General features: G+C 59.1%; 54 protein-coding genes and 1 tRNA gene (2 of these 55 only partly in view). 29 read left to right on the top strand and 26 right to left on the bottom strand.

From position 1 onward, the window contains the following. From qatC to LC094_RS13960, 4 genes are all read left to right on the top strand, one after another. Window positions 1-1,079: the 3' portion of a Qat anti-phage system QueC-like protein QatC gene (gene qatC / locus LC094_RS13975; RefSeq protein ID WP_226553409.1), read on the top strand. 265 nt of this gene lie to the left of the window's left edge; the window shows 1,079 of its 1,344 coding nt (coding positions 266-1,344); the start codon falls outside the window, past its left edge; it ends in the stop codon at window positions 1,077-1,079. 9 nt (window positions 1,080-1,088) lie between these two features. Further along, entirely contained in the window at window positions 1,089-1,802 is a 714-nt protein-coding gene (gene qatD / locus LC094_RS13970) for a Qat anti-phage system TatD family nuclease QatD (protein WP_226553408.1), read from the top strand. 403 nt (window positions 1,803-2,205) lie between these two features. After that, on the top strand, window positions 2,206-3,879 hold the full coding sequence (locus LC094_RS13965) for a hypothetical protein (protein WP_226553407.1): 1,674 nt from the start codon (window positions 2,206-2,208) through the stop codon (window positions 3,877-3,879). 665 nt (window positions 3,880-4,544) lie between these two features. Continuing rightward, window positions 4,545-5,555, top strand: coding sequence for a tyrosine-type recombinase/integrase (locus LC094_RS13960; protein ID WP_226553406.1), 1,011 nt, complete (start codon window positions 4,545-4,547; stop codon window positions 5,553-5,555). Window positions 5,556-5,665: 110 nt separating this feature from the next. Here the strand turns inward: LC094_RS13960 and LC094_RS13955 are convergent. The 4 genes from LC094_RS13955 to tgt all read right to left on the bottom strand — a co-directional run bounded on the left by LC094_RS13955 (window position 5,666) and on the right by tgt (window position 10,361). Further along, window positions 5,666-5,740, bottom strand: a tRNA-Val gene (locus LC094_RS13955). A gap of 81 nt (window positions 5,741-5,821) precedes the next feature. Beyond that, window positions 5,822-6,205 (bottom strand): HU family DNA-binding protein, encoded by a 384-nt coding sequence (locus tag LC094_RS13950; protein ID WP_226553405.1) that lies wholly within the window; start codon window positions 6,203-6,205, stop codon window positions 5,822-5,824. Between the two features lie 227 nt (window positions 6,206-6,432). Beyond that, the gene (gene lon, locus LC094_RS13945) at window positions 6,433-8,838 is read right to left on the bottom strand and encodes an endopeptidase La (RefSeq protein WP_226553404.1); all 2,406 of its coding nucleotides are present in this window, start codon (window positions 8,836-8,838) and stop codon (window positions 6,433-6,435) included. A gap of 377 nt (window positions 8,839-9,215) precedes the next feature. Then, window positions 9,216-10,361: a tRNA guanosine(34) transglycosylase Tgt gene (tgt, locus tag LC094_RS13940; RefSeq protein ID WP_226553403.1), complete on the bottom strand. Its 1,146-nt coding sequence runs from the start codon at window positions 10,359-10,361 to the stop codon at window positions 9,216-9,218. Window positions 10,362-10,455: 94 nt separating this feature from the next. Here tgt and LC094_RS13935 point away from each other — a divergent pair, with 94 nt between their 5' ends. Both LC094_RS13935 and LC094_RS13930 read left to right on the top strand, forming a co-directional pair. Next, window positions 10,456-11,370 (top strand): diacylglycerol/lipid kinase family protein, encoded by a 915-nt coding sequence (locus LC094_RS13935; protein WP_226553402.1) that lies wholly within the window; start codon window positions 10,456-10,458, stop codon window positions 11,368-11,370. Next, the gene (locus LC094_RS13930; protein ID WP_226553401.1) at window positions 11,367-12,203 is read left to right on the top strand and encodes a metallophosphoesterase family protein; all 837 of its coding nucleotides are present in this window, start codon (window positions 11,367-11,369) and stop codon (window positions 12,201-12,203) included. Before LC094_RS13935 ends, LC094_RS13930 begins: the two co-directional genes overlap by 4 nt. A 3-nt stretch (window positions 12,204-12,206) precedes the next feature. On the opposite strand, the gene LC094_RS13925 is transcribed toward LC094_RS13930, so the two are convergent. Beyond that, on the bottom strand, window positions 12,207-13,568 hold the full coding sequence (locus tag LC094_RS13925; RefSeq protein ID WP_226553400.1) for a nucleobase:cation symporter-2 family protein: 1,362 nt from the start codon (window positions 13,566-13,568) through the stop codon (window positions 12,207-12,209). Window positions 13,569-13,967: 399 nt separating this feature from the next. Between LC094_RS13925 and rimK the strand changes: the two genes are divergently transcribed. Continuing rightward, window positions 13,968-15,392 carry a 30S ribosomal protein S6--L-glutamate ligase gene (rimK, locus tag LC094_RS13920; protein WP_226553399.1) on the top strand — a complete coding sequence of 475 codons (1,425 nt, stop codon included), beginning with the start codon at window positions 13,968-13,970 and terminating at the stop codon, window positions 15,390-15,392. 15 nt (window positions 15,393-15,407) lie between these two features. Here the strand turns inward: rimK and LC094_RS13915 are convergent, their stop codons facing one another. Further along, window positions 15,408-16,082, bottom strand: a complete 675-nt coding sequence (locus tag LC094_RS13915) for a site-2 protease family protein (protein ID WP_226553398.1) — start codon at window positions 16,080-16,082, stop codon at window positions 15,408-15,410. 188 nt (window positions 16,083-16,270) lie between these two features. On the opposite strand from LC094_RS13915, the gene LC094_RS13910 reads away from it, so the two are divergent. From LC094_RS13910 to tpiA, 8 genes are all read left to right on the top strand, one after another. Continuing rightward, window positions 16,271-17,770: a pyruvate kinase gene (locus LC094_RS13910; protein WP_226553397.1), complete on the top strand. Its 1,500-nt coding sequence runs from the start codon at window positions 16,271-16,273 to the stop codon at window positions 17,768-17,770. Window positions 17,771-17,834: 64 nt separating this feature from the next. Then, window positions 17,835-18,209 (top strand): SUF system Fe-S cluster assembly protein, encoded by a 375-nt coding sequence (locus tag LC094_RS13905; RefSeq protein ID WP_226553396.1) that lies wholly within the window; start codon window positions 17,835-17,837, stop codon window positions 18,207-18,209. Between the two features lie 311 nt (window positions 18,210-18,520). Next, entirely contained in the window at window positions 18,521-19,357 is an 837-nt protein-coding gene (locus tag LC094_RS13900; RefSeq protein ID WP_226553395.1) for a LysR family transcriptional regulator, read from the top strand. 54 nt (window positions 19,358-19,411) lie between these two features. Then, window positions 19,412-20,050, top strand: a complete 639-nt coding sequence (locus LC094_RS13895; protein WP_226553394.1) for a MarR family transcriptional regulator — start codon at window positions 19,412-19,414, stop codon at window positions 20,048-20,050. Continuing rightward, window positions 20,043-20,762, top strand: coding sequence for a DUF3307 domain-containing protein (locus LC094_RS13890; RefSeq protein WP_226553393.1), 720 nt, complete (start codon window positions 20,043-20,045; stop codon window positions 20,760-20,762). The genes LC094_RS13895 and LC094_RS13890 overlap by 8 nt, the downstream gene beginning before the upstream one ends. Before the next feature lie 24 nt (window positions 20,763-20,786). Beyond that, window positions 20,787-21,149 carry a HesB/IscA family protein gene (locus LC094_RS13885; protein WP_167602900.1) on the top strand — a complete coding sequence of 121 codons (363 nt, stop codon included), beginning with the start codon at window positions 20,787-20,789 and terminating at the stop codon, window positions 21,147-21,149. 70 nt (window positions 21,150-21,219) lie between these two features. After that, a complete protein-coding gene (locus LC094_RS13880; RefSeq protein ID WP_264186500.1) occupies window positions 21,220-21,456 on the top strand; it encodes a TfoX/Sxy family protein in 237 nt (78 codons plus the stop codon). 113 nt (window positions 21,457-21,569) lie between these two features. Next, window positions 21,570-22,328: a triose-phosphate isomerase gene (tpiA, locus tag LC094_RS13875; RefSeq protein ID WP_226553392.1), complete on the top strand. Its 759-nt coding sequence runs from the start codon at window positions 21,570-21,572 to the stop codon at window positions 22,326-22,328. Between the two features lie 86 nt (window positions 22,329-22,414). Here tpiA and LC094_RS13870 read toward each other — a convergent pair whose 3' ends face one another. Both LC094_RS13870 and dksA read right to left on the bottom strand, forming a co-directional pair. After that, complete coding sequence (locus LC094_RS13870) at window positions 22,415-23,578, bottom strand: FAD-dependent oxidoreductase (protein ID WP_226553391.1); 1,164 nt, start codon at window positions 23,576-23,578, stop codon at window positions 22,415-22,417. A gap of 144 nt (window positions 23,579-23,722) precedes the next feature. After that, window positions 23,723-24,145 (bottom strand): RNA polymerase-binding protein DksA, encoded by a 423-nt coding sequence (gene dksA, locus LC094_RS13865; protein WP_219784489.1) that lies wholly within the window; start codon window positions 24,143-24,145, stop codon window positions 23,723-23,725. Window positions 24,146-24,329: 184 nt separating this feature from the next. On the opposite strand from dksA, the gene LC094_RS13860 reads away from it, so the two are divergent. Then, window positions 24,330-25,172, top strand: coding sequence for an AAA family ATPase (locus tag LC094_RS13860; RefSeq protein WP_226553390.1), 843 nt, complete (start codon window positions 24,330-24,332; stop codon window positions 25,170-25,172). Between the two features lie 115 nt (window positions 25,173-25,287). Here LC094_RS13860 and LC094_RS13855 read toward each other — a convergent pair whose 3' ends face one another. After that, a complete protein-coding gene (locus tag LC094_RS13855; RefSeq protein ID WP_226553389.1) occupies window positions 25,288-25,572 on the bottom strand; it encodes a DUF2934 domain-containing protein in 285 nt (94 codons plus the stop codon). 250 nt (window positions 25,573-25,822) lie between these two features. Here LC094_RS13855 and LC094_RS13850 point away from each other — a divergent pair, with 250 nt between their 5' ends. From LC094_RS13850 to LC094_RS13830, 5 genes are all read left to right on the top strand, one after another. Next, window positions 25,823-26,263, top strand: a complete 441-nt coding sequence (locus LC094_RS13850) for a GNAT family N-acetyltransferase (RefSeq protein WP_226553388.1) — start codon at window positions 25,823-25,825, stop codon at window positions 26,261-26,263. Window positions 26,264-26,364: 101 nt separating this feature from the next. After that, window positions 26,365-27,774 (top strand): DUF2927 domain-containing protein, encoded by a 1,410-nt coding sequence (locus LC094_RS13845; protein WP_226553387.1) that lies wholly within the window; start codon window positions 26,365-26,367, stop codon window positions 27,772-27,774. A gap of 35 nt (window positions 27,775-27,809) precedes the next feature. Further along, window positions 27,810-27,974 carry an apolipoprotein acyltransferase gene (locus tag LC094_RS13840; RefSeq protein ID WP_226553386.1) on the top strand — a complete coding sequence of 55 codons (165 nt, stop codon included), beginning with the start codon at window positions 27,810-27,812 and terminating at the stop codon, window positions 27,972-27,974. 2 nt (window positions 27,975-27,976) lie between these two features. Beyond that, a complete protein-coding gene (locus tag LC094_RS13835; RefSeq protein WP_226553385.1) occupies window positions 27,977-29,161 on the top strand; it encodes a vWA domain-containing protein in 1,185 nt (394 codons plus the stop codon). Window positions 29,162-29,199: 38 nt separating this feature from the next. Then, entirely contained in the window at window positions 29,200-29,880 is a 681-nt protein-coding gene (locus tag LC094_RS13830) for a M48 family metallopeptidase (protein WP_226553384.1), read from the top strand. A gap of 6 nt (window positions 29,881-29,886) precedes the next feature. On the opposite strand, the gene LC094_RS13825 is transcribed toward LC094_RS13830, so the two are convergent. The 4 genes from LC094_RS13825 to LC094_RS13810 form a co-directional block, all read right to left on the bottom strand. After that, window positions 29,887-30,426 (bottom strand): RSP_2648 family PIN domain-containing protein, encoded by a 540-nt coding sequence (locus tag LC094_RS13825; RefSeq protein WP_226553383.1) that lies wholly within the window; start codon window positions 30,424-30,426, stop codon window positions 29,887-29,889. Next, complete coding sequence (locus tag LC094_RS13820) at window positions 30,423-31,640, bottom strand: RSP_2647 family RNA methyltransferase (protein ID WP_226553382.1); 1,218 nt, start codon at window positions 31,638-31,640, stop codon at window positions 30,423-30,425. Before LC094_RS13820 ends, LC094_RS13825 begins: the two co-directional genes overlap by 4 nt. 54 nt (window positions 31,641-31,694) lie before the next feature. Continuing rightward, complete coding sequence (locus tag LC094_RS13815; RefSeq protein WP_226553381.1) at window positions 31,695-32,324, bottom strand: DUF6778 family protein; 630 nt, start codon at window positions 32,322-32,324, stop codon at window positions 31,695-31,697. A 148-nt stretch (window positions 32,325-32,472) separates the two neighbouring features. Beyond that, a complete protein-coding gene (locus LC094_RS13810) occupies window positions 32,473-32,637 on the bottom strand; it encodes an RSP_7527 family protein (RefSeq protein ID WP_226553380.1) in 165 nt (54 codons plus the stop codon). 408 nt (window positions 32,638-33,045) lie between these two features. Here LC094_RS13810 and edd point away from each other — a divergent pair, with 408 nt between their 5' ends. Further along, window positions 33,046-34,857, top strand: coding sequence for a phosphogluconate dehydratase (gene edd, locus LC094_RS13805; protein ID WP_226553379.1), 1,812 nt, complete (start codon window positions 33,046-33,048; stop codon window positions 34,855-34,857). A gap of 19 nt (window positions 34,858-34,876) precedes the next feature. On the opposite strand, the gene LC094_RS13800 is transcribed toward edd, so the two are convergent. Both LC094_RS13800 and LC094_RS13795 read right to left on the bottom strand, forming a co-directional pair. Continuing rightward, window positions 34,877-35,356: a GNAT family N-acetyltransferase gene (locus tag LC094_RS13800; RefSeq protein ID WP_226553378.1), complete on the bottom strand. Its 480-nt coding sequence runs from the start codon at window positions 35,354-35,356 to the stop codon at window positions 34,877-34,879. Between the two features lie 212 nt (window positions 35,357-35,568). Next, complete coding sequence (locus LC094_RS13795; protein ID WP_226553377.1) at window positions 35,569-36,693, bottom strand: NADH:flavin oxidoreductase; 1,125 nt, start codon at window positions 36,691-36,693, stop codon at window positions 35,569-35,571. Window positions 36,694-36,933: 240 nt separating this feature from the next. On the opposite strand from LC094_RS13795, the gene eda reads away from it, so the two are divergent. Continuing rightward, complete coding sequence (eda, locus tag LC094_RS13790) at window positions 36,934-37,575, top strand: bifunctional 4-hydroxy-2-oxoglutarate aldolase/2-dehydro-3-deoxy-phosphogluconate aldolase (RefSeq protein ID WP_226553376.1); 642 nt, start codon at window positions 36,934-36,936, stop codon at window positions 37,573-37,575. A 16-nt stretch (window positions 37,576-37,591) separates the two neighbouring features. On the opposite strand, the gene LC094_RS13785 is transcribed toward eda, so the two are convergent. The 3 genes from LC094_RS13785 to LC094_RS13775 all read right to left on the bottom strand — a co-directional run bounded on the left by LC094_RS13785 (window position 37,592) and on the right by LC094_RS13775 (window position 41,304). Next, window positions 37,592-38,089: a TIGR01244 family sulfur transferase gene (locus LC094_RS13785; RefSeq protein ID WP_226553375.1), complete on the bottom strand. Its 498-nt coding sequence runs from the start codon at window positions 38,087-38,089 to the stop codon at window positions 37,592-37,594. A 135-nt stretch (window positions 38,090-38,224) separates the two neighbouring features. Beyond that, entirely contained in the window at window positions 38,225-38,518 is a 294-nt protein-coding gene (locus LC094_RS13780; RefSeq protein ID WP_226553374.1) for a hypothetical protein, read from the bottom strand. A gap of 5 nt (window positions 38,519-38,523) precedes the next feature. Next, complete coding sequence (locus LC094_RS13775; RefSeq protein ID WP_226553373.1) at window positions 38,524-41,304, bottom strand: [protein-PII] uridylyltransferase family protein; 2,781 nt, start codon at window positions 41,302-41,304, stop codon at window positions 38,524-38,526. Between the two features lie 167 nt (window positions 41,305-41,471). Here LC094_RS13775 and pepT point away from each other — a divergent pair, with 167 nt between their 5' ends. Next, entirely contained in the window at window positions 41,472-42,722 is a 1,251-nt protein-coding gene (pepT, locus tag LC094_RS13770; protein WP_226553372.1) for a peptidase T, read from the top strand. Window positions 42,723-42,755: 33 nt separating this feature from the next. Here the strand turns inward: pepT and LC094_RS13765 are convergent, their stop codons facing one another. Beyond that, window positions 42,756-43,229, bottom strand: a complete 474-nt coding sequence (locus tag LC094_RS13765; RefSeq protein ID WP_226553371.1) for a GFA family protein — start codon at window positions 43,227-43,229, stop codon at window positions 42,756-42,758. 257 nt (window positions 43,230-43,486) lie between these two features. Between LC094_RS13765 and LC094_RS13760 the strand changes: the two genes are divergently transcribed. The 3 genes from LC094_RS13760 (at window position 43,487) to LC094_RS13750 (ending at window position 45,575) form a co-directional block, all read left to right on the top strand. Beyond that, the gene (locus LC094_RS13760) at window positions 43,487-43,963 is read left to right on the top strand and encodes a DUF2852 domain-containing protein (RefSeq protein WP_226553370.1); all 477 of its coding nucleotides are present in this window, start codon (window positions 43,487-43,489) and stop codon (window positions 43,961-43,963) included. A 78-nt stretch (window positions 43,964-44,041) separates the two neighbouring features. Further along, a complete protein-coding gene (locus LC094_RS13755) occupies window positions 44,042-44,533 on the top strand; it encodes an RDD family protein (protein ID WP_226553647.1) in 492 nt (163 codons plus the stop codon). A 178-nt stretch (window positions 44,534-44,711) separates the two neighbouring features. Next, on the top strand, window positions 44,712-45,575 hold the full coding sequence (locus tag LC094_RS13750) for an arginyltransferase (RefSeq protein WP_226553369.1): 864 nt from the start codon (window positions 44,712-44,714) through the stop codon (window positions 45,573-45,575). Window positions 45,576-45,628: 53 nt separating this feature from the next. Here the strand turns inward: LC094_RS13750 and LC094_RS13745 are convergent, their stop codons facing one another. The 4 genes from LC094_RS13745 to LC094_RS13730 all read right to left on the bottom strand — a co-directional run bounded on the left by LC094_RS13745 (window position 45,629) and on the right by LC094_RS13730 (window position 50,803). After that, the gene (locus LC094_RS13745) at window positions 45,629-46,075 is read right to left on the bottom strand and encodes a hypothetical protein (protein ID WP_226553368.1); all 447 of its coding nucleotides are present in this window, start codon (window positions 46,073-46,075) and stop codon (window positions 45,629-45,631) included. A gap of 134 nt (window positions 46,076-46,209) precedes the next feature. Beyond that, on the bottom strand, window positions 46,210-48,564 hold the full coding sequence (locus LC094_RS13740) for a TRAP transporter large permease (protein WP_226553367.1): 2,355 nt from the start codon (window positions 48,562-48,564) through the stop codon (window positions 46,210-46,212). Between the two features lie 21 nt (window positions 48,565-48,585). Further along, window positions 48,586-49,515 (bottom strand): TRAP transporter small permease subunit, encoded by a 930-nt coding sequence (locus tag LC094_RS13735; protein WP_226553366.1) that lies wholly within the window; start codon window positions 49,513-49,515, stop codon window positions 48,586-48,588. A 190-nt stretch (window positions 49,516-49,705) separates the two neighbouring features. Beyond that, the gene (locus LC094_RS13730; RefSeq protein WP_226553365.1) at window positions 49,706-50,803 is read right to left on the bottom strand and encodes a TRAP transporter substrate-binding protein; all 1,098 of its coding nucleotides are present in this window, start codon (window positions 50,801-50,803) and stop codon (window positions 49,706-49,708) included. Window positions 50,804-51,239: 436 nt separating this feature from the next. Between LC094_RS13730 and LC094_RS13725 the strand changes: the two genes are divergently transcribed. Both LC094_RS13725 and LC094_RS13720 read left to right on the top strand, forming a co-directional pair. Beyond that, entirely contained in the window at window positions 51,240-52,661 is a 1,422-nt protein-coding gene (locus LC094_RS13725) for a cache domain-containing protein (protein WP_226553646.1), read from the top strand. Continuing rightward, complete coding sequence (locus tag LC094_RS13720; protein ID WP_226553364.1) at window positions 52,658-53,302, top strand: response regulator transcription factor; 645 nt, start codon at window positions 52,658-52,660, stop codon at window positions 53,300-53,302. Before LC094_RS13725 ends, LC094_RS13720 begins: the two co-directional genes overlap by 4 nt. 128 nt (window positions 53,303-53,430) lie before the next feature. Here the strand turns inward: LC094_RS13720 and LC094_RS13715 are convergent, their stop codons facing one another. From LC094_RS13715 to LC094_RS13705, 3 genes are all read right to left on the bottom strand, one after another. After that, window positions 53,431-54,525 (bottom strand): TRAP transporter substrate-binding protein, encoded by a 1,095-nt coding sequence (locus LC094_RS13715; RefSeq protein WP_226553363.1) that lies wholly within the window; start codon window positions 54,523-54,525, stop codon window positions 53,431-53,433. A 201-nt stretch (window positions 54,526-54,726) separates the two neighbouring features. After that, the gene (locus LC094_RS13710) at window positions 54,727-55,662 is read right to left on the bottom strand and encodes a hypothetical protein (protein WP_226553362.1); all 936 of its coding nucleotides are present in this window, start codon (window positions 55,660-55,662) and stop codon (window positions 54,727-54,729) included. A 178-nt stretch (window positions 55,663-55,840) separates the two neighbouring features. Further along, window positions 55,841-57,177, bottom strand: partial view of a PhoX family protein gene (locus LC094_RS13705; protein WP_226553361.1) — the 3' portion only. The gene runs 547 nt beyond the window's last position; the window shows 1,337 of its 1,884 coding nt (coding positions 548-1,884); its start codon lies beyond the right edge, outside the window; its stop codon occupies window positions 55,841-55,843.

Raw genomic sequence — 57,177 nt, 5'->3', positions numbered from 1 at the left:
AAGATGCTTCTGACAATGGTTGGGCGCGAGATTTCGATCTACATGTTCCTGTTGTGCAGCCAGACAAATGGACAGCGGCAAGACCGTTGCTACAGAGAATCCTGAACTTCCTGACAGGCGATCACTGGCAGTTTACGTTTCTACAGAATGGCCCTCCCAAACCAAACGCCATTGGTGGTCGACTTAGAAAAAAGTCAAATTTGCTGGGCGTTGATAGTGTTTGTTTGTACTCGGGCGGTTTGGACAGTTGGCTTGGCGCAAAATACCTGATTGCAAACGGAAACAACCCCATCCTAGTCAGTCACTCTTATCCTCAAGACGCGCAACGACAGAACTATCTTTATGATCGCTTAGGGCAACCTCTTCAGCGGTTTGCTTTCAACGCAAGCCCACGACAGTCGGGAAGCTCAAACGACACAACGATGCGTGGAAGAAGTTTCAATTTTCTGGCGATGGGAGCGGTTTGTGCGGATGCTGTGGCCGAACTCAACGGGCTAGGTAATGTACCTTTATACATACCGGAAAATGGCTTTATTGCTTTGAATGCACCTTTAACACCACGACGGATAGGGTCGCATAGTACTCGTACAGCCCATCCAAACTATTTGTCGCAGATGCAAGAGTTGTTTTCACGCGTGGGCATCAAAGCGATTATCGAAAACCCTTTCTGGACCATGACCAAAGGCGAAATGATGGTCGGAGCATCTCTAAACGCGAGTGATCAGCGATACGCCAGCCAAACCGTGTCCTGTGGTAAGTGGAAACGAAAGAGTGAGCAATGTGGTCGCTGTTTACCTTGTCTCATCCGAAGGGCTTCTTTCCTCAAAGCGGGTATTGCCGACAACACACCGTATACCTATTCAATACCGCAAAACTTCGCTGAGTATGATGGCACTAAAAAAGACGACCTGATGGCAGTGCTAAGGGCTGTCCAACCAAAGTCAAAGAAACAACGTCTAAAAAATGCACTGAAATCCGGCCCTCTTCCAATCGATGTCGCCGAGCGAGACCAATGGCTCGCCGTCTACGAGCGCGGTCTTAAGGAACTCGGCGATTTTCTCAAAAGCCAATGCATCTAGTGTGATACTGTGATCGATTTTCATTGCCACCTCGATTTGATGGAAGACCGGACCAGTACCATTCAGAAACTGGAGGCTGCACAAGCTTACGTGTTATCAGTGACGACCATTCCTAAGGCGTATCCGAAGACATCCCGGTTGGTGAAAAAGAATAGTCGAATTAGAACCGCTCTCGGCTATCACCCACAGCTTGTTGGTGAACGACCCAACGAGATGCCGCTGTTTGAAAGATTACTTCGGGAAACCCGATATGTCGGTGAAGTCGGCTTAGACGGGGGGAAAGAGTTTGTTGGTTCGAAAGAAGCTCAGGCCAAGGTTTTCGCTGAGATTCTTTCATTATGCCGAACTGAAAGAACCAAAATCATCTCCATTCACAGTCGCCATGCTGCGGATGCAGTGCTTGATAAAATTGAAGAGCATCCTGGTTGTGGTATTCCAGTTCTACATTGGTTCACGGGAAGCCGTGCTGAACTGGAGCGAGCGATCAAACTTGGATGCTGGTTCTCAGTAGGTGCGCCAATGCTGCGAAGTGCGAAAGGTAGAGCTGCCGTGTCTTTGATGCCAAGAGAGCGTATCTTGACTGAAACCGATGCACCGTTTGCAAGCAACGATGTACTTTCATCATTGAGCAAGGCAACTCGTGGACTTTCGAACGTTTGGCGCATGGATACCGCAGAGACAAAAAATACCTTGAAATCAAATCTGGCAAGATTGGTCGGCTAAACAAAGCCGCAAACCACCATTGGAAGAACGTAAAAATATTGTTGGTGCGGGTTTGGTGATTGGCTGCTTTTGGTCATGCATGTTGACCCTGTTGTATGCACAGCGAATGGCAGCTTCCCGCCCAAATAATGACGGAAGGTCGCAAACGGCCCATACCGGACATTCGTCAACGTGAAAGTGGCTGCAGCGCGGCGTAAGAAGAGAAATAGCTGAAAGTTGGTGATGACACTGAGGGGCGGCATATCATGGCGGTGTTGAATACGCCGTCAATTCTCGAAGAGAGAGGGATATGCCACATGACGAAAGATACCATCACCACCTTGCGGTTTTCGTGGCATTGGAATCTAAATCTATCGAAGCACGCGGGGGGTGTTTGTAAAACAAAGTACAGTATGAGGGCGCTTTGACCAAATACACATCTATTATTTTCTGTCACGGAATTGGAAGTCCGCGAGAATACCTTAGTGCGGCTAATTTTATAGACGCACTGGATCGACAAGGCAACCGCGAGAATCCATCTGAGCTTGGATACATAAGAGACATCAGTAGCGAAATTGAGGCATCATCAAAAGACAAAGGATCATTCCGGAACTATGTAGAATTTACGAGATTTCAACACATCAAGGAAAAGCCCCGGCCTGTAAAGAAATACCGTGTCTATGAGGCATATTGGGCTGGCGATCAGCACAAGAACTCTGGAATATTTGGCGTTTTTCTGTGGCTTCTCAAAATTGCGTTCAAATTTTTTTTTACCTCTGCTTCGCGCTGGCGGAAGTACCCCACCCACAAGCGGCGCATCTTGAACAAGATAAAGGTAAGTGGCGACCTCAGAAGAAAGATGGAGAAGAGGTACTCTGAATTTGACAACAGTGACAATAGGGGGAGATTTCCGAAAGGCCGGTTCCGCGATTTTCAAGAGTATTTGTCGGAGAGATCAAGTGACCAAGAAAGGGTTGACCTTCAGGAGCTGGCTTCGGCTTGGCGGAGAGGGTTGAAGAAAAATAATTTGGAAGCTTTTTTGAAGGCCGTGGCGGTCTCCACACCACTTCTGGCGCTTTTGGTATTCGTGTATTCACTTTTTTTCTTTGCATCCAGCAAGCTTGTTGGGGCGATCGAATTTGACTTCCTGAAAATCGAAGTGGCTTCCCAAATTGTAGCTTTCCTTGCAACGCTTCTGGCGGCCTCTGGCGCTTGGGTCCTTTCCCGAAGATTGATATCAGACGTCATGGCGTGGACAACCATGCATGAAGGCCATGAAAGGTTTTTGACACGCGAGCGAAGAGTGAATTTAGCCAAAGACTTGATTCAGGATGTCTTGTCGGACAGTAACTGTAGTCGCTGCGTCTTGGTTGGTCACAGCTTGGGGTCGGCGATAATTCTGGATGCTTTTCTTCGCCTCAATTCCCACTGCAGAGCCACAAATATTTCCAAAACTGACCGTGAGAAATCTATTGCCGAAGTGAGAAAGGTTAGTCACATCTTCACAATCGGCAGCCCAATTCAAAAGATTGCAAGTCTCTTCTATGCAGATAGCGGTGAGAACCATCGCTATCATAGAGTTCGGCATAGCAATCCTTACCTTTTGGATCAGCCAGCTTGGGGTGAACATGGTGGACCGCGAATAGTCAATTTTTGGAGCAGGTACGATCTTGTGAGTTCAGAGATCAACTGCCTACTTCAAGCCATAGAGTCGAATGGCGACGAAGGGGACGCTATTGGAGTGGATAACATTGAGGTTGCGCCAATCGGAACCCCTTTCCCACTCGCCGCACACTCTGGGTACTTTAATGATCCATTTTCCATGGCAGTTATTTACCAATCGGTAGCATCTGGAAAGCTAAGCGAAGCCAGAATGCATCGAGCAAGCTTCAAGAGTGAAATATCTGGATGGATGAAATTAGTTCTTACGGCGCTTTCTTTTCTCTTCGTCGCAGCGATAGTCCTCTGGGTTTTAATCGATGTGAATGATGGGTGGCTCGCCGTAGGCGTCGCATCTATGGCTCTTATAAATCTGAGTGCCGTTTTCGCGGTGATACGGTTGGACTACCGACGGCATCGAGGCGATGCCAAAGATTGACACTTGGGAGCTGCCGTGCTTTGCTTGTAGGTAGAGTTAGGCGCATACTCTGTAAAAGCGTCTACAAAGGGGGAGGTGGCTTGCTGTCTCCCCCGCCTTTTTGCCGTAGAATTGTACTGTTCGCTATCAAAGCCTCAAATCGGGGTTGGTGCAGCAGGTACGTTGTGCCACTTGGGTCGTTCGGTGCGAGACTTGTCTTATAGCAGCAGTGCAGCACACTAGATCAGGCTTTTGCGCTTAAAGCCCACTGCTTTGCGACTGCAGCGAATTCACACTTTCCGCCCATTGCCTAAAGGTAGTGCTGTGCAAACTCCGAAAAGCCTATCGACCGTGCATGCATGCCTTTTTGAAACAAAACATACGGCCTTTACCAATCAAGCACACTTCAAGCCATGCCTCAGGTGGCCGCTATTGTGTGCAAAAAAAATTCGACGCCTCCAAATTCATTGAAACTGCTAGACAGCCTAGATTTTACACCGCCATCAACTCCCTACCCCTCCCGTGACAGTTTTGTGGAGCAATAGCCCCATATTGGAGCAGCGAAGCCTCAAAGGCTGAACCGCTCTTAAAATCAAATTCCCCGGACATCACGAAAACCATCCGCCTCATTGCCTTTAGCAATCGGGCCGTAAAGACGTGCTCGGGGCTTTCTACGGAGATATCCAATGAAACTCTATAAACGTACCGGGTCCCCCTATTGGTGGTACTCATTCACGGCGAACGGCAAGCGCTTTCGGGGCTCAACCAAACGGCAACTCGCAGATCATCAAGGGGCGAAACGCTTTTTGTCAGAAGAATACAATAACGCCCTTAATTGTAGCCAGTTTGGAGAGAAGGCAGAAATCGCTCTGGAGGATGCCTTCAAGGTAACGCTGGGCGAAGTGTCAGGCCAAACCAAGCGGCTCTACACCTCGGCCTCAAATCACCTCTTCGACTTCTTTGGCAAAGATAAGCTCCTGTCGTCACTCACAGACATCGACATTGAGCAGTATGTGTCAGAGCGCAAACGACTGGGAAAGAAAGCGAACACGATCCGTGGGGAACTCAAGGCCCTCTTTCGCGCCGCAAACCGAGTGACAAAAACCCATAAAACCAATCGAGATTTGGAAATGCCGAAACTCAAAGGTTTTGTAAAAACACGCTACCTCACCGACACCGAGGAGGCCAAAATCGTCACTCGCCTCAGTACAGAGAACACCATCACAGACCAGAAAGCCCTCAACCTCTTTTTGGTCCTGATTGATACTGGGATGCGACTACGAGAAGCCACTAATTTAGCTTGGGAAGACATCGACACGAAGCGCTCTACAATCGAGGTCTACCGCTCCAAGACTGAAAGCCTCTCCCTAGTCCCAATAACCCAGCGGGTCCTCAAGGTGTTCGAAGCCCTAAAGGGTCAGGAGCAGCCCTTCGAGAAGATGGAATGGGCAATTAAGCACCTGAACAGAGTGATCGATAGTGTCTGCAACAACAGCCCTCAGAAGACCGCTCAGCGGGGCAAAGCAACCATACACTCCTTGAGAGACACTTATGCGACACGCCTGCGAAAAAGGGGAATGCCCTTAAGCGATATTGCTGTCCTCCTAGGACACACTACTGCGGCAATGTCTGCAAAGTATGCCCACCTTGAGAGTAGTGATGTCCTTGAAACAGCAAGATCACTTTTACAGCGGTGATTCAGACTACAAATGGCAAGGCTTTGTCACAAAATTGGCACACAAAATTGCCTCAAGGGCTTAACCTTGCCAAACCCAATATAACGCTCTGATTTTCCAAGGGAATTTAATGGTGGGTGATAAGAGATTTGAACTCCTGACATCTTCGATGTGAACGAAGCGCTCTACCACTGAGCTAATCACCCGCCGTGGCGCGGTGTTTAGCCTCTGCCCCAGCCCGATGCAAGAGGTTTTTCCGAGAAAATTCCTCTGACCGTAAATGTCTGTCAGGACGCGTCGTCGCTGTCGTTTTCTGCGGCCATATCTTCGCTGCCCTTCTCTTCCAACATCGCTTTGGGACGGCGCAATTTTGCGACGATGATATGCGCGCCCGAGGCCTCTCGCACGCGGTTCACGCTCATTTTGCCCAGAGGCGGCAGGTTCAGCTCCTCCTCGCGCTGGAGCGCATCGCCCAGCTCTTTCAGCGTCGCTTCGACCACCTTCTTGACATCAGAGCGTTTCACGCCCGAGGCCTCTGCCACCTTTGCGAAGAGGTCCTTTTTCTTCATGGCGGTCACCAGAGTGGTTTCGGGCGCCTCGACCGGGGCGGGTTCGGTCGTTGCGGGCACGGTCTTTTTCGCAGAGGCGGTCTTTTTGGTGGTCGTTGTCACAGGAATTGTCCTTGTTGTCTTGCTCGTCGACATTATTGCACTTGCGGAAACCTTAGCGCTCGAACCACTTGGCGCGCAACGGGCAAATACATCTTTGGCGCGCCGAAGACAGGCCTTCGGAAAAGATGCTTAAACCTAAGCCATCAAAAAGAAAATTCATACATCTCAGAACGACAAAAGCCGACCCGAAGGCCGGCTTTCGCAAAGTCATTGTTTCCAGATCAGGATCAATGCGCGACTGCGCCCTGCCCCTCACCGGTCGAGGAAATCTTGGCCAGACGCGCAGCTTCTTCTGCGGCATCGTCCCATTCAATCGGCTCAGGTTGACGCACCAGCGCGTGTTTGAGCACCTCGGACACATGCGTCACGGGGATGATTTCCAGCCCCTCTTTGACATTGTCCGGGATGTCCGCCAAATCCTTGACGTTCTCCTCCGGGATGAGCACGGTTTTGATCCCGCCCCGCAGCGCCGCCAGCAGTTTCTCCTTGAGCCCACCGATGGCCGTCGCATTGCCACGCAAGGACACCTCGCCGGTCATGGCGATGTCTTTGCGCACCGGGATTTGCGTCAGAACGGAGACAATGGTGGTGACCATCGCCAGACCCGCAGAGGGCCCGTCCTTCGGCGTCGCGCCATCGGGCACGTGGACGTGGATGTCCATCGTGTCAAAGAGCGGCGGTTTCACCCCGATCGAAGGCGCGATGGAGCGCACATAGGAACTGGCCGCATCGATGGATTCCTTCATCACATCGCCCAGTTTCCCAGTGGTCTTCATCCGGCCTTTACCCGGCAGTTTCAGCGCCTCGATCTGCAACAGATCGCCGCCGACCGACGTGTAGGCCAAGCCGGTCACAACACCGATCTGATCCTCTTTCTCGGCCAGACCGTAGCGGAACTTTTTGACCCCCAAGAACTCTTCGAGGTTCTCCGGCGTGACCTGCACGCTCTCGACCTCTTTCTTGATGATCTTCGTCACCGCCTTACGGGCGATCTTGGCGAATTCACGCTCCAGATTCCGCACGCCAGCCTCACGGGTGTAGTAGCGGATCACATCCATGATCGCCCCATCCGTGACAGAGAATTCCTTGGCTTTGAGGCCATGGTTCTTCACCTGTTTCGGCAGCAAATGCTGTTTCGCGATCTCGGCCTTTTCCTCTTCGGTATAGCCCGAGAGCGGAATGATCTCCATCCGGTCGAGAAGCGGCCCCGGCATGTTGTAGCTGTTCGACGTGGTCAGGAACATCACGTTGGAGAGATCGTATTCGACCTCCATATAGTGATCCACAAAGGTGGAGTTCTGTTCCGGATCAAGCACTTCGAGCATGGCCGATGCAGGGTCGCCACGGAAGTCCTGCCCCATCTTGTCGATCTCGTCGAGCAAGATGAGCGGGTTCGTCGTCTTCGCCTTTTTCAAGGCTTGGATGATCTTGCCCGGCATGGAGCCGATATAGGTCCGACGGTGACCGCGGATCTCGGATTCATCGCGCACACCGCCCAGAGAGATGCGAATGAACTCGCGCCCAGTGGCCTTGGCGACCGATTTGCCCAAAGAGGTCTTACCCACGCCCGGCGGGCCGACGAGGCACATGATCGGGCCTTTCAGCTTTTTCGAACGCTGCTGCACCGCGAGATATTCGACGATGCGTTCCTTGACCTTTTCAAGCCCGTAGTGATCGGCGTCCAAGATTTCCTCAGCCCGGCCAAGGTCCTTTTTGACGCGCGATTTCGTGCCCCACGGGATCGACAACATCCAGTCGAGATAGTTGCGCACCACCGTGGCCTCCGCCGACATCGGCGACATATTCTTGAGCTTTTTAAGCTCGGCCTCGGCCTTCTCGGCGGCCTCTTTCGACAGTTTGGTCGCAGCGATTTTCTCTTCGAGCTCGGCGATCTCGCCGGCCCCGTCCTCGCCATCGCCCAACTCCTTCTGAATGGCCTTCATCTGCTCATTCAGATAGTACTCGCGCTGGGTGCGCTCCATCTGGGATTTGACGCGGGTCTTGATCTTTTTCTCGACCTGCAACACGGACATTTCGCCCTGCATCAGGCCGTAAACCGCCTCGAGGCGCTCATCGACCGCCAGCGTTTCCAGAAGTTTCTGTTTCTGTTCGACCTCAACGCCCAGATGACCGGCCACGAGATCGGCAAGCTTCGCCGGTTCGCGCGTCTCGGAGACGGCGACCAGAGCTTCCTCGGGGACGTTCTTTTTCACCTTGGCGTAATGTTCGAATTCCTCACGGACCGAGCGCAACAAAGCCGCCACGGCTTCCGCATCGCCTTCGCTTTCGTCGAGCGGCGAGATTTCGGCCTCGAAATGGCTGTCATTGTCGAGAAAACGGGTCAGTTTCACCCGGCGCTCGCCCTCGACCAGCACTTTGACGGTGCCATCGGGCAGCTTCAGAAGTTGCAGCACATTGGCCAGCACGCCGACGCGGTAGATGCCGTCGGTGTCCGGGTCGTCCACGGCCGGATCGATCTGGGCGGACAACAGAATTTGCTTGTCCTGCGCCATGACCTCTTCGAGCGCTTTCACGGATTTTTCGCGTCCCACAAACAGCGGCACGACCATATGCGGAAACACCACAATGTCGCGCAGCGGCAGGACGGGATAGGATTGGAGTTGCTCGTGCATTGTCATTCCTTATCTTGGCAAAAGAGCCGGACCCCATAATGGCAGCCATTGGCTCTTTCCTGTCTTGGTGACTATATCTGGGGGCCTGTCCCCGGGATTTCAACCAAGTCAAGTTGCGGCTGATATCGAGTTTGCCCCTCATCTGCGCCTCTCGCAAGGGCAGAATTGCCCCCAAAGCGCGGGTTTTTCGCATCAAAATGCGCAAAAATGGGATTAAAAGCCCCTGTTTTACAGAAAACGCAAGAAAATGGAGGGGTTACCCTTAGCCGTTTTCCTGCCTGTTTTTCCCGCAAGACAGATCACAACACAGATCACAGGCGATCAAGATGCTGTGGACACCCCCACAGCCCCCAAAAAACAACCTAGGGTTGATTCCTTCAAATCGGCTCGATATCGCCTTCGGCGCGTTTGGCGTGGAACTCAGTTTCCCAAGCCTCAAATGTGCCGCCCGCAATCGCATCGCGCATGCCCTGCATGATTTCCTGAAAATAATGCAGGTTGTGCCAGGTCAAAAGCATGCCGGAGATCATCTCGTGGCTGCGGAAGACGTGGTGCAGATAGGCGCGCGAATAGTTCGAGCAGGCCGGACAGGTGCACTGTTCATCCAGCGGACGCGGATCGTCGGCGTGGCGCGCGTTCTTGATGTTGACCTGCCCGCGCCGGGTCCAGGCTTGGCCCGTGCGACCAGACCGCGAGGGCAGCACACAGTCCATCATGTCGATACCGCGTTTGACGGCGCCGACGATGTCATCGGGTTTGCCCACGCCCATCAGGTAACGCGGCTTGTCCGTCGGCAACATATCCGGCGCGAAATCCAGCGTGGCGAACATGGCCTCCTGCCCCTCGCCCACGGCCAGACCGCCCAATGCGTAACCATCGAACCCGATCTCTTTCAAGGCCTCGGCGCTTTCTTCGCGGAAATCCTGTTCCAAGCCGCCCTGTTGAATACCGAACAGCGCATGCCCCGGACGGTCGCCGAACGCCTCCTTGGACCGGGCCGCCCACCGCATCGACAGCCGCATCGACTCCGCGATCCGGTCGCGATCTGCGGGCAGCGCGGGGCATTCGTCGAAACACATCACAATGTCGGAGCCGAGGAGTTTTTGAATCTCCATTGAGCGCTCTGGCGTCAACTCATGCTTGGAGCCATCGACATGCGAGCGAAATGTCACGCCCTTTTCGGTCAGCTTGCGCAGATCGGCGAGGCTCATGACCTGAAACCCGCCGCTGTCGGTCAGAATGGGCCGTTCCCAATTCATGAACTTGTGCAGCCCGCCCAAATTCGCAATCCGTTCCGCCGTTGGGCGCAGCATCAGGTGATAAGTGTTGCCCAAGAGGATGTCGGCGCCGGTCGCGCGCACGCTTTCGGGCATCATCGCCTTGACAGTCGCGGCCGTCCCCACCGGCATGAAGGCCGGCGTGCGGATCTCGCCCCGCGGCGTCGAGATCACGCCGGTGCGGGCCTTGCCGTCGGTGGCATTGAGGGAGAATGAGAATCGTTCGGGCGTGGTGTTCTGGGTCATGGCGGAGGCTTTAGCGCCAAACGCGCTTTCAGGCCAGATGCAACCATTCTGGGCCTCGGGTGTTAAACGGTGCATCTGTTGCTTTGGAGGTCCCATGCGCGCCGTCATCCTTGCCAATCGCCAGTCCGGCACCAACCGCCAAGATGCGGAGGCCTTAGACCGCGCCTGTGCCGCTTTTGGCGAAGGCTGCGAGGTCATTGCGCTCGATCCGGACACCGATTTGAGCGACCTGATCGATCATAAAATCAACGAGGGCGCCGAGGCGGTGATCTCTGCGGGCGGCGATGGGACGGCCATGGCGATTGCCAACGCGATGCTGGGCCGCGAGGTGCCGATGGGGGTTCTGCCGATGGGCACCTTCAACTATTTCACGCGCGGGCTGGGCCTCTCGGAGGTGCCCGAAGAGGCCGCCGCCCAACTGCGCGACGGCGAGCCCCGCGACATTCGGATCGGACAGGTCAATGGCCGCGCCTTTCTCAACAACGCCTCTCTGGGCGTCTATCCCGCGATCCTCAAGAAACGCGAGGCGATTTACGACCGTTGGGGGCGGCATCGCGTGGTGGCCTATTGGTCGGTGATCAAAACCATTCTTCAGACCCAGCACCGGATGAAATTGTCGATCACGGCGGATGGTACGACGCATGAGGTGAAGACGCCTTTGGTCTTTATCGCGCGCTCGGCCTATCAGCTTGAGGTCTTCGGCCTCAATGGCGCGGAGACCATCTCGGAAGATGGCTTTGCGACCTTCGTCATTCACGCGCGCTCTCGCATGGACCTGTTGCGCCTCGCCGTCACGCTCGCGGCGCGTAAGATGCCGCCGCGACAGGATTTCACCCTCATTCGCGCGCATGACTTGGTGATCGAACATCAAGGCAAGGCGCAGCCACCGTTTTTGACCGCCTTCGACGGCGAAAAGGCGCGGCTGTCGGCGCCGCTGCGCCTGTCGATGAGCGAGGCGCCGCTGCGCATTCTCACTCCAAAAGCGACGGAGGACCACATCGCCGCATGACCCGACTGATCCATCTCTCCGATCTGCATTTCGGCCGCACCGACCCGGCGCTGGCGGGGCCATTATTACGCACCATTGCCCGGCAAGAGCCAACTTTGGTGGTGATTTCCGGCGATTTCACCCAGCGCGCGCGGCCCGGTCAGTTCGAGAAAGCCAAGGCCTTTGTCGAGGCCATCGAGGCGACTGAGACACCTGTGCTTTCGGTCCCCGGCAATCACGACACACCACTTTATAACCTCTTCATGCGCTGGCTCATGCCTTACGCGCGCTACAAACGGGCGATTTCGCGCGATCTGGAACCCACGTTTGAGACGCCGGATTTGCGCGTCGTGGGCATCAACACCGTCAATCCCTTTGCCTGGCAAAGCGGCAAGCTCTCTGCCCGCCACATCACCCGCGCGATGGAGCATTTCGGCGAAGATGACGGGCGGCTGCGCGTCGCTGTGTTGCACCACCCGTTGCAACAGCCGCCCACTCTGGACAAGCCGAAAACCCGTGGCGCAAAGGCGGCGCTCACCGCGCTTTCGGCGGCGGGCGCCGATCTTGTGCTCTCAGGTCATTTGCACAATGCGCAGGCCGTGCCCTTTACGCAGGTCCCCGGTGTCTTGTTTGTGCAGGCGGGCACGGCTCTGTCGACCCGCACACGCGGCACGCCAAATACGTTCAATCAGATTGACCTGAAACCTGATGGTACCCTGTCCGTGACGGTCTGGAGCGCGACCGAAGGCGATGGGTTTCTGCCCGGCCCGCCCCTGAGCTATGAGAAAGGCGGAACGGGCTGGGTGCTCAAGGGGCAAGAGTTTGCCTCTGCCCCTCTTCGCGCCCGGCTTTAGAGATTACTCCGCCGCCTCGATGGTCGCCTTGGCGTCTTCGGGGATCGCCAGCGACAGGATGATCGCCGAAAGCCCCGCGAGGGTGATGGGCGCGGCGAAGACCTGTTTCAGAAAGGTCGGCAAGTTCTGCGTCGCGTCGGGCACCAGCGTGACCCCAAGCGCCAAACCAAAGGACACGGCCATGATGTAAACCCGGCGCAGGGTCATTTCCTCTGACGACAGGATGCGAATGCCCGCAACCGCGATGGTCGAGAAGAGCACCAGGGTCGCGCCGCCCAGAACCGGTTTCGGGATGATCAGAAAGAAGGTCCCGATGATGGGAAACAGACCCAAAAGCACCAGAAACCCGCCCATATAGAGGCCGACATGGCGCGAGGCGACGCCGGTCATCTGGATCACGCCGTTGTTTTGCGAAAACGTGGTGTTGGGGAAGGTGTTGAACACGGCGGCCAGCGCCGAATTGACGCCATCGCCCAGAACCCCGCCCTTGATGCGCTTCATATAGAGCGGGCCCTCGACCGGCTCGCCGGAGATCACCGAATTGGCGGTCAGATCGCCCGAGGTCTCGATGGCGGTGACGAGGTAGAGAAAGGCCAGCGGGATGAAGAGGCCGAGGTCAAAATCAAACCCGTATTTGAACGGCACCGGCAGGGCAAAAAGCTGTGCCGAACTGAGCACGCCGAAATTCACCAGACCAAAGAAACTCGCCACGATGGTGCCGACAATGAGGCCGATCATGATCGCGGAGATGCGCAGCATCGGTTTGCCGATGAAGGTCATGACCAAAATGATCGCCACCACCAAAGTGCCCAGCAAAAGATACAGCGGCTTGCCGAGGTCCTCGCCCGCCATGGCGCCCCCCGCGAAATCGGTGAACCCCGCCTTGATCAACGACAGGCCGATGACCGTGATCACGATGCCCGTCACCGTGGGCGTGATGATGCGTTTCAGCTTGTCGAGGAATTGCGACAGGATGATTTCCACCAGAGAGCCAACAAGGCACAGCCCGAAGATCATCGCCAGAATGTCCTCTTCGCTGCCGCCCCGACCCTTGACCGCGAATCCTGCGGCCAGAATAGCGCCGAGGAAGGCAAAGGACGTCCCTTGCAGCGACAAAAGCCCCGACCCCACCGGGCCGATGGTTTTACACTGGATAAAGGTCGCCACGCCTGAGACGAAAAATGCCATGGCGATGAGGTAGGGGATATAGGCCCCCAACCCCAAAGCCCCGCCGATGATCAACGAGGGCGTGGCGATGCCGACGATGGAGGCCAAAACATGCTGGACCGCGGCCAGCGCGGCCTTGGGCGGCGGCGGCACATCGTCCAATTTATAAACCAGTGGCATAAACTCTTCTTGGCTCATTGCTATCTTCCCCTGAAATGATGGCCCGGATGCACGCCTGATTGGCCTGTCCGGGTCTTGTGTCCCTGCCCCAAGCCTGCGGCGGCGCGTCCTGTAACGAAAGCTTTACCTGAGCTTGCCGTGGGGCCCGCCCCGCGCAGAGGGCGCAAAACGCCCAAGAAACATGCACTTTTCCCGGCTTCGCCCCGACTGAGGACAGGAAATAACCGAGTGAACGGCAGTGAGTGGCCAGATGAGTGTCGAAACCGGGAGACATCTTGCCGCTTGTCATAAAACCCACAAATCCCCTTGCGAGACTCACGCAACAATGACATTGGGCGCGCAAAGGCGGAGTTAAGCGTTTCTTCGCGCCGCCTTTTCCTCCAACATAAGAGACGACAAAAGAGGACGGGCACGGATATGACGGGCACGAACGGCGGTATGGCTTCTGGCCAGAATTTTGGCTTCGCACTGGGCTGGGAAGAATGGGCGGCGCTGCCGGCGCTGGGCCTGCCGGCGCTCAAGGTCAAGGTGGACACAGGCGCCAAGACCTCGGCGCTGCATGCCTTTGACATCGAGCCTTTCGGCAAGGCGGACGCGCCCAAGGTGCGGTTCAACATCAACCCTGTGCCGGGGCGTGAGGACATCACAATCTCCTGCTCCGCCGATGTGGTGGACCGCCGCGAGGTGACCTCGTCGAATGGCGAGACCGAGCTGCGATATGTGATCGCGACCGAGATCGAGATCGGCGACCGCAGCTGGCCCATCGAAATCACTCTGACCAATCGCACCAATATGGCTTATCGGATGCTTCTGGGGCGTCAGGCCATTCAGGACGACATGATCGTGCAGCCGACGGAAAGCTTTTGCCAGCCGGAACGCGACGAAACGGTCTATTTCACCACCGCCATCCGCACGGCGACGCCCGCGCGGCCTCTGCGCGTCGCGGTTCTGTCGCGCGAGCCCGACAATTATTCCACCCGTCGCCTGATCGACGAGGGCGAAGCGCGCGGCCATGTGGTCGAAGTGATCGACACCACGCGGTGCTATATGGCGATCAATGCCATGGCGCCGGAGATTTACTACGACGGCAAGCGCCTGCCCCGCTATGATGCGGTGATCCCCCGGATCGGCGCCTCCGTGACCTCCTACGGCACCGCTGTCATTCGCCAGTTCGAGACCATCGGCACGTTCTGCGTCAACGGCTCAGAGGGCATCACCAAATCGCGTGACAAATTGCAGGCGCATCAGGTGCTGGCGCGTCACCGCATCGGGATGCCGACAACCGCCTTTGCCGCCTCGCCCAAGGACACCGACAACCTGATCGCACTCGCGGGTCAGGCGCCGCTGATCGTCAAGCTTTTGGAGTCGACCCAAGGCCGTGGTGTCGTTTTGGCCGAGACCAAGAAAGCCGCGCAATCGGTGATTTCCGCCTTTCGCGGGCTGAAGGCCAATTTCCTCGTCCAGCATTTCGTCAAAGAAGCAGCCGGTGTCGACATCCGCTGTGTGGTGATCGATGGCAAGGTGGTTGCGGCGATCAAGCGCACCTCCTCGGGCGGCGATTTCCGGTCGAATCTGCATCTGGGCGGCACCGCAAGCCCCGTGCGGATCACCAAGGCAGAACGCGAAACCGCGCTGCGCTCGGCCAAGGCCTTTGGGCTTCGGATGGCGGGCGTGGACCTGTTGCGCGCCGAGGACGGGCCGAAGGTCCTGGAGGTCAACTCCTCGCCGGGGTTTGAGGGCGCGGAAACCGCAACCGGCAAAGACCTTGCGGGCGCTCTGTTTGACACCATCGAAAAACGCGTGCGCCCGACGCCTGCGCGCAAGGCCCGCGCCAAAGCCTGACGCATAAAGGGCAGATCAATAGGTCTGCCCGCGCATCCGGTTCCAGTTTTCCACCACGGCAGGCAGGAAAAACAGCACGAAAATATACATATGCGCCCCAAAAATGAGATAGGGGATCAAAAGCGCCAGCACCGCAAGACCGATATAGCCCGTCACGATCGACGCGTTTTTGCCGCGCATGAAGCGCAGAAGGATCAGCTCGAACAGCTTGCCCCCATCGAGCGGCGCGACGGGCAAAAGGTTGAAAATCGCCAGATAGCCGTTGAGCCAGGCCATGGTCTCGAAGAACCACAGCACCGTGTTATACTCATGCCCTGCGTCCCACATCGCATTGGCGATCAAACGGCTGACCGCCCAGAGCGTAAGCGTCACAATCGGCCCCATGGCGACGATCAACTCGCTTTCGCGTGGCGTCGAGGTGCGTGCCTGTTGGCAATAGCCGCCAAAACCGTGGATCATGACACCGCGCACAGGGATTTTTTGGATCAAAGCGCCCCAGGCATGGCCCATTTCATGCAAAAACACCGAGACGATCAGCATCGCCACAAAGCCCAGATCGTAGAGAATGTCCGTCCCCGAGCCAGAGGTCGACACGAACAGGAGAAACATCAAAAGAATGCTGGCCCCGATACGGACCGGCACGCCCCAGGGACCGCGAAATTCGAAAATGGCTTGGCTGTCGCGAAACATCTCACTCCCCGCAGGCTTAAATCACGGATCGACCCTGTAGGGTCCTGTTTTTGCAAAGCAACCTTTAACCGCCCTTGTCGGCCATTCTCCGACGAAACTGTGGCATTTTGAGCCAGATTTGATCTCTGCCATAGCGCTGTTACAAAGCCCGTGGAAAGACAGGGGACACAAGCTTTTCAGGTGCTCCCATGTCCTTTTGCCCGCTGCCCCCCGATCCGACCCGCCTGTCGATTGAATTGTCCCTCCTGCGCGACAAGATCACGCGAGAGGCCGAGGCGATCACCACTGCCTGGGCAGAGACCGCTGAACTGCGCCCGGCCTTTCGTCCTTCGGCGGAAAATCTGGCCAATTATCTGGCCCTGCGCCACGCCGATCTGAGCGCCATCCAGCCCGACCTCGCCGCGCTGGGCCTCTCCACTTTGGGCCGCGCCGAACCCCATGCCCGCGCCTCTCTCGATGCGGTGGTGGCGACGCTGTCCCGGCTGTCCGGCAAGGTCTCCGAAGAGTATCCGGACCCCAAGGCCTTTGCCGAAGGCCCCGCCCGCCTCGCCGCCCGGCGCGACACGCTCTTTGGCACTGGCGCGTCAGGTGCGCCACGCTCGCGCATCCTTCTGACCCTGCCGACCGAAGCCGCCACAGATCCCGATCTCATCCCCGGCATGATCCGCGCGGGCGCCGACGCCATGCGCATCAACTGCGCCCATGACGGGCAGGAAGTTTGGCAGGCGATGATCGACCGCATTCGGGCGGCGGGCGAGGAGGTCGGACGGTATGTGCCGGTGCTGATGGATCTCGCGGGTCCGAAACTGCGCACGGGACCTGTCGCGGGGCCGAACAAACAGCGCGTTTTTGTCGGCGATCGCCTCGACATTCGCCGCGACGCCCCGGGCCCAAAGGTCAAACATGTGACCACCACGCTCAGCCATCCCGAACTGATCGACCGGCTGACCCCCGGCATGCAGGTCTTTATCGACGACGGAAAGATTGGCGCGGAGGTTGTTGAAATCACAAAGAAAGGTGCCAAACTGCGCGTCATCCGCGCGGGGCCGGAGGGGGTGAAGGTCAAGCCCGAAAAAGGCTTTAACCTGCCCGCTGTCGAGATCGACATTCCGGCCCTGACCGAAGAGGATCGCGTCGCGCTCGATTTCGTCGTCGGACGCGCCGATATGATCGGCTATTCCTTTGTGCAGACCCCGGAAGACATCCGGCTTTTGATCGAAGAGGTCGACAAACGCCTCGCCCCTGACGGCGCGCGCCCTGCTCTCGTGCTCAAGATCGAAACCGGCCTCGCCGTGCGCAACCTGCCGCGGCTGATCGTGCAGGCGGGCGCTCTGACCGAGACCGCCGTGATGATTGCGCGGGGCGATTTGGCCGTCGAGATCGGGCTGGAGCGGATGAGCGAAATTCAGGAAGAGGTGCTTTGGCTCTGCGAAGCGGCCCATACGCCGGTGGTCTGGGCCACGCAGGTGCTCGAAGGCTTGATGAAACAAGGCCTCGCCACCCGTGCCGAGACCACCGACGCCGCCATGGCGCAGCGTGCCGATTGCGTGATGCTCAACAAAGGGCCTTATGTCTTGGAGACCATTCGCTTTCTGTCGCGCATTCTCGGGCGGATGGATCGCCATATGTCGAAAAAATCCGCGCGGCTCGCTCCGCTGCGGTCGTGGCGTGGATCTCTGAGTTTATAAGTCAAGCACTGGACGTTTTGTGCCGCATTCCTTATATGTTCCCTCAGAAATAGAGGAAGCGCGCATGAGCGAAGAAGCACACTCCCAGGATGGCCCCGTCGAAGGGGCGCCGCTGATCAAACCGTCGAGCACCGATCACCCGCTGCACGAAGCGGTCGTCGAAGCCTGTCGCACCGTCTATGACCCGGAAATTCCGGTGAATATTTATGATCTCGGTCTCGTCTACACGATTGAAATCAATGACGAAAACGAGGTGCGCGTGCTTTTGACACTGACCGCGCCCGGTTGCCCTGTGGCGGGCGAAATGCCCGGCTGGCTGGCCGATGCGATCGAGCCCCTGCCCGGCGTCAAACAGGTCGATGTCGAACTGACCTGGAACCCGCCTTGGGGCATGGAGATGATGTCGGACGAAGCCCGGCTTGAGCTTGGCTTTATGTAAGATCACCTCATAAACGATGTTGAAAGCGGCTCACTCGGGCCGCTTTTCTTTTTGTGACGCCCCTTCCGGCCTCAACCATAGCCTCAACCGTCGCCACCACGGTGGACGTTCGGCGCGGAGGCATTGCAACGCCGCCTCATAATGGTCGCACTCGTCTCGATAGAGGCTTTTGGCCTGCGGGTCGACCCTTGGCAGGTTGATCGGAAAGAACGGCACCGCGACATCCCTCTTGCAATATTGAAAAACAAGAGCAGAATACCTTTTGAAAACGGGCCAAAATACTGATCGACTGCGCAAGGGTATTTTCAAAAATGAAAGATACGCCAAAACTTGACGACTATGCGCTGTTTCTGGCGGTGGCTGATGCAGGCGGGTTGTCAGGCGCGGAACAGGTGACCGGCGCGTCGCTTCCGACCCTATCGCGGCGGATGGCGGAGCTGGAGCGCAGCCTCGGCAAGCGCCTGTTTGAACGTGGCAACAGGGGCTACACGCTGACCGCCGAAGGCCGGGCGCTGTTGCAAGAAGCCGAGCCGCTGCGCGAGGCCGCCTCGCGGCTGCACCGGTTTCAGCACCGCGATCACGCCCCAGAAGTCCGCATCACCGCCGGGCGCTGGACCACGCGCTACGTGGCGCGGCACCTGTCGGAGATTTGGACGCCCGCAAGCCCTTGGCGCCCCGCGCTTTTGGCCTCGAATTCAAATGTCGACATCGCGCGGCGCGAGGCCGACATCGGTATCCGCAACCGCCGCCCCGAACAAAGCTGGCTCGCCGGGCGCAAGCTGGCGCAGATCACCTACGCCGAATACGCCGCCCATCCGCGCATCTCGGGCTATGTCACGCTGAACGCGGGGCAAGCGACCACGCCCTCGGAACGCTGGCTGCGCGCCAATTATCCCGACGCAATCATCGCCACCGCGTCTGATGCCCGCTCCGCAACAGACATGGCCGTGGCGGGTGTGGGCCGCGCGATCCTGCCGTGCTTTTCCGGGCGCGAGATCATGGGGCTGATGCAGGTCTCCCCCGTGATCGAGGCGCTCACCCATGACGAATGGCTGGTCAGCCACCACGACGCCCGCCATGATCCACCCGTGCGCGCAGCGCTGGAGGCGCTGGCCGAAACCCTGACCACGCGCGCGCGCTTTGGATAGATGCAACCTATTTGGGGTGCAATTTATACAAAAGCAGCCTATAATGGCTGCATCATGATGGATGAAACACGCCCCATTTCCGTCCTTACTGGCGATCTGGTCAATTCCACCGGGCTCGGTCCCGAAAACGTGGAACGCGCCTTCCGCGCACTGGAAGACTGCGCCGAGATGCAAGCCGATTGGATGGGTGGCCAAAGCCTCCACTTCACGCGACATCGCGGTGATGGTTGGCAAGTGGCCTTAGCCGAGCCGAAATATACCCTGCGATCCGCGTTGTTCTTCAGGGCTTCTATTCGCGCATTGGGCCGCGATTTTGATAGCTATATCGGTATGGCTGAAGGCATCGTTGCAAAGCCAATTTCTGTCAATCTGAATGGCGCTAATTTTCCTGTTTTCGTGTCATCAGGGCGCGCTCTTGATCACGCTAAGTCATGGAAACATCGGATGGTCTTTAATGAACACGCCTACGCAAACGGGGCTTCAATTTTGCTCGACCGGATCTCCAGAGAATGGACCCCGACACAGGCTCAGGCTCTTGCTCTGGCAATTGAACCAGAACAAGATGTTACGCTCTCTGAGATTGCGCAACGCCTCGGAAAAACCCGGCAAGCGATTTCGAAATCTCTATCAGCGGCATGGCATTTCGAAACACTAGAAGCCCTTAAAAACTTTGAAAGTAATTATAATGGCTGAAACCCTCGCCGCCCTCTTCCTTGCCCATGTGCTCGCCGATTACGTCTTCCAGCCCGAATGGATGGTCGAGGAAAAGTCGCGTCCCGAGACCCTCTTCCTCCATGCTCTCATCGTACTTCTGACCGCCATGGCCACCACCGGGCAGGTCGCCTCTCCGATGATCTATGCCCTCGCCCTGATCCATATCGTGATCGACACGATCAAGACCCGGTTCTTCTCCGACACCTTCCTCCCCCACATCTCAGATCAGGCACTGCACCTCACACTCCTTGCTCTCATTGCCCTGATCGCCCCCGATCTCTTCACCTCTGGCCCCTATGCCGCGCTCCCATGGCTGCCGAAAGCGATGCTTTTCACCGCAGGCGCGATTTACACAATTTTGGCCGGAGGGATCGCCGTCGAAAAACTGATCGCAGAATTGCAGCCGGCAGCTAAATCCAAAGGCTACGCTCAAAGCGGGCGTATCATCGGACATTTGGAGCGCTCCATCACGTTTCTCGGAATGCTCGCTGGCTTTCCCGAACTTGTCGGCTTCCTGTTTGCAGCGAAAGCAGTCATGCGATTTCAGACGGGCAAGACAAATGAAAAGCGGTATGAACTGATTTTCATCGGTACACTCGCATCCTTCGGATGGGCCATCGCGGTGACGCTGGCCGTGCTGTTCATCGCCGCACAGCTTCCCCCGCTTGGAATTTCGGCCCTGAACGACTAGATTGCTCTCAAAGGAGACACGCACATGTTCGGCATCCCCGGAAAACAAGCGGTGACCATCACCCCGGCCGCGGCCACGCAAATCGCGAAACTGATGGAGAAAGACGGCTCCATGGGCCTGCGCATCGGCGTCAAAAAGGGCGGCTGTGCGGGCATGGAATACACCATGGACTACGTCTCCGAGATCGACCCTCTGGACGAGCTGGTCGAACAGGACGGCGCGCGGGTGATGATCGCCCCCATGGCGCAGATGTTCCTCTTTGGCACCGAGATCGACTATCAGGTGTCGCTGTTGGAATCCGGGTTCAAGTTCAAGAACCCGAATGTGGTCGATGAATGCGGCTGTGGTGAATCGATCAAATTCGACGAAAGCCTCGCCAGCAAATAATGGCCGTCACCGAAGACGACATCGCCTTTGTCTATGATATTGCTCTCTGGGCCACCTCACCCATCGCAAAATGATGGGCGGGCTGTCGATCTATTCGGACGGACAAATCTTTGCGATCCTCTCCACAGATGGACGCGTTTACCTCAAGGCCGCAGGCGATTTTGCCAAAGATCTGGCCGCAGAGGGCAGCGTGAAGTTCGAAATGGAGAACGGACGTGGCATTAACTATTGGACCCTGCCCGAGGCCGCGTTGGATGATCCGCAAGAGGCCTGCGCTTGGGCGCGCCAGGCCTTGGATGCGCTTTAAATGCAGCCAGACCGAACCTTTTGCGCAACCACCGGCCTGAGCGGTCAACCCGCGCTTGACTGCACCCGTAAGGCTGCAATGATGCGGGGGAATTTGCATAAGGAGGATTCCGCATGGGCGCTCAAAAGGCACGCAAACTGGCGGCAGGCAATTGGAAAATGAACGGCGTCAAGGCCAGCCTCGCGGAGGCCACTGCGCTGGCCGAGATGTTCCCCGGGCCGAAAGTCGACATCCTCCTCTGCCCGCCCTCAACGCTGGTCGCGCCGATGGCCGCAGCCCTCTTTGGCTCGAAAGTCGATGTCGGTGGACAGGATTGCCACATGAAGACCTCGGGCGCGCACACCGGTGACATTTCCGCAGAAATGCTCGTGGATGCGGGCGCCGATTACGTCATTCTCGGCCATTCCGAGCGCCGCGCCGATCATGGCGAAACCGATCACATCGTCGCTGAGAAAACCATCGCTGCCACCATGGCCGGGCTCGCGCCTGTGGTCTGCGTCGGCGAAACGCTGGCGCAACGCGAGGCGGGCGACACCCTCGCCGTGATCCGCAAACAGCTCTCCGGCTCCCTACCCGACGCCGTGGATCTGGCCAAACTCGTCATCGCCTATGAGCCGGTCTGGGCCATCGGCACCGGGAAAATTCCCACGCTGGAACAGATCGCCGAGGTTCATGACGACATGCGCGCCACTCTGATCGCCCGCTACGGCGACGGCGCCAACGGCATTCCGCTTTTGTACGGCGGCTCCGTGAAACCCGCCAACGCGGCAGAGATTTTCGCCACTTCCAACGTCGACGGCGCGCTGGTGGGCGGCGCCTCTCTCAAGGCCGCGGATTTCTCCGGCATCGTGAAAGCCCTCGAAGAGGCCTAAGCCCCCAACACTCCAAACGCCGCGCCCCCTTGAGAGCGCGGCGTTTTCGTTTCCTTTGCTGCGGAAAATACTCCCGCCGGAGGCGCTCACACGCCCTTGGTCACATCGAAATCATAGAGCCAGGAGAACCGCTCCACCGCCTGTTTCGGAGCGACTTTTCCGGCCACCCGCAACGCAGCATGGCCCAAAAACCGCTTCGGGCCTTTCAGGTGGTAGTTCTTCGCATTGGCATTCGCGGCCTCGATCACGCGAGTGACGCGAGGGCGGCGGAGCGCCTGATAGGCCGGCAATGCCTGATCAAGCGGCAGGGTCGCGAGGCAGTCGGCCAAGACCCAAGCATCTTCGAGCGCCATATTCGCGCCCTGCGCCAGAAACGGCAGGGTCGGATGGGCTGCATCTCCCAGCAAAGCCGTCCGCTCCGAATGCCAGTGCAGCGCCACCGGATGGCGAAACAGCCCCCAACGCGAGACCTCTTCGACGCGGCTCAGAAGCCCTTTCACACCGGGGCCGAAATTGGCGAAATTGCGCATCAGCTCCGCCGGATCGCCCGCATGGTGCCAGCCCTCTTCGACCCAATCGGAGCGCTCCTCGACGGCGACGATATTAACCAAACTTCCGCCGCGCAAAGGATAGCTCACCACATGCCGCCCCGCCGCCATATGGACCATCGCGACGGGCTCTTCATTCCCAAGCGCCGGCACCGTGGCGCGCCAGGCAGTCTGACCGGTGAAGAACGGCTTTGCGGGGCCGTTGAGCATCGGGCGGAGTTTCGAATGCAGCCCATCGGCGCCCAGCACAATCGCGTGCCGCGCCTCAGTGCCATCGGCAAACTGCAAGGTCACGCCATCGGCATCGCCATGGATGCTGTCGATGGTGTGAGACAGGCGGATGTCGATGTCGAGCGCGCGGACGCCCTCCTCCAAAAGTCCGATCAGATCGGCACGGTGCATCAGGAGAAAATCGGCATCGGGACGCGTGGCGGTGAAATCGAGGTGCAGCACCGCGCGACCGGAATAGCCGTCCATCAGCCGCACACCCTCGGCGCGCATCGCGCGGGACGGGGCGTCTAAGCCTAACGCCTTGAGCACCCGCGCGCCATTGGGGCTGATCTGGAGCCCCGCGCCCACTTCGGTGATCTCGGGGGCCTGTTCATAGAGCGTGACAGAGGCGCCACGCAGCGCCAAGGCCTGCGCCACCGCAAGACCGGCCACACCGGCGCCCAAAACCGCAATATCCTGACCGATCAGCATGATCTGTTCCCCTTCACCGGCATATCCCTCCAAACAAAAAACACCAGAGTTGCCCCCGGTGTTTCTCACATTTCTGCATCAGGCTCACGGGGCCAAATTGCCGCGAGGCGAACCCGCTTCAGTCGTCGCACGATCCCGAAGGGATTAGTCGTCGCGATGGACCTTTTCACGACGCTCGTGACGCTCCTGCGCCTCCAGCGTCATCGTGGCGATCGGGCGGGCATCGAGGCGTTTGAGAGAGATCGGCTCGCCGGTCACTTCGCAATAGCCATATTCGCCCTCGTCGATCCGGCGCAGCGCGGCGTCGATTTTCGTCACCAGTTTGCGTTGACGATCCCGGGTGCGCAACTCCAGCGCCCGGTCGGTTTCCTCCGACGCGCGGTCGGTGATGTCCGGGATGTTGCGGGTGCTGTCTTGCAGACCTTCGATGGTATGGCGGCTTTCGTCCAAAAGCTCCGCTTTCCAGGCCAAAAGTTTGCGACGGAAATATTCGAGCTGACGCTCGTTCATAAACGGTTCGTCCTCTGCGGGACGATAATCATCAGCCAGAAAAACCTCAGCCTTCATCGTGCTCACCTCTGTCGTGCCTTCGGCCGCAGTCTCAGTATTGTCAGCCATCAGGCGCCCTCCAATTGGGGTCCGTTTACCCCGTTTGATCGGGGATGTCACGTCACAATCTCTGTCGTATTGCACCTTTCCCCCCTCGCGTTATGATCTCGCTCAATCTCAGAACAACAGGGGTTATTTCCCGATGAAATTCGCATCCACTGACAGTTATGTCGCCCCGAATGATCTGACCGTCGCGGTCAATGCCGCCATCGCCCTTGAGCGGCCTTTGCTGGTGAAAGGCGAGCCGGGCACCGGCAAGACCGAGTTGGCGCGGCAGGTCGCAAGCTCTTTGGGGCTTGAGATGATCGAGTGGAACATCAAATCCACCACCCGCGCCCAGCAAGGCCTTTACGAATACGACGCGGTGTCGCGTCTCAGAGACAGCCAATTGGGTGATCCGCGCGTCGAGGACGTGCGCCATTACATCAAGAAGGGCAAGCTTTGGCAGGCCTTCGAGGCGGATCAGAAGGTGGTTTTGCTGATCGACGAGATCGACAAGGCGGACATCGAGTTTCCGAACGATCTCTTGCAGGAGCTCGATAAGATGGCGTTTCATGTCTACGAGACAGGCGAGACGATTTCTGCGCGTCAACGCCCCGTTGTGATCATCACCTCGAACAATGAAAAAGAACTGCCGGACGCCTTCCTGCGCCGCTGTTTCTTTCACTACATCCGTTTCCCCGATCAAGAGGTGATGAAACAGATCGTCGAAGTGCATTTTCCGGGGCTGAAATCAGAGCTTTTGACGGCTGCATTGACGCAATTCTACGAGATCCGCGACACGCAGGGGCTGAAAAAGAAGCCCTCGACCTCCGAGGTTCTGGATTGGCTCAAGCTTTTGCTGGCCGAAGACCTGTCGCCCGAGGATTTGAAACGCGATGGGGTGAATGCCCTGCCGAAACTTCACGGCGCGCTCTTGAAGAACGAACAGGACGTCGCCCTGTTCGAACGTCTGGCGTTTCTGGCGCGCGGGCAGAGACGCTAAAGCGTTTCTCAAAAAACTTGAGGCACTCAATTTTTGGGAAACGCAGCAATATCAATTCAGTGTGGCAACGTTTTTCGCTCAATCTGATTCAGATTAAACGAAAAACGCTTTAGTCTTACTCCGCTTTGGGAACCGCCTTTGCACGCGGCTTCTTCGCCGCTGTGGTGGCCTTGGCGGCGGGCTTTTTCGCGGCCGTTTTCTTGGCCGCGGCGGTTTTGGGGGCGGCTTTGGGCGAAGCACGCTTGCGCGGCGCCTTCGCGGGGGCCGCTTCCGGCACGCTCAGCACCTCAATCGCTTTCAACCAATGGGCTTCATCGCGCCCCTCGGGCATACCCTCTTCGAGCCACATGAAATAGGCCGCTTCGCTGATATGGGCGTCACTGGGGGTGGTTTGGGTCATCTTGAACTCCGTTGCAGTCGTTCGCGTATCTTCTCTTTCAAATCTAACAGTTTGATGAATTGCCGCGTCTTCTGAAATCACCCGCAGAGGGGCAAAGCGTCACAACCCTGCCCGCCACGCGCCTGAAATTTAGGCGCGCCAGACGGCAAACGGACAGGAAATCGGCAAATCGTTTTTCACCAAGGAAGGTGGCACCTTGCACACATGCGCCCTTCGCCGTAGCTCATAATCAACGTCAAGGAGACCGATCATGCTGACCATCCGCCCCCTCACCCCCGAAGACCGCGCGCAATGGGACGTGCTTTGGCGCGCCTATCTGACGTTTTACGAAAGCGAGCTGGGCCCGGAGATTTATGACGCCACATTCGCGCGCCTGACCGACCCGGAAGCCAAAGAGCGCGGCGCTTTGGTGGCAGAGAAAGACGGGCAGCTGATCGGTCTGGTGCATTACATTTTCCATGCCCACAACTGGCGTATCGAAGATGTCTGCTACCTTCAGGACCTTTACGTCAGCGAGGCCGCCCGCGGCACCGGTGCGGGACGGGCGCTGATCGAAGGCGTCTATAAAGTCGCCGATGAAAACGGCACCCCGAGTGTCTATTGGACGACCCAGCATTTCAACGAAACCGCGCGCAAACTCTACGACCGGATCGGGGATTTGACGCCCTTCATCAAATATCAACGCGGCTGATTTACGCCTTGAAAGGTCTTGGCGGCCTCGGGGCGCTGCCTTAGAATTGCCACAGTTCACAGGTTACTCAGACCTGATTGAGACAGATGAAAAGGGTCCGGATGTTGACGCGTCACGCCATTGCTGTGCACAGCAAGAAAACCAAGGGCCAACTTCGTCCGCTTGCCGCCCTGATGTGCAGCCTGACCGTGTTGAGCGCCTGTATGAGCCCGCCGCAAAGCGCAGCAGCCGCCTCTGCGCGCGCATCTTCTGACATGCTCGACCTGCCACCGATGAAGGTGTTTTCTGACGGCCGACCTGCGCCAACATCGCGCTCTAACGCCTCGATTGCGCGGGATTTTCTTGATTTGAGCTTCGCGCTTGAAACCGGCGCCACGCTGGATCGCTTCACCCGGTTCGAAGGCCCGATCACGCTGCGCATCACGGGCGACTCTGTGCCTGTCTCCTTGACCCACGATCTGTCCCGGCTTTTGACCCGGCTCGACCGCGAGGCCGGAATATCGATCACCCGCGTACCCGCCACTCAACCGGCCGCGATCACCATCGAAACGCTGACCCAAGCAGAGCTGTCGCGGCGCGCCCCCAACACCGCCTGTATCGTCGTGCCCAATGTCTCCAGCTGGGATGAATTCAAACATGCCCGCCGTGCCGCGCTGAGTTGGACGCAGGTCACGACCCGCGAGCGCCTGTCGATTTTCATCCCGACCAACACCGCGCCGCAGGAAATCCGCGATTGCCTGCACGAGGAACTGGCGCAGGCGCTGGGGCCGCTGAACGATCTCTACCGCCTGCCGGATTCGGTTTACAACGACGACAACATCCATTCGGTGCTGACGCCTTTCGACATGCTGATCCTGCGCGCCACCTATGCGCCCGAGCTGCGCTCCGGCATGAGCCGCGCGGAGGTCGCCCGCGCCCTGCCCGGCATTCTCGCCCGGATCAACCCCGCTGGCGCCACGGGGGCCACGCCACCCGTGCAAATCACGCCGCGCGCCTGGACCGAGGCCGCCATGGACGCAATGGGCAGCGGCTCTCTGACGTCGCGCCTGCACGCCGCCAAAACCGCTGTCGCCATTGCGCGCGCTGAGGGTTGGAGCGACACGCGCGCCGGGTTCTCGTGGTTCCTTTTGGGGCGGCTTTCGATTGCCACGGACCGCGCCAGCGCCCAGCTCGCTCTGACAGAGGCCAAACGCATCTACGACGCCCGTCCGGAAACCCGCTTTCATTCCGCCCATGTGGCCATGCAGCTCTCCGCGCTGGCGCTCTCCGAAGGCCGCTATGAGGCCGCCTATGAGATCTCCGCCAGCGCCATCTCGGCGGCCCGCGACGCCGAAAACGCCGCCCTCCTCGCTTCTCTCATGATGACAGAGGCCGAAGCCCTCGACAAACTGGGCCGCGTCAGCGAAGCCCGTAGCGTCCGTCTCGACAGTCTGGGCTGGGCACGCTATGGCTTTGGCTCTGATGACGTGGTCCGAACCCGCGCCGCCGAAATCGCCTCCCTGGCGCAATAACGGCGCACCGGACCCCGAAAGCGAGGGAGCGAGACATGATCGGGGTGGTATTAACCCTTCTAGGGGGCATTTGGGGCTGGCGACTGGCCAGCAAACGCGGCGGCAACCGGGCCGACAAGCTACAATATATGGTCGTTTACGCGTTGATCTTCGGTATTCTCGGCCTGTTCTTCGGCGTCCTCTTCGACCGTATGGTGTAACCATGTTCCTGCCCTTCTTCGAGACATTGCGCCACGAAGGCGTGCCGGTCTCTTTGAGGGAGTTTTTGTCATTTTTGGAGGCGATGCAGGCCGGTCTTGCGACCTACGACATCGAAGACTTCTACCTGCTCGCGCGGGTCACCATGGTCAAGGACGAGCGTCACCTCGACCGCTTTGATCGCGCCTTTTCCAAGTCCTTCCAAGGCCTTGATGAGATTTCCTCAGACGAAGTGTTAAACGCGCTCGACCTGCCAGAGGACTGGCTGCGCAAGGAAATGGAGAAGCATCTCAGCCCCGAAGAAATGGCCGAAATCGAAGCCTTCGGCGGCTTTGACAAGCTGATGGAGACGCTCAAACAGCGGCTCGAAGAACAAAAAGGCCGGCATCAAGGCGGCAACAAATGGATCGGTACGGGCGGCACCTCGCCCTTCGGCGCCTATGGTTACAATCCCGAAGGCGTGCGCATCGGGCAAAAAGAGTCACGTCACCGTCGCGCCGTAAAAGTCTGGGACAAAAGGGAATTTCGCAATCTCGATGACACGGTCGAGATCGGCACGCGCAACATCAAACTGGCGATGAAACGCCTGCGCAAATGGGCGCGCACCAGCGCGCATGAGGAACTCGATCTCGACGGCACGATCCGCTCCACCGCCGAACACGGCTATCTCGACGTCAAAACCCGACCCGAGCGGCACAATGCGGTGAAAGTCCTGATGTTTTTCGATGTCGGCGGCTCGATGGACGATCATATCAAAGTGGTCGAGGAACTGTTTTCCGCCGCGCGCAGTGAGTTTAAGCATCTCGAATATTACTATTTCCACAATTGTCTTTACGAAGGTGTGTGGCGCGACAACATCCGGCGCTGGGGCGAGAAAATCCCGACTCGCGAGGTGATGAACACCTATGGCAAGGATTATAAAGTGATTTTCGTCGGCGACGCTTCGATGTCACCCTATGAAATCGCCATTCCCGGCGGCGCCAACGAGCATTGGAACGAGGAAGCGGGCGCGACTTGGCTGACCCGCGCGCGGGAGACCTGGCCCGATCATCTTTGGCTCAATCCGGTGCCGGAGACCCATTGGAATTACACACAATCCATCGCCATGATCCGCGAGATTTTCGAAGATCGCATGGTGCCGATGACGCTCGAAGGTCTGGATCGTGGCATGAAACTCCTCGGCCGTTAAGCCTTGGCGCAGCTCTCACCAGCCCCCATATTCACACCATGTTGAGATTTACTCCCATCCTCCTCGCCCTCCTGCTGGGCTTCGCGATGTACCATTTTTCCGCCCGTCGCACCGTGCGGGAACTGGAAGCGAAGTCCTCCGAGCTGGCCGATCCGGCGCTGTCCAAAGTGTTCGCGCAGCTGGCGCGAGCGCTCGATCTGCCCCGTGTGCGGGTGTTTCTCTACGAGATCGACCCGGTGAACGGCCTCGCCGCCCCCGATGGCAAAGTCTACATCACCCGCGGATTTTACGAAAAATTCCGCAGTGGACAGATCACCGACACGGAGATGGCCTCCGTCATCGCGCATGAGCTGGGCCATGTCGCACTGGGCCATTCAAAACGTCGAATGATCGACTTTTCCGGCCAAAATGCGCTGCGCACCGCGCTTGCGATGATCCTGTCGCGCTTTATCCCCGTCATCGGCGGCTATATCGCCATGTGGTTGACCCAGATGCTGGCCGCGAAACTGTCGCGCTCCGACGAATATGAAGCCGACGCCTATGCCACAGCGCTTTTGATAAAGGCCGGGATTGGCACCGGACCGCAGAAATCTCTATTCGAAAAACTTCCCAAGCTGACCGGCGCGCATGGCGCCTCGACGCCTGCTTGGCTGATGAGCCACCCGAAGACCGAGGAGCGGATCAAAGCCATTGAGGCCAATGAGGCGAAATGGTCGTGAAGCGACTCAGCTGAGCGCCTTGCCCAGCCTCGGAAGCCGCGCCTTTTTCATCAAACGCCGCACATCCCACGCCTCACCCGACAGGCGCTCCGCCTCTTGGCGCACCTCTTCGACAGATTCAGCCACAGCCTCGGGATGATCCGACCAAAGCCGCCAGAGAAACCCGTCCGGGTCCCAACGCTCAAGCCCTTCCTCGGCCAGAACATGGCGGGGAAAATCCTGCGCATTCATCGTGACAATCGCCTCAGCCCCACCTGCGATTGCGGCGGAGAGCACGTGAATGTCATTCTCGTCTTTTAGGTAAAGACGCGCTTCCAAACCTTTGTGTTCTTTGACTTCTGCTTTCGGAAAGGCCGCACGCGTGAGCGCCACTTCGCCGCGTGCCTGCGCCTCGCCTTGGGGCCCAAGTTTGCGGGCCGCGCGCGCCCATTCTTCCAAGATGCGCGCCGACCACAAAGGTGTGTAGAGCCCACGTTTGGCGACGCCCAAAAGCACCTCGCGCATCACCGTCGGGTAAAGCACGCAGGCATCTAACAGAACTTTCACGGCAGGACCCGGTAGAACAGCGCCTTGAGGTAGCCGCTTTCCGCGAGCTGCGGCATGAGCGGATGATCGGCGCCGGCAAAGCCCGTGTGGATGAGCTGTGCCGAGCGGCCGAGATGACCGACACCGCGCCCGATCCCGCGGTTACACGCGGTGCGGAAGCTATCAAGATCGGCGGCATGCGAACAGGAACACAGCCCGAGGTAACCACCTTCGCGCACCAGAGGTGCCGCCATCCGGGCGACGCGTTCATAGGCGCGCAGACCCTTTTCCAAGGCCGGTTTCGAGGGCGCAAAGGCAGGCGGATCGCAGATCACCACATCGAAGGTTTCGCCTTCTTCGGCCAAAGCGGCCAGCACGTCGAAGGCATCGCCTTTGCGGGTCGCGAAGACGTCGGACTTACTCATGGCCGCAGCGCCTTTTTCGGCCAGCTCCAAAGCGGCAGCAGAGCTGTCGACCGACAGGGCCGAGGCCGCGCCGCCTGCGAGCGACACCAGAGCAAAACCGCCCACATGAGAGAACACGTCCAAAACCTTTTTGCCCGCGACCAGTCGCTGGGTGAAGGCATGGTTCGGGCGCTGGTCGTAAAACAACCCAGTTTTCTGGCCGCCCATGAGGTCCGCCATATAGGTCGCGCCATTCATCGGCACGGGGATCAAATCCTCGACCCCACCGCAGAGAATTTCCACTGTCTCTTCAAGACCTTCGAGGCCACGAGCGCGGCCCGTCCCGTTCATCACCACGGTGGTGACGCCGGTCACCTGTCGCAGCGCTTCGGCCAGCGCATCGATCAAAACATCGGCCCAGGCGGCGTTGGGTTGCACCACGCAGGTGTCGCCAAAGCGGTCGACCACCACACCCGGCAGGCCATCGGCCTCGGCATGGATCAGGCGATAGAACGGCTGATCGAACAGCGTTTCGCGATGCGCAAGCGCGGTGGCGATCCGGGCCGCGAACCAGGCCGTGTTGATCTCGGCCTCCTCGGCACGATCCAACACACGGGCAAAGATGCGCGAGTTCGGATTGACCGCCACGAGGGCAAGGAAATTGCGTTCATTGTCTTCGAGCCGGGCGATGGTGCCCGGCGCGATGGATTTGGTGCGGCGATCGGTGACCAATTCGTTGTCATAGACCCAAGGCGCGCCGTGGCGAATGGCCCGCGCGTTGGCTTTGGGTTTGAGTCGGATGGTCGGAAAAGAAAAAGAGGGCTCTGTCATGAGAGCCCTCTTAGCGTTGTTCTGGCCTCTTAGAAAGAGGGATCGCGATGCGGATTACAAAGCCATCGGTTTCGACAATTCGGAAACGATGACGCCCGCGAGATGCTCGCCGATCCGCTGTTTCTGGGTGATGCCCGCGCGATCCGCCGCAACAGCCGCATCGCCGCCAAGCGCATCGAAAGTGGCGTTGACCATATGGGACGGCACGAGAACGGCGCCGGTGTTGGCGTCACGCACGGTCAGCAGGAATTCGATCTCATGTTTCGACGGCAGGCTGGAATAGCGCACACGTTCGGTTTGCGCGTGGAACCGCACCATTTGCACATCGAGCACGACCGGCCTTTGCCCTTTGAGCGCGCGGGTGCCCGACGTCAGCCCGGCCTCCATCACCGCTTTGACCTGTTCGTAGCGGTTGCCAAAGGGATCTTCGCGCCAAACGATGTCCGCGCGCGGTTTAATGCCATTGGCTTCCGAGACGGTGAGCGTATCCGGCACCGCCACGTTCACCTTGGTGACGCGAAAGTCCGGCGCGATCATCACCGCATCCGCAGGAGCGGCGCCGCCGAAGGTGGCACCCAAAGGCGTGGCGCGGGACGTGGTCTCTGTCGTACAGGCACTGGTGGCGGCTGCGATCAGAAGGGCTGCTGCGATTTTAAGTGTCTTTTTTGTAGCGATGTTTTTCATGACGGCCTCCGGGGTTCTCCCCTCAATTCATGGTTAATATCCCATGCAAATGAGGCCAAAATACGAAAATCCCGGAGCATTTCCGGGATTTTACACGCGTTCGCAATGTCTTACCGTAACGGAATACGGGCCGCAATCAGAGGCCGGATCAGGCCAGTTCACCGGCACGGTGGCCGTGAAAACGTGCGCGCAGCCATTGGCCAGCGTTGCGCATCACAGAGCGCATGGCTTCTGCGCGCATTTGGCGAGCTTCTTTTTCGATAGCGCTCATGTCGATAAAGCCTTCGGTCGTGTAAATCTTCGTGTTGGTCATAGGATCACCTTTGCGTTGTCTGCCTGTCATGTCGGCTTTTGAGCAGCTGTAAGTGCCGCGTTCTGTTTTGGCCTGTCGTGACAAAGCCGGTTGCGTTGATCCTCCCGATGACTTGAATATAGGTCAAAACATCTGACGCAGACGAGTGCCAATGCAGAAGACCCGTTATGCACTTGCAGCAACCCCCATGCGTGTGCAGCATTGTGGCAGGCGCGCTCAGTGGAACTTTCGCGCGGATCAGCGCGTCGAAGGTGGACATTTTCGGGGAGAGCGGATAGGTTAGCGCTAACTTAAACAGACCCTCACAGGCGCACCGCACAAAATGCGGTGAGGATGCCAAACCTTAAACGTCATTTTCGCATAAGATTTTCCCAGATCAGACCGCCAAACCAGCAAAAGGCCAGACCCGTGAACAGCCAGATCGCCCCCCAGATCGCAGACGTCACCCAACGTATCATCGAACGGTCGAAACCCACCCGCGAGGCCTATCTCGCCCGCATCCATGAGGCCGCCGATCAGGGCCCGGTGCGCGCGCATTTGTCCTGCGGCAATCAGGCCCACGCCTATGCCGCCATGGGCGATGACAAGGACGTGCTGGCCGACGGGCGCGCGCCCAATATCGGCATCATCACCGCCTATAACGACATGCTCTCGGCGCATAAGCCCTATGAGCACTATCCCGAGATTGTCCGCGAGGTTGCCCGCGCGTCGGGCGCCACGGCGCAGGTCGCAGGCGGTGTTCCCGCCATGTGTGACGGCGTGACTCAGGGGCAAACGGGCATGGAATTGTCGCTCTTTTCCCGCGACACCATCGCGCTCTCGGCCTCCATCGGCATGTCGCACAATTGTTTTGACGCGGCTCTCTATATGGGCGTCTGCGACAAGATCGTGCCGGGGCTGATCATGGCCGCCGCCGCTTATGGCCATGTGCCCACCGTGTTCATCCCGGCGGGGCCGATGACCTCCGGCATCACCAATGACGAGAAAGCCAAGGTCCGCCAGAAGTTCGCCACCGGAGAGATCACCCGCCGAGAACTGATGGACAGCGAAATGAAGGCCTATCACGGTCAGGGCACTTGCACCTTCTACGGCACGGCGAATTCGAACCAGATGCTGATGGAGATCATGGGGCTGCACCTGCCCGGCGCGTCTTTCGTCAATCCGGGCACGGAGCTGCGCGATGCGCTGACCCGTGAAGCCACCAAACGCGCGCTTCAGATCACCGCGTTTGGCAATGAATACACGCCAGTGGGCGCCATTTTGGACGAGAAAGCCTTTGTGAATGGCATCGTCGGGTTGATGGCGACGGGCGGATCCACGAACCTCGTGCTACACCTGCCCGCCATGGCCCGCGCCGCCGGGATCATTCTGGATCTGGAAGATTTCTCTCAAATCTCCGATGCAGTGCCTCTTCTCGCCAAGGTCTACCCGAACGGCCTCGCCGATGTGAACCATTTCCATGCCGCAGGCGGCCTTGGCTATCTGGTGGGGGAATTGCTCTCCGCGGGCCTCTTGCACGAAGACGTCAAAACCGTCGCCGGCACCGGCCTGTCGCTTTACACCAAAGAGCCGAAATTGCGCGAGGGGGTGCTGACCTTCGAGCAGCCAGACCATGAGACGGTGAACGACAAAATCGTCCGCCCTGCCTCTGATCCGTTCCAAAAATCAGGCGGTCTCAAGGAGTTGAAAGGCAATCTGGGACGTGGCGTGATGAAGGTCTCCGCCGTCAAGCCCGAACACCATGTGGTCGAGGCGAAAGCGCGGATATTCCACGATCAGCATGACGTCAAAACCGCCTTTCAAAAGGGCGAATTTACCGAGGACACCGTGGTTGTCGTCCGTTTCCAAGGCCCGCGCGCCAATGGCATGCCGGAGCTGCATTCGCTGACACCGACGCTTGCGGTGTTGCAGGACCGGGGCCTCAAAGTGGCGCTGGTCACCGACGGGCGGATGTCCGGCGCCTCCGGCAAAGTGCCCGCCTGTATCCATGTCTCGCCCGAGGCCGTCACCGGCGGTCCGATTGCAAAGCTGCGCGACGGCGATCTGGTCCGCGTCGATGCCACCACTGGCGTTTTGACTGTGCTCGAAGACGGCTTTGACGCCCGCGAGGCGGTGACCGTCGATCTAACCGCCAACACTGTCGGCATGGGCCGCGAGCTGTTCGAAACCTTCCGCCGCAACGCAGGTCCCGCGACCGAAGGGGCGTGCTCTCTGTTCTGAGCGCACGCCCGACCCCGCGTTACAGCACGAGTTTTAAAAGCGGGAAAGGCAGACCATTGTCATCCCTCTCCCGACGCCCGACTTGGTGAAAACCGAGCCGGGCATAAAACCCACGCGCCGCCAGATTGGTCTCGTAGACCTCAAGGCTCAGGTGATGTTTCAGCCCGCGCGCATGGCCGACAAGGAGCCGCCCGATGCCCTGCCCCTGCGCCTCCGGCGCGACGAACAGCCCGCCAATAGTGGCGCCCTTCGCCGTACACTCCGGGTCCGGCAACAGACCAATAAAGCCAAGCGGCCTCGCCCCACGCAGCGCAACCCAGATTTCGGCCTTGGGCAGGTAGATGTGCTCCACCAGAACCTGTTGTTCGTCGAGCTGGGAGGACGTGAAAAACGGATGAGCCTGTTCAGACGCTCTGCGCCAGATGTCGGACAAAGCCATGGTGTCTCCGGCCTCAAATGGGCGGAGGGTGATGTCGGTCTGTGTGATAAATTGTGTCATGAGAAACTCTCAGAAAAAGCGCATATGCGCATAGAAAATCATGCGACCCACTGTATTTCGTGAAGTGGGTCACGCGTCATGCCCTAAAAGGCGGTGCTGATTTTCTGCGCATAAATCTCCTTATCCTGAGAGGCTGAGTGTCGCAGGAAATTGCGGCAAAGAAAAGCCTCCCCGATGAGATCAGCACCGGGGAGGCTTAGGACAACGTGGGATTACAGCAACTGCGCCAAAGCCGCCGGATTAAACCCGCTCAGCTCCTCCGTCGCGCCGCGTTTGACCTTTTCGGCCCAGGCGTAATCCGACAAAAGCGCGCGGCCCACGGCGATCAGATCGAACTCTTCCGCCTCCATCCGTTTCACCAGATTGTCGAGCGGCGTCACCTTTGAGCTTTCGCCGCCAAAGGCCGCGAGGAACTCTCCCGACAACCCCACAGAACCGACGGAAATTGTCGGCGCGCCGGTGATTTTCTTGGCCCAACCGGCAAAGTTCAGCCCCTCTTCGCCGTCGATCTCGGGGAATTCCGGCTCCCAGAACCGACGCTGTGAACAGTGCAAAATGTCGACACCGGCCTCGACCAGAGGCGCAAGCCAGCGCTCCATCTCCGCCGGATCGGCGGCGAGTTTCACGCCGTAATCCTGTTGTTTCCATTGGCTCAGACGCAGGATGATCGGGAAATCCGGCCCCACGGCGGCGCGCACCGCTTTCACAACGGCGACGGCAAAGCGCGACCGCTCTTCAATCGTGGCCCCACCCCAGTGATCCTCGCGCAGGTTGGTGCCCGCCCAGAAGAACTGATCAATCAGATAGCCATGCGCGCCGTGCAGCTCAGCCACATCAAAGCCCAGGTCTTTCGCCGCTTTGGCGGCCTCTGCATAGGCGGCAATCGCGGCCTCGATGTCGGCCTCGGACATTGCGACGCCGCGCGGATCATCGGGACCGACCAAAGCGGAGGGGCTCTCCACCGGTGCCTCTGGCTCCCATTTGCCCGCGCGGGTCGAGCCAGTGTGCCAAATCTGCGGTCCCATCTTGCCACCCTCGGCATGGACCGCCTCGATCACCCGGTTCCAGCCCGACAAGGCCTCGGGGCCGTGAAAAAACGGAATGCCCGGATCGTTGCGCGAGGCCGGGCGGTCGATCACGGTCCCTTCAGAGAGGATCAACCCGACCTCATGAGATGCGCGGCGCGCGTAATAGGCGGCATTTTCCGGCCCCGGAATGCCCGCGTCGGTCATGCTTCGCGTCATCGGCGCCATGACGATGCGGTTTTTGAGGGTGAGGCCTTTGTGGGTAAAGGGGCGAAAGAGCGTATCGGTCGCTGTGGGTGTTGGTGCAGTCATATCTGCGCTCCTGAGCGTTGTGGAGGGGGACGTGGATGTGTCGCCTTTGGTCTCTGATGGTGAACAGAGTGTCGCGCTGATGTAAGCGGGGGCAAACAGGTGACAAGCCCCGCGGGGGTGGCTTGACAAAATCGCTCAGGCTGAGAGGCTTTGCGGCAAGACCGCCCGTGTTAGGTCTTTCACCGCAGCGATTTTAGCGCTAACATACGTAGATACCGCAAACAACCGACAGGAGCCCCCATGACCCCGCAGGACGCCAGCCTGAAATCCGCAGAGGTCTGTGGCCTCGCCCCCGTCATCCCCGTGCTCGTCGTCAAAGACGTAGCCCACGCCCGCCCCTTGGCCGAGGCTTTGGTCGCGGGCGGCTTGCCTGCGCTCGAGGTCACGTTGCGCACGCCGGTGGCTTTGGACGTGATCCGCGAGATGGCCAAGGTCGAGGGCGGCGTGGTCGGTGCCGGTACGCTTTTGACGCCCGAGGATGTCAAAAACGCCATCGCGGCGGGCGCGACCTTTGGCGTCTCCCCCGGTGCGACAGATACGCTTTTGGACGCATGCGAAGCCGCTGATTTGCCGCTTTTGGCCGGCACCTCGACCGCCTCAGACGTCATGCGCCTGTTGGAGCGCGGCTACACGGTCGCGAAATTCTTTCCGGCAGAATCCAATGGCGGTGCGCCCGCACTCAAGGCCATCGGCGCGCCCCTGCCGCAGATGAAATTCTGCCCGACCGGCGGTGTGTCGCTCAAAAACGCCAATGATTACCTGTCGCTGTCCAACACGCTTTGCGTGGGCGGAAGCTGGGTCGCACCCGCCGATTTGGTGGAAAAAGGCGATTGGAAAGCCATCGAAGAGCTGGCCCGCGAGGCGGCGGCCCTGCCCCGCTAAGTCAGCATAGCCCCCGTCACGCCCGGCGGCGCATCTCGGTGACGTCGCCCTCGCGCGGCGCCTGTGGCGCACCGCCGCGTGTCGGAGCCAGGGCGCGCCTGCCCTCAATCGAGGTATTGCCGGGGGCCAAGCCTCCGGCCTGCATCGCAGAGACCCGGCGCTCCTGCCCCTGATGTTCTGACATTTCCTGCTCCCAATGCGACCAAAGCGTCGCGGAGCGCGTGCCCGACCGGCAATAGGCCAGAATGGGTTTCGGCATCTCCTCGATGGCGCGGGCAAAGGCGGTGTGATCGGCGGCACTGGCACCGCCCAGTTGAATGGGGATGTAAACGGTTTTCAGCCCAAAATTCGACGCGATGCGGGTGATCTCATCAAAGTCTGGCTGATCCGCGCCCTCCCCGTTCGGGCGGTTGCAAATGATCGTCTTATAGCCTTTCTCGGCCAGTTTTTGGATTTTCGACAGCTCAAGCTGCGTGGCCACCGTGAACATACCGTTCAGACGTTTGATCCTCATGCGAGTATCCTTTGGACTTGTGCGTTGACAGGCGTTTTGCCCCGAATACTCCTTGGCAAAGGTGAACAGTTTCTGAACGAAGCTGGCACCGCATGTGACAAATCCAGACAAATCGAACGATTGCCGCGCCGATCTTTACCCTTCCCAGACGCGCGGCACAGGCTGCTGCGTGCGCTTCAACCCTTCGCGCAGCACATGGGTCATCGGATGCTCCGGCCCGGTCTGAGGCGCATAGAGCGCCAAAAGCCGCCGGATCGCCGTCCCCGTCGAGACGCGCGGCCCAAGCCGGAACGCCCAGTCGAGATAGATCGCCCGCGCCTCATCGATCCCCATGTCAACCATGCGATAGGCGGCAAGGATCATGCCACCGGGATCAATGGCCGGGTCCACTGCGGGAAAATCAGGGGGAAACGGGTTCGTCTCTGTCATCTCGCTCAAAGCCCCGACACCGGACGCTCCAAAATCTCCGCAATCGCGCGGGCGGCGGCCTCGGAGCGGCTGCGCAGCTCTTCGGACAAGGCCTCCATCGACACCGCCCCATTCGAGCGACGCAGGAACTCGCGCCCACCTGCACCAATGGCCTCCGGGTCGAGCTTTTCGCCGGTCAACAGCCGGGCCGCCGATTGCAGCCGCCACATCAACCGATAGGTTTCCACCAAAAGCGCATATTCATCGCCCGACAGCCACTCCGTCGCGCGCGCCGCACCGAGTTGCGCATAGATGTCCTGCTCCGCGCTGCCCGCCAAAAGCGCGGCTGTTTCGGCCAGAAGTTCAATGTCCATCATCCGACCGGGGCCGTTTTTCGGATCCCAATCGCTGCCGGGTTTCGCCGTCGCCAGACGCGCGCGCATCTCGCGGGTTTCTTGGCGAATGCGGGCTTCGTCTTTGGGCCCTGCGATCAGATCACTGCGGAAATCATCCACCGCGCGGCAGAGATCCGGATCGCCCGCAATCGGATGCCCCCGCGTGAGCGCCAGATGTTCCCAGACCCAAGCCTCGCCCATCTGATAGCGCATGAAGCTCTCGAAGGAGGTCGCAACCGGCCCCTGTTTGCCCGACGGGCGGAGCCGCATATCGACCTCATAGAGCCGTCCTTCGGCGGTCTGGGCGGTGATCGCGGTGATCAGCGCCTGGGTGAGACGCGCGTAATAAGTCCGCGACGGCAAGGGTTTACGCCCCTCCGAGGCCTCCACACCGCTCGCGTCATAGATCACGATCATATCGAGATCGGAGGCCGCCGTGAGCCGCCCTGCGCCCAGAGACCCCATGCCCAGAACCATCGCGCCACGGCCCGGCGGTGTGCCATGTTTGCGGGCAAATTCCGCCACGACCGGCGGGTAAAGCGCCGCCACACAGGCCGCCGCAACATCGCAATATTGCGCGCCCGCCTGATCGGCGGTGATCAGATCGCGCAGCTGATGAACGCCAACACGGAAATGCCATTCCTTGGCCCAACGACGGCAGGCGTCGAGCTGGCGTTCATAGTCGCCTGCGGCCTCCAGATGCGCCGCCAACTCCTCGGTCAGCGCCGCGCGCCCCGGCCATGGGGCAAAGAACCCGCCACCGATCACCGCATCCAGCACACTCGCGTTGCGCGACAGGTAGCGCGCCAGATGGGGGGCAGTGGAGACGATGTCGAGGATCAGGTCGATGAGCTGCGGATTGGCCTCGAAGAGCGCGAAAAGCTGCACACCTGCCGGCAGGCCTTTGAGGAACCCGTCGAGATGCGACAGCGCCTCGGAGGGTTTGTCGAGGTTTTGGATTCGGTGCAAAAGTTCGGGTTTGAGGCGGGTGAAAATATCCTGCGCCCGCGTGGTCCGCAGACAGGGATAGGTCGACCAGCGCGCGGTGATCTCGGCCTCTTCGGCGGTGAGCTCAGGCGCGGGGGCGGCTTCGCCGGGGGCAAAGAAATCCTCGGTCAGCGCATTGACCCGTTCACAGCGCTCGGCAATCTCGGCGCGCATCTTTGCCACGCCGGTGCCCATGAGCGCGGCCAAGCGGTCGAATTCTTCGGGTGCCGTCGGCAGGCTGTGGGTCTGTTGATCGCGCAGCATCTGGAGCCGGTGTTCGACCTCACGATGCGCGATGTAATCCGTGCTGAGCGCCGCAGCCGCCTCGGCCTCCACCCAGCCCTTTTCCGCCAGCACCTTGAGCGCGGGCACGGTTTCGCGCAGCCGCAAATCGGGATCGCGCCCGCCTGCGATCAACTGCCGGGTTTGGGCGAAAAATTCGATCTCACGAATGCCGCCATAGCCCAGTTTCATGTTGTGACCTTCGAGGCAAAGCGCGCCGCCAAGTCCTTTGTGGGCGCGGATTTTCAGCCGCATGTCGTGGGTCTCACGAATGGCGTTGAAATCGAGGTGCTTGCGCCAGACGAAGGGTGTCATGCCCTTGAGAAACCGCGCGCCTGCCTCCATGTCCCCGGCGCAGGAACGGGCCTTGATATAGGCCGCGCGCTCCCATGTGCGCCCGACGCTTTCATAATAACGTTCGGCGGCTTCCATGGCGAAACAGACGGGCGTCACGGACGGGTCAGGCCGCAGGCGCAGGTCGGTGCGAAAGACATAGCCCTCGCCGGTCAGGTCCGACAAAGAGGCCATCGCCTTGCGCGTGGCGCGAATGAACCCCGCGCGGGCCTCCATCTGATCCACCCCGTCGAAACGGCTCTCATCAAACAGGCAAATCAGGTCAATGTCGGAGGAATAATTCAATTCCCCTGCCCCATGCTTGCCCATGGCGAGCGCGAACATGCCGCCGCAACTCTCGATGTCGTCTTCGGTCTGGCCGGGGATTTTGCCGCGGGTGATCTCGCGCGCCACATGCGCCCGGATCGCCACATGGGTGGCACGGTCGGCCAGAAGAGACAGCGCGCCGGTGACCTCGAACAGGCCCCAGACGCCGCCCAGATCACAAAGCGCCGACAAGAGCGCGATGCGGCGTTTGGCCTGTCGCAGCCCTGCGTCGATCTGATCGAAGGGCAACGCCTCGATGCGAGACATTTCGGCCTTGAGCGCCGCCTCCGGGTCGTCCAACGCGCCCGTCAGCCAGTCCGTCTCTTTCAGGATCAAACCATGCAGGTAAGGCGCCGATCCGGCCGCGCCTTCGATCACCTCTGCCACGGCGCCCGAGAGCTCCGGCAAAGCCGCGCGGGCTTCGGCGCCGCGCTCTGGTTCATAGGGGCGCGGGCTTCGGGTGATCCGGGATTCAAACGTCATAATAGCTCCTCCAACTGCCTTAAAAGAGCGGATTTTTCACCCGAAGTGCAAGCGCATTCGACCGCTGCCCCAAGCGCAAAGGACCTGCACAGGGGCTGGTCCTTGGGGTGTGTCTTGACTCTTTGCTTTGAGAGGCGCCCTCTGGTCGCAAAGACAGAGGACAGTTGATGCCACAGGACAGCAAACCCCGCTTCGATCAAGAACTTGAAACCCGTCTGATGCGCTATGCCGCGATCGACAGTCAGAGCGATGCGGATTCCCCCACCTCTCCGAGCACCGCGCGGCAATATGACATGCTGCGGCTGTTGGAGGCAGAGTTGAAAGAGATCGGCGCCGAGGATGTCGTGATCACCGACTATGGCACGGTTTTGGCGACGATCCCCGGCACGGCCTCTGGTCCGACCGTCGGGTTTCTGGCCCATGTCGACACCGCACCGCAGTTCAACGCGACGGGCGTCAAACCCCGCGTGATCAAGGGCTATAACGGCGGCGACATCACCTATCCCGACAATGCCGATCTGATCCTCTCGCCCGCAGAGTTCCCCTATCTCGCGCAAAAGCAAGGCCATGACATCATCACCGCCTCCGGCACCACGCTGTTGGGTGGCGACGACAAGGCGGGCGTGGCGATCATCATGACGGCGGCCCGACATCTTTTGGAAAACCCCGAAATCAAACACCCGCCGCTGCGCATTGCCTTTACCCCCGACGAGGAGATCGGGCGCGGGGTGAATGCGGCGCTTCCGAAAGATCTCGCCGCCGATTTCGCCTATACGTTTGACGGTGGCGAGGTGGGCGAGATTGTCTATGAAACCTTCTCCGCCGATGGGGCCGAGATCATTGTCAAAGGTGTCTCGATCCATCCGGGACACGCCAAGGACAAACTGGTGAACGCCATTCACCTCGCGTCCAAAATCATCCAGACCCTGCCGCAATCGGTCATGGTGCCGGAGACCACGGACGGCCACGAGGGGTTCATCCATGCCACCGATATGGTGGGCGGCTCGTCGGAGATGAAGATTAAACTGATCCTGCGCGATTTCGAACGGGAGGGTTTGGCCGAGAAAGGCGAGATCGTGCGCAAGGTCTGCGAGGCCGTCGCCGCCACCGAACCGCGCGCGGAGATCACCTGTACCATCACGCCGCAGTATCGCAACATGCGCTATTGGCTGGAGGAGGATATGACCCCGGTCGATCTGGCGCGGGATGCCTGTCGCAAGCTTGGGATCGCGCCGATGTCGGTGCCGATCCGAGGCGGCACGGATGGCTCGCGTCTGACCGAAATGGGCGTGCCGACGCCGAACCTTTTCACCGGGATGCAGAACATCCACGGGCCTTTGGAGTGGATTTCGGTGCAGGATATGGCGCTGGCGACCGAGCTCTGTCTTGAGCTGGTGGGATTGGCTGTGAAAGGCTGATCCCGAAACGCCTCGCGCCTTTACCTGCCCCTGTCAGAGGGCCCGCTGAGCGAAGGCGGCGAGCAATGTGGGAAAGCTGTCCATCTCCGGCATGGCGTCGAATTTATGCGGCGCGGGCGTGTCGGCCCAGGGCAGCTTGTTCGCCACCATGGTCTCGATAAAGGGCGTGGCCCAGCCCGCCACCTCGGCGTCCTTCAGATCGAACATCGTCGGACGAATGTTGACGAGCGCCTCCAACCCGGTGATGCGGGTGAACATCCATGTCATGCAGTTCGGACAGCAATAGTGGTCAAGATCGGGCCCTTTGGCGCCGCCTTTGACCACCTCTCCCTTTGCAACGCGCACCCCTTCGGCGGGCACCATCGCAGTCAGGGAAAAAGCGCTGGCGCTCATTTTCTGACAGCCCGAGCAATGGCACGCGGCGGTCATCACCGGTGCTTTTGACACCTCAATCTCGACAGCGCCACAGCGGCAAGTGCCGGTTTGGATGGAAGTTTTGAGTGTCATTGGTGCCATCCTTTGCATCTGCCCCGGCCCTTCTGGCACATCCAAAGAGATAAATCCAGCCTCACGGATACGGTGAACTTGTGACATCTGCTGCAAGAAACACGACCAAAAAACTGTTCTTATTGAATTTTTAAAATAATGTAAAAAACATTCACATCAGCCCTTGCACGGCGCGGGTGCCCCTCCCATCTTGGTAATGTGAAAAGCATTCACATCAAACGAAACACACACCTTACTTCTTCGAAAGGGAACCCCAAATGACCCATGTCGCCTCCACTTACGCCCCCGACGGGACCGGCCAGAGCTGGTTTCGCCGCGCTGAGGCCTGGCTCGACGACAAGGGCAAAGGCGCCTGGATCGCGGCTATGGTCCTTGGCTTTATCTTTGTCTGGCCCGTCGGCCTCGCCCTTCTCGCCTATATGATCTGGAGCAAAAGAATGTTCGCTTGCAAACACCGTTCTGAATTCGGCCCGCGTGGCCGCCACATGTCCCGCAACCGCTTCCGCACGGCGCATGCCGCAACGCGGTCCTCCGGAAACAGTGCCTTTGACGCCTACAAAGAAGAAACCCTGCGTCGTCTCGAAGAGGAACAGGATCAGTTCGAAAGCTTCCTCGAGCGTCTGCGCGCCGCGAAGGACAAGGCCGAGTTCGATCAATTCATGGACGACCGCGCCAAACGCGCCGCAGAAGAGCGCGTCGAAGACGATACAACGGACAAAAAAGAGGACGCGTAATCCTCAGGCAATCCTCCGGCCAGTCCCCTTGCAACGCAGGCGGGGCTGGCCCACATAGGAGACAGGACAATGAGTATGATGATGCCCGAAGACAGATATAGCGACAGATATACTGACAGCCGCGACGAGGCCCATTGGGGCCTGCCCGACCCCGATCGCCAGCCCGCCTTTTACGATATGGTGGCGACCAAACGCGCCTTGGCCTTTGTGGTCGATTTCATCCTGATCGTGATCATCGCCGCGCTGATCGTGCCGTTCACCGCCTTCACCGGCATCTTCTTTTTCCCCTTCCTCGTCGCCGTGGTGAGTTTCGCCTACCGCGTGATCACCATTGCCAACGGATCGGCGACCTGGGGGATGCGGCTCATGGGGATCGAATTTCGCGACCGCAATGGTGCGCGCTTCGATCTTGGCATGGCGGTTTTGCACACGCTGCTCTTCACGGTCTGGTGTTCGACCGGCATTTTGCAAGTCGTCTCCGTCGTCTTGATGGCCACCACGGCCCGCGGCCAAGGCCTGTCGGATCTGGTGCTGGGGTCCGCGGCGATCAACCGCCCGTCGAGCTACTAAAGCGCATCTGATAGCGCCCAAAGAGTTTCAAATTTCAGGCAAATGGGGGCCATTTGGTCCCCTTTGTCGCATCAATGTGGCTTTTCCACATGTCCCCCTTGGCGAATGGCGGTTGAGTTGCTACCTTTTTGATCAAGCTGTTAACCCGTCCTTCGTGAATTCATCGTAAGTCCATCCCATGCGTCACTCCCTCCCCCTAGCGCCGCAGTTCTACGTGACGGCCCCTCAGCCCTGCCCCTATCTCGAGGGTCGGATGGAGCGAAAGCTGTTCACCTCCTTGCAGGGCGAGAATGCCAATCAGTTGAATGACAGCCTGTCAAAACAGGGGTTTCGTCGGTCGCAAAATGTGCTCTACCGCCCAACCTGTGCCGATTGCAGTGCGTGCCTCTCTGCGCGCATTCGAGTCGCCGATTTCAAACCCTCGAAATCGCAACGCCGGACGATCAACAAGAACAAATACCTGAAACGCGGCGCCACCTCGCCTTGGGCCACCGAGGCGCAATATGACCTGTTCCGCGAATATCTCGAAACGCGTCACGCCGATGGCGGCATGGCGGATATGGATGTGTTCGAATTCGCCGCGATGATCGAGGAAACCCCGATCCGCACCCGCGTCATCGAATATTACATCCCCGGCGAGTCTGGCCGCCCGCGCGAGCTGGCCGCGACCTGTCTGACGGACTTGCTCGATGACGGGTTGTCGATGGTCTATTCCTTCTACAAACCCGATTTGATCAAAGACAGCCTTGGCACCTATGTGATCCTCGACCACATAGAGATCGCGCGTGAGGCGGGTCTGCCCTATGTCTACCTCGGCTATTGGGTGCCGGGCTCGCCGAAAATGGGCTACAAGGCGCGGTTCTCTGCGCTTGAGGTCTATCAGGGTGGGCAATGGATCGACCTGATAGACCCCGAAGAATTTGCCCAAGACTCGCATCCGCTGGAGAGCGAGCCAATCGCACAGCAGGTGGCGAAGATCGATCTGCCGGACATGCAGGGACCCAACATGCCGGGCTCGGGACGTGGGACGACGGAGTTTTAAAACAGAAACGCGGACGATCTGGCCGCGTTTGTTTTTGAGATCACCGGATCGGCTTAATGCACCTGCACCGTCCCCATCATCGCCCGCGGGTCGGTTCGGAGTGTGGCGTCGATCAACAGGCCCAGTTGTTCGGCCATGGAAACGGCCAAGGGGGCAATATCGGCGCGCAGCATCAGCATCGACATGAGCGTCGCGTCCTCGCGTTTGCCGCGCGCGGCGAGGCGAACGAATTGCGCCAGCACGGCTTCATCGGCGCCCAAACAATCGCAGGACATGCCGTGGCTCACCAGCGGACGGCGGGCGTGGCGTTCGAACACCAGCATCATCTGCGAAAAAATCTTGCCCAGATCACCCTTGCCCCGCATGGCCTCTGTGCTGCGAAACAGGGTGACGACCACCCGGCCCTGTTCATTCAAGTGCGACAGCTTCCCCACCGGCTGCGCGCCCTCAACGGCGTCTTCAGTGATCTGGTCGATGGCGCGGGCGGATTGGAAAGACATGGGGGCTCCTCAAAGAGACGACAGTGGGGCGATGGCTAAATACCTTAGTCTTTTTATAAGACATTTCATTTGACGCAAGGGATTCTTTTTTGCCAAAGAAAAACCCCGCCGATGGGGCGGGGTTTTGAGAGGCTTTATTTCGCCAGAAGGTTCGGCACGATGGTGACGATATCCGGGAAGGTCCAGAGGATACCGAGCCCGATCACCTGAATGAGCACGAAGGGAATGATGCCCTTGTAGATGTGCCCGGTGGTGACCGACGGCGGCGCGACACCGCGCAGGTAGAAGAGCGCAAAGCCGAAGGGCGGCGTCAGGAAGGAGGTCTGGAGGTTCACGGCGATCATGATCGTCACCCATTTCGGGTCCATCGTGCCACCGTAGATCACCGGGCCGACGATGGGCACGACGATGTAGATGATCTCAAGGAAATCGAGCACAAAGCCCAGAATGAACAGCACCAACATCACCAGCAAGAAGACGGTGAATTCATTGTCGAAGCTGCGCAGGAAGCTCTGGATGTAATGCTCACCGCCAAAGGAAATCACCACAAGGTTCAAAAGCTGAGAGCCGATGAGGATGGTGAAGACCATCGACGTGACCTTGGCCGTTTCGCGCACCACGATGCCCAAAGTGCCATCGGAGAACAGCACCCAGCAGGCATAGAGAATGCCGAACATGGCAAAGTAATAGGCGCCGAGGGCCACGATATAGGCGACCCAATCCTCGAAGGGCACATCGCCACGCCCCAGACGCAGGTCGAAATTCGACCCGATCAGGATCATCACGATGACGGCAAAAGCGGCGCCGAGGATGATCTTGCTGGTTTTGTGATGATCGGCGAGTTTGCGGTAGGCTGCCAAGAGCAGCGCTCCGCCCGCGCCCAACCCAGCCGCAGGCGTCGGGTTGGTCACGCCGCCCAGGATCGATCCGAGCACGGCAACGATCAGCACCAGCGGCGGGAAGACGACGCGGAACAGCTCGTTTTTGGCGAGATGCTGAGCCGCGTGTTTCACCCCGTAGGCCAGTGCGAGGAAGGGGATCAGATAGATCACGAAGGCGGTGCCAGATGAGGTCATCGGCCCAACCAGAAGCGCATCCAAGATCAAAACAGCCGCAATGCCCCCTGCCCCGATCAAAAGCGGCGCCGGGTTGGCGAGCGGTGCGACGCCACGACCAAAGGCCAGCGTGATCGCCAGAAGCACCATGACGGTCAACAGGCCGGAGCCCAGCAGAGGTGCATTGGCAATGGCGTCGAGTGTGAGCGCTTCGATCTGTTCCGGCGTGCGCAGGACAGAGACCTGCGCGCCGCCTGAGGCTTCGATCGCGGCTTGCTCGGCTATGGCGGTATCCCATGCGGGTTGACCATGCAGCTCGATCATCGCGGCCTGACATTGCGCGGAGACATTGGTGCGCAGGCTCGCGGTCGCGCCCGCTTCGGTGAACTCGGAGACCAGAATGTTCTGAGACCCAGCAAGACCGAACTGGCCGGAGAAGACAGCCGCACCGATCAAAAGCACCGGCACAGCGACCATCCACAACAGACCGTCACGACGGGTCATGGTCTCGTGGCTGGTGTGCTCCAGATGCACGGGCGGGGCTTTCGACGGGTTGAACATCGCGTAGCCGAAGGCATAGAGCGCATAGAGACCGGCGAGGAACACACCCGGCAACATCGCGGCCTGAAACAGCGTACCGACGGAGACCACGGCAGGCTCACCAAGGAAGGTCAGCGCATCTGTACAGCCAGCGGCCTGCGCGCGGGCTTCTTGGGCGGCGGAATAGATGTCGCCCGCCAAAGTGCCCAAAAGCACGATGACGATGGAGGGCGGGATGATCTGACCCAAGGTGCCCGAGGCGGCGATCACACCGGTGGCGAGCTGCGGCGAATAGCCGTGGCGCAACATGGTCGGCAGGGACAAAAGCCCCATGGTCACCACGGTGGCGCCAACGATGCCGGTGGAGGCCGCGAGGAAGGCGCCGACGATCACAACGGAGACCGCCAGACCGCCCGGAAGCGGGCCAAAGACGCGCGCCATGGTGGTCAAAAGGTCGTTGGCAATCTTGGAGCGTTCCAAAACGATGCCCATCATCACGAACATCAGAACCGCCAGAAGCGTCTCGATGGAGGCGCCCGCAAAGACGCGTTCGTTCATGCGGTTGACGATGAAGGACAGGTTGCGATCCACCGCCTGTTCCCAACCGCCGGGGAAGAGCGCTTCGGGGTAGACCGGCAATTCGGGATACCTGAAATGCGATATGTTGGCGGGGTTGACGCCGGAGTTCACAAGGTCGCGGTAGGCCTGCGAGCCGGTGTCGATGGCCTCATGCACGAGGATGCCCGCGCTGTCCAAAGCGGCGATGATGCCAAAGGCCATGAGACCCGCACCACCGATGGCAAAGGCCACGGGAAAGCCGGTGAGAATGCCGCCGAAGAGGCACAGGAATACGATGATGAGGCCAATTTCTACGCCATCAAGTCCGAAAAGCATGTGTCTGATCCTTCGCCCGAATTAATGCGTGCCTTCAAAGGCTTCTTCGCCTTCGCCGAGCGTGTCTTTGTCGAGATATTTACCCGCGCTGTCTTCGCCTTCGACGAACTCCAAAAAGGAGCGGTAAAAGAAGGCCAGCGCCTGAAGGATCACCAGCACAAGGAAGCACAACAGCAGGACTTTAAAGAGAAAATATGCGTTGAACCCGTTGGCCGAGAAGGACACGGTTTCGACGTTCCACTTCACGATCCGGGCCTTCATCAACATGCGGTCGAGCGCGTCGGAGGCCGAGACCTTCGGCGTGATCAGGTGCCGCCAGAGGAAGAACCAGGCGTACATCCAGGTCAGCAAAGCCACCGGCAGCATGAAGAACAGCGCGCCGAACATGTCGATCGCGCGTTTGGTGCGGTGTTTGACGCCCGCGTAAACGAGGTCTACGCGCACGTGGCTGCCCTGCACAAAGGCGTAGGAGACACAGAGCGCCACAACGAGGGCGTTTTCGAATTTGAGGCTCTCGGAGAACCAGCCAACGGATTGGGTAAAGCCGCCACCAAAGGGCGAAATGCTGATCTCGCCCTGACGGAAGATCGACTGCAAGAACACCACCATGATCTGTTGCAGCACCATCAAAAGACCGGCCCAGGCGGCGACACGCCCCATGGTGTTGGCGATTTTCTCAAGCCCGCGCACCAGCGCCCAAAGGAAAGGCCGATGCACAAAGCCGATCACGGTGACCACGATCACCAGATCGAAGAACACGAACAAAAGCTCCTTCGAGCCGCCGTAATAGACAAAGCGCAACAGGCTTTCCTTGTTCGACCAATCGAGCCAAAGCCCCGGATGCGTGAGCGCATAGATGATATGCCAGAACCCGAGCCCGAGGTTCACGACGAGGCTCACCACCGCGTCCACCATGAGCCCGAAGAAAGACGTGCCGGTCTGTTCTTCCATCTCGTCTGTCCCCTTCCCGGCCCGCGAGGTCTGCGGTCCGTTCCCAGAATGTGTTGTTTTCGTGTATTTTGTTGTGGCGCTGCTTTACGCCCCTGCGCCCCGGACGACAACCCCGGACACCCCTTTGCTAAGGCCGAAAATGCGCGCGATATCCGCGCGCATTTCGTGTTTTACCGATCTTGCAAAAAGATCACTCGGCCTGAGCCGCCATGACGCGGTCGCGTTGCGGCGTGTAGTTGCCGTCGGAGCGACCGATCCATGCGGAGGTCTGCGCCATTGCGCTCTCATAGGAGGTCCGGATTTCCGCGAAGATCTCGTCGTCCATATAGCCGTCGAGCACCTCTTTGGCGGCATTGCCGAAGGCGGACCAGACATCGTCGGAGAATTCCTTGAGCTGGGTGCCGCCTTGGATCAGGCGCTGCAACGCCGGGCCGTTGTTGGCCACGAAAAGCGCGTAGTTGTGCTGATGGCACTCGCCCGCGGCAATCTCGATGGCTTTTTGCTGCATCGGGCTCAGGCTTTCGAAGACCTCGAGGTTGGTGGTCACACAGAGCGCCGCGCCCGGCTCGTGGAAGCCCGCCGGATAGTAGAAGTCACAGACCTCTTGCAGGCCGAGTTTTTCATCCGACCACGGGCCGATCCACTCGGTGCCGTCGAGCGCGCCGGAGGACAGCGCTTGGTAAATCTCGCCACCCGGAAGCACCTGCACGGAAGCGCCGAGTTTCGACACGGTCTCGCCGCCGAGCCCCGGCATGCGGAATTTCAAACCCTGGAAATCGGAGGGAGAGGTGATCTCCTTGCGGAACCAACCGCCACCCTGACCGCCGGTCTGACCGGCAATAAAGCCTTTGAGACCAAAGATTTCGCCGAGTTTGTGGTGAAGCTCCATGCCGCCCATGGAATAGTACCACACCATCATCTCAGGCGCGGTCATGCCGAAGGGCACGGTGGTGAAATAGGCCAGTGCCGGGTGTTGCCCGGTGAAGTAATATTCGCAGCCGTGATAAATATCAGCCTGACCGGAAGTCACGGCGTCAAACACTTCAAGCCCGCCGACAAGCTCGCCCGCTGCCTTCGCATCGATGGTCAGCTGGCCATCGGTCAGCGCATCGACATTGGACGCAAAACGCTCAACGGAATCCCAAACGCCCGCCAGACCGCGCGGCCAGGTGGTGACCATGGTCAGGGTCCGCTTGCCCTGCGCATACATCGGCGCCGCCAGCGTGGATGCAGCAGCGGCAGAGGCCCCGCCCAGAGCGGACGTTTTCAGAAAAGAACGACGATCCATAGATAATTTCCTCCCAAGATGGTCTATGGTTTTCTTATACCGATCCCGCAGCCCCTTCCCCCCTCACGCGATCTCAAAAGCGGAAGACGCCTCCTGCATCTTTCGCTTTTCGACACGAACACGACGTCGGCAGAGACAGAACCCTTGGAAATACTTGGGCAAATCAGCATGCAGACGTCAAAGGACAGGCCAAAACCGGACCAGATCGTGAAGTCACGTTACCGCTCACGATCCCGCGAGGAAATACCCAACACTACGCAGTCCCGCATTTTTTATGTTCCGTTAGCGGGCAACATCGCAACTTTACTGCTGAGACAACGACGCCCCGCGCAAGACATCCTGCGATTGACGCTGCCCCGGCCTCCGGTATCCTTCGCACAGACAATCCCTGACACGCCTCAGTCTTCAAGCCCCGAAAGCCGACACTGACCTGATGATGCGACTGCGACCCGAGTTGACCTACGCGCGCAAATTGTTCCTGCTCGCCACCCTGCCGCTGATCCTCTCAGTCGCGGCCATCGCGGCTGTGGTGGCGCATCACTCGAACAGCATGTCCGACCGCGAGATCGCCGAGCTGGAGGAGCAAATCCTGACCGCCAAGCGTCAGGAGCTACAGAATTACCTGCAACTGGCACGCAACTCGATCACCGCCGACTATAGCCCCGCGCCCCCCGACGACGAAGCGGCCAAGCTCAAGGTCACGCAAACGCTCGCGGCGATGACCTATGGCACGGAGGGCTATTTTTTCGTCTATGAATATGACGGCACCAATCTCGTCGCCCCCCGTCAGACCGACTTGATTACCCGCAATTGGGCCGGTCTCACCGACAGTGAGGGCACGCCTGTCGTCGATGAGCTGATCCGGCTCGCGCGTCAGGGCGGCGGCTATCACGAATTTCTCTGGCCGAAACCCTCGACCAATGAGGAGGCCCAGATGATCAGCTATGTGATCGGCTTGCAGGACTGGCAATGGGCGATCGGCACCGGCGTCTTCATCGACGATGTGCTGAGATCCGTGGCCGCCGCCCGTGCCGAGGTCCAGACCCGCGTGCACCGGACATTTGCCTATATCGGCGCGATCACCATGGCGGCGGTGCTTTTGGTGTTCATGTCCGGGGTGACGATCACCATCCGCGAACGCCGACTGGCCGACGCCAAACTCAAGGAGCTGACCCAGCGGATTTTCGACACACAAGAAGAAGAGCGCGGCCGCGTCGCGCGCGAATTGCACGACGGGATCAGCCAGATTTTGGTCGGCGTGCGCTATGCGATGGAGCTGGCCCGGCGGCAGTTGAAAGCCGGGGACCCAAAGGCCCCCGCCAGTCTGGATCGCAGTTTCGACATGCTGGGCGGCGCCTTGACCGAGGTGCGGCGCATTTCGCGCGATCTGCGGCCGGGGGTGTTGGACGATCTGGGCCTGGGCCCCGCACTTCAGGCGCTGGCGGAAGAGTTCGAGAAACGCACCGGGATCAAGACGGAGCTGGAAACCGTGGTGTTCCGCAACCGTCTGGATGAGGAGGCGCGGATCGCCTTGTTCCGCATCGCGCAAGAGGCGCTGACCAACATCGAACGCCACGCGGACGCCACTGAAGTGTCGATCAAACTCGCCGGGCACCGCACCGGGGCGACGCTTTTGATTTGCGACAACGGGCGAGGTTTCGACCCTGCGACACAGGGCAAAGCCGGACGCGGCATCGGGCTGCGCAATATGGCGGAACGGATGGAACAATTGGACGGCACTTTAAAGATCACGCAACGTTCCCCCGGCACCTCCATTGACGCCACAGTGCCGTTAAAGCATATCCTGCCGCCCGCAGGCTCCAACCGCCCCCGCTCCGAGATAGGAAATGCCCGATGACACAAAAACCGACGCGTGTCCTGATCGTGGACGACCACCCGATGGTCGCCGAGGGCATTCGCGCGCTGTTGGAAAGTTTCGATGATCTCGACGTGGTCGGCACATTGTGCAACGGGCGCGAGGCGGTGGATCAGATCGAAGAGCTGGCCCCTGATGTCGTTCTGTTGGATTTGAACATGCCGCAGATGGGCGGGTTGACCGCCACCGAATTGCTTTTGGAGCGTCGCCCGGAGACCCGCATTCTAATCCTCTCGATGCATGACAGCCCGGAATATATCGGTGCAGCTCTGTCGCATGGCGCCATGGGATATGTGTTGAAGGACGTGCCGACAGAAGATGTGAAAGAGGCGATTGACGCGGTGATGCGCGGCGAGCAGTTCCTCTGCAACGGGGCGCAGGCCGCAATCGGGCCGAAAATCCGCGATGGGCGCGAACCTTTGACCGAACGCGAACAAACCATCCTGTTGGAACTTGCGCAGGGCAAATCGAACAAGGAAGTCGCCGCAGCCCTGGATATTTCCGTGCGCACGGTCGAAACCCACCGCAAGAACATCAAACGCAAGCTGGGGATTTCCTCGACCGCCGGCCTCACGCGCTATGCCATGGAGCATGGCGTGTTGCAGGGCACGGGTCGGTTTTAAACGGAGCGCTTCCAGTGCGCCTGCAGGCGCGCGCCTCCGGCTGGGCAAAATCACCCGCAGGTGACGGCATAGAAAAACGCGCGAAATCTGCCTCCCGCGCGTTTCAAATCACCTTACAAATCCGTCGCTTATTCGGAAATCATCGCCAGAACGCGGTTCCGCTGTTCGGAGTAGAAGCTGTCGGATTGACCCATCCACTGGGAGGTGGCTTTCATCGAGTCCTCGACGGATTTTCGAATTTCGACAAAGAGATCGTCGTCCATATATTGGTCCAGAACCTCTTTCGAAGCGCGACCGAAGGCCTCCCAGACATCATCCGGGAATTGCTTGATCTGGGTGCCGCCTGCGATCAGGCGCTGAAGCGCCGGGCCGTTGTTGGCGAGGAAGAGCGCGTAGTCGAACTGGTTGCACTCTGCGGCGGCGGTGTCGATGATCCGCTGTTGCGCAGGCGTCAGCGACTGGAACACCTCGAGGTTGGTGTTGACGGTGAGCGCAGAGCCCGGCTCGTGGAAGCCAGCCGGGTAGTAGTAGTCACAGACCTCTTGCAGACCGAGACGTTCGTCCGACCACGGGCCGACCCATTCGGTGCCATCGAGCGCGCCGGAGGACAGCGCCTGATAGATGTCGCCCGCCGGCATCACCTGAACAGACGCGCCCAGCTTGCCGACCACTTCGCCGCCGAGACCCGGCATCCGCAGTTTGAGGCCCTGGAAGTCGGAGACAGAGGTGATTTCCTTGCGATACCAGCCGCCACCCTGCGCGCCGGTCTGACCGCCGATGTTGGTGTGCAGGCCAAAGATCTCACCGAGGTTGCGGTGAAGCTGCTGACCGCCCATGCCGTAATACCACACCATCAGTTCCGGTGCGGTCATGCCGAAGGGCGAGGTGGTGAAGAAGGCCAAAGCCGGGTGCTGACCGGTGAAATAGTAATCGGCGGAGTGGTAGATGTCGGCCTGGCCGGAGGTCACGGCGTCAAAGACCTCGAGGCCACCGACCAATTCGCCAGCCGCGCGGGCCTCGATGGTGATCTGACCGTCGGACATGACGTTCACGGCATCGACAAAGCGTTCGACGGCGTCCCACACGCCCGCCAGACCACGCGGCCAGGAACAGACCATGGTCAGCGTCCGGTTGCCCTGCGCATACATCGGCGCAGCAAGCGTCGAGGCGGCAGCGGCGGAGCCCCCCAGAGCGGAAGTTTTCAGAAAAGAGCGGCGGTCCATGGTCTATCCTCCAAAAAGCGCGCAGGGGTCGGCCCCCCGCGTCAAATCGCGCGCACCATAGAGAGCGGCTGCGGAAGATTGAAGGGGGGAAGACGCGACATTTCGCGCAAATCTTGCGCGGGGATGCAGAGGGGGGGACGGTTTATTGCGGAGGGGGATTGTGGAACGACATTACTTTCGCGCACTAAATTACTTCGCGCATTAAGAAGTAAGAAAAGCTCTCTGATTTCTTAGGATGCGGTCAATCGTATCGTGAAACCCCATCATCAGATGATATGTATTGTGATTATGGTAGGGAATAATATCCCTCTGCTTTCCCGTCGGATTTCCATAGGCAACAATTGTGGGAACATCAGCACCTAATAACACCTGAGTTTCCGCGTTCATATGCGTATGCTTCATCGCATTGAATAGATCGTTCGATATTTTTAAAAAATCTGTCTGGTCACTTTCGTAAGAACGAGACAGACCTCTCACAATGTTAGCAGCTCGGCTGTTCTTCTGCGTCCCGAATAAAGCCCCTACGCTATCACAACGAAAGCGCTTTTCCCTGTTCACGCGCTCCGCATCACAAAGCAGTTCAGTTAATCTGCACAGAGTATCCAGGCAATGGCGCATTTGAAAAACCAATGCCTCGCTTTCAAATTTATACGTGCCATACGAGGTTGGCTGGGCACACAAGGTTACACCACCAGCGGCATCGTCGGTCATATTTTCTACAGGACTAAAATCCATCCGCAGAAGCTGTTGAAATTTCGCATCAATAAATCGAATATTGTCAATGAGCCGCAAAACAACGAGCCCCGAATTCGCAAGGCGATCCAGACTCGGATAGCTCGGAAAATTTTTTAGCGCGATCACTTTTGGCTTGTAAGTTTCTGCCTTGCGACCGGCGTCATAATTGACTTCCTCTTCACGTGGCCTCCAAAACTCGTCTTTATGAATTTCCCATGCTGATCCATTGAAAACGGGAATGCAGCCTTTGGACCATTGAGGGGGAGGTGCGACCAATGTTGAAGCCTGCGGCTTCATGGGCTTGCCACTTCTTGGGTCAATTTCAGCTTTGGTTTTACATAGGTAAAAATTTTCCGTTCTGTCGAAATGATATAGCCAAATATCCGCGTCATGATCGTTCACTACCCAATCTCCAACATAGCTAGACGTGCCTCCAGCTAACTACTCAGACAGACTCGTTCCAGCCTTTTTCAACGATAGGAAACGGGAAACAATCTCCTTCCACAAAATAAGGGGCGCAGCTTTCACCGCACCCCTCGCCTGATAAAATCTCGGGATGAAATCCCTTGGCGGGATCGGCTTAGCCGATCAGCGCGCCATCTTCACGCCACACGGCAATCACGGACGAGCGCGGTTTGCCGTTGCCGTCCGGCCAGGAGCCGCCCGGGTGCTGGATGCCGACGAAGGCCACTTTCTTGTCCGCAGACCAGGTGAGGCCCGTGACCTCGGCGCCGTTCGGCGCGGTCAGGAAGCGGGCGATCTCGCCGGTGTCGGTGTTGCCGATCAGCATCTGGTTGTTGCCTTGGCCAGCGAACTCGCCTTCGTTGCTGTCGTCGCCGTCGGTCTGGATCCAGAGGTAGCCGTCGGACGAGAAGGCCATGCCATCAGGCGAGTTGAACATGTTGCCTTCGTTGACGTTCTCGGAACCGGCGTATGCGTTGTCGTAGACGGTCGGATTGCCGGCCATGACGTAGAGATCCCAGGCGAACGTGTCCGCACCGTGATCTTCACCTTCCGGGCGCCAGCGCACGATTTGACCGTAGTTGTTGGTCTCACGCGGGTTCGGGCCGGTCGCAGGCGTCGCGTCGCCACCGGCGTTCGGTTTCACGCCACGGTTCTTGTTGTTGGTCAGCGCGCAATAGGCCTCGCATTTCAACGGGTTGGCGGCGATCCATTCCGGGCGATCCATGGTGGTCGCGCCCACTTTGGAGCCTGCCATACGGGAGAACACGAGGATCTCGTCCATCGCCATGCCGGTGGTTTCGGGCGTGAGCGGCAGCCACTCACCGGTCATGTCGTCGTTGAACTTGGCCACGTAGAGCGTGCCGTCGGACAAGAGACCCTCGGTCGAGCCGCCTTCGGTGTACACGCCGTTGGAGACGAATTTATACATGAATTCGCCGCGCTCGTCGTCGCCCATATAGACCACGACACGACCGTCAGCGGCCTGCACCATCTCGGCGTTTTCGTGTTTGAAACGGCCCAGAGCGGTGTGTTTCACCGGGGTCGAGGTGGCATCGAGAGGGTTGATCTCGGTGACCCAGCCGTGACGGTTCGGCTCGTTCGGCTCTTGGCTCAGGTCGTAACGCACATCGAATTTCTCGTAGGCGTAGCGGCCTTCGCCACCGATGCCGTAGCGGGTGTGGCCTTCGGTCTCGGTGTAGTCGCCGGTGGCGCCAAAGTAGCCGTTGAAGTTTTCTTCGCAGGTCAGATAGGTGCCCCAAAGCGTCTTGCCGGAGCCGCAGTTGTTCATCGTGCCTTTGGGCGACATGCCTTCCGGATCGGCATTGGTTTTCACCAGATCGGAGCCAGCCGCCGGGCCGTCCATGGTCATCTGGGTCTCATGGGTGATGCGGCGGTTGTAGGGGCTGTCGACGACAACCTCGAAGCCGTTGCCATTGTCGGCAACTTCCAGAA

The organism is Celeribacter naphthalenivorans, from assembly GCF_020524585.1.
In the GTDB taxonomy this organism is placed as follows: Bacteria; Pseudomonadota; Alphaproteobacteria; order Rhodobacterales; family Rhodobacteraceae; genus Celeribacter; species Celeribacter naphthalenivorans.
Note: the sequence above shows the minus strand (reverse complement) of the source record. Positions and strands in the feature narration are given on the sequence as shown.

Coding starts and splice junctions, on each gene's coding strand:
- LC094_RS13960 (WP_226553406.1), top strand. CDS start 4,545: ATGAAACTCTATAAACGTACCGGGTCCCCCTATTGGTGGTACTCATTC.
- lon (WP_226553404.1), bottom strand. CDS start 8,838: ATGCACGAGCAACTCCAATCCTATCCCGTCCTGCCGCTGCGCGACATT.
- tgt (WP_226553403.1), bottom strand. CDS start 10,361: ATGACCCAGAACACCACGCCCGAACGATTCTCATTCTCCCTCAATGCC.
- LC094_RS13935 (WP_226553402.1), top strand. CDS start 10,456: ATGCGCGCCGTCATCCTTGCCAATCGCCAGTCCGGCACCAACCGCCAA.
- LC094_RS13930 (WP_226553401.1), top strand. CDS start 11,367: ATGACCCGACTGATCCATCTCTCCGATCTGCATTTCGGCCGCACCGAC.
- LC094_RS13925 (WP_226553400.1), bottom strand. CDS start 13,568: ATGAGCCAAGAAGAGTTTATGCCACTGGTTTATAAATTGGACGATGTG.
- rimK (WP_226553399.1), top strand. CDS start 13,968: ATGACGGGCACGAACGGCGGTATGGCTTCTGGCCAGAATTTTGGCTTC.
- LC094_RS13915 (WP_226553398.1), bottom strand. CDS start 16,082: ATGTTTCGCGACAGCCAAGCCATTTTCGAATTTCGCGGTCCCTGGGGC.
- LC094_RS13910 (WP_226553397.1), top strand. CDS start 16,271: ATGTCCTTTTGCCCGCTGCCCCCCGATCCGACCCGCCTGTCGATTGAA.
- LC094_RS13905 (WP_226553396.1), top strand. CDS start 17,835: ATGAGCGAAGAAGCACACTCCCAGGATGGCCCCGTCGAAGGGGCGCCG.
- LC094_RS13900 (WP_226553395.1), top strand. CDS start 18,521: ATGAAAGATACGCCAAAACTTGACGACTATGCGCTGTTTCTGGCGGTG.
- LC094_RS13895 (WP_226553394.1), top strand. CDS start 19,412: ATGATGGATGAAACACGCCCCATTTCCGTCCTTACTGGCGATCTGGTC.
- LC094_RS13890 (WP_226553393.1), top strand. CDS start 20,043: ATGGCTGAAACCCTCGCCGCCCTCTTCCTTGCCCATGTGCTCGCCGAT.
- LC094_RS13885 (WP_167602900.1), top strand. CDS start 20,787: ATGTTCGGCATCCCCGGAAAACAAGCGGTGACCATCACCCCGGCCGCG.
- LC094_RS13880 (WP_264186500.1), top strand. CDS start 21,220: ATGATGGGCGGGCTGTCGATCTATTCGGACGGACAAATCTTTGCGATC.
- tpiA (WP_226553392.1), top strand. CDS start 21,570: ATGGGCGCTCAAAAGGCACGCAAACTGGCGGCAGGCAATTGGAAAATG.
- LC094_RS13870 (WP_226553391.1), bottom strand. CDS start 23,578: ATGCTGATCGGTCAGGATATTGCGGTTTTGGGCGCCGGTGTGGCCGGT.
- dksA (WP_219784489.1), bottom strand. CDS start 24,145: ATGAAGGCTGAGGTTTTTCTGGCTGATGATTATCGTCCCGCAGAGGAC.
- LC094_RS13860 (WP_226553390.1), top strand. CDS start 24,330: ATGAAATTCGCATCCACTGACAGTTATGTCGCCCCGAATGATCTGACC.
- LC094_RS13855 (WP_226553389.1), bottom strand. CDS start 25,572: ATGACCCAAACCACCCCCAGTGACGCCCATATCAGCGAAGCGGCCTAT.
- LC094_RS13850 (WP_226553388.1), top strand. CDS start 25,823: ATGCTGACCATCCGCCCCCTCACCCCCGAAGACCGCGCGCAATGGGAC.
- LC094_RS13845 (WP_226553387.1), top strand. CDS start 26,365: ATGTTGACGCGTCACGCCATTGCTGTGCACAGCAAGAAAACCAAGGGC.
- LC094_RS13840 (WP_226553386.1), top strand. CDS start 27,810: ATGATCGGGGTGGTATTAACCCTTCTAGGGGGCATTTGGGGCTGGCGA.
- LC094_RS13835 (WP_226553385.1), top strand. CDS start 27,977: ATGTTCCTGCCCTTCTTCGAGACATTGCGCCACGAAGGCGTGCCGGTC.
- LC094_RS13830 (WP_226553384.1), top strand. CDS start 29,200: ATGTTGAGATTTACTCCCATCCTCCTCGCCCTCCTGCTGGGCTTCGCG.
- LC094_RS13820 (WP_226553382.1), bottom strand. CDS start 31,640: ATGACAGAGCCCTCTTTTTCTTTTCCGACCATCCGACTCAAACCCAAA.
- LC094_RS13815 (WP_226553381.1), bottom strand. CDS start 32,324: ATGAAAAACATCGCTACAAAAAAGACACTTAAAATCGCAGCAGCCCTT.
- LC094_RS13810 (WP_226553380.1), bottom strand. CDS start 32,637: ATGACCAACACGAAGATTTACACGACCGAAGGCTTTATCGACATGAGC.
- LC094_RS13800 (WP_226553378.1), bottom strand. CDS start 35,356: ATGACACAATTTATCACACAGACCGACATCACCCTCCGCCCATTTGAG.
- LC094_RS13795 (WP_226553377.1), bottom strand. CDS start 36,693: ATGACTGCACCAACACCCACAGCGACCGATACGCTCTTTCGCCCCTTT.
- eda (WP_226553376.1), top strand. CDS start 36,934: ATGACCCCGCAGGACGCCAGCCTGAAATCCGCAGAGGTCTGTGGCCTC.
- LC094_RS13785 (WP_226553375.1), bottom strand. CDS start 38,089: ATGAGGATCAAACGTCTGAACGGTATGTTCACGGTGGCCACGCAGCTT.
- LC094_RS13780 (WP_226553374.1), bottom strand. CDS start 38,518: ATGACAGAGACGAACCCGTTTCCCCCTGATTTTCCCGCAGTGGACCCG.
- LC094_RS13775 (WP_226553373.1), bottom strand. CDS start 41,304: ATGACGTTTGAATCCCGGATCACCCGAAGCCCGCGCCCCTATGAACCA.
- pepT (WP_226553372.1), top strand. CDS start 41,472: ATGCCACAGGACAGCAAACCCCGCTTCGATCAAGAACTTGAAACCCGT.
- LC094_RS13765 (WP_226553371.1), bottom strand. CDS start 43,229: ATGACACTCAAAACTTCCATCCAAACCGGCACTTGCCGCTGTGGCGCT.
- LC094_RS13760 (WP_226553370.1), top strand. CDS start 43,487: ATGACCCATGTCGCCTCCACTTACGCCCCCGACGGGACCGGCCAGAGC.
- LC094_RS13755 (WP_226553647.1), top strand. CDS start 44,042: ATGATGCCCGAAGACAGATATAGCGACAGATATACTGACAGCCGCGAC.
- LC094_RS13750 (WP_226553369.1), top strand. CDS start 44,712: ATGCGTCACTCCCTCCCCCTAGCGCCGCAGTTCTACGTGACGGCCCCT.
- LC094_RS13745 (WP_226553368.1), bottom strand. CDS start 46,075: ATGTCTTTCCAATCCGCCCGCGCCATCGACCAGATCACTGAAGACGCC.
- LC094_RS13740 (WP_226553367.1), bottom strand. CDS start 48,564: ATGCTTTTCGGACTTGATGGCGTAGAAATTGGCCTCATCATCGTATTC.
- LC094_RS13735 (WP_226553366.1), bottom strand. CDS start 49,515: ATGGAAGAACAGACCGGCACGTCTTTCTTCGGGCTCATGGTGGACGCG.
- LC094_RS13730 (WP_226553365.1), bottom strand. CDS start 50,803: ATGGATCGTCGTTCTTTTCTGAAAACGTCCGCTCTGGGCGGGGCCTCT.
- LC094_RS13725 (WP_226553646.1), top strand. CDS start 51,240: ATGCGACTGCGACCCGAGTTGACCTACGCGCGCAAATTGTTCCTGCTC.
- LC094_RS13720 (WP_226553364.1), top strand. CDS start 52,658: ATGACACAAAAACCGACGCGTGTCCTGATCGTGGACGACCACCCGATG.
- LC094_RS13715 (WP_226553363.1), bottom strand. CDS start 54,525: ATGGACCGCCGCTCTTTTCTGAAAACTTCCGCTCTGGGGGGCTCCGCC.